This window comes from Pseudarthrobacter sp. 10T415 (assembly GCF_056394175.1).
On sequence record NZ_JBFTHJ010000019.1, the window covers coordinates 1 to 56864 of the forward strand.

Genomic DNA, 56864 nt, shown 5'->3' on the forward strand with positions numbered 1-56864 from the left:
TCGGTGATCGCGTGGGTGCGGGTGTGGTCCACGGCCCCGGCAGCGATGAGTTGGAGATACTCCACGCAGCGGGAGAGCTCTTCGACGTCGGCGGCGAACGTGGCCGCGCTGGTGTAGCCGGTTGTGGGCAGGGCTTCGCGGGCTGTGACCGCCGCTACGGCGGCCCGTGCGGTCAGGGCAGACACATCCAAAGGCAGATACATTGATTGCCCTGCTGATTGGTCTGCTGCGGGGTAGCCGGGGACGGGCCAAAGGTGCCCTGCCGCACGGACGTGCGGACCGACGTCGGGCGCCGTTGCGCGGGCATGGTGCCCGGCGTCGGGCCCGGCGGAAAGGCGACTGCTGGAGCGGAAGCCCAGAGGCAGCAGGCCCGAAGAGTCCTCGCTCTCCGACACCTGCTCCCCAATGGCTTCCATGACCCCACTCTGCCAAAGGGCACTGACAATCAGGACCCCCACAAATCCCTATGTGGAAAACCCGTCAGTCGGTAGGAGCCTCGGTTGCCTCACTGGGTCGCTGGGTGTCCTTTTGCCAGGGCCAGCGTCCCGTGATCTCCAATTCCAACGAAAAGCTGAGGAACGTCCGGATGAGCACGATGCCAGCCAGGACACCCACGCTTTCGAAGGTGGGAGTGACTGCCACGGTTCGGATGATGTCGGCCGCCACGAGGAGCTCAAGTCCCAGCAGAATGGACCTTCCCAACAGTTGCCTGTACAGCCGGTAGAAGCTCATTTTGGCCGGTGCGCTGGTGGTGCTGGCAGTGCGCATTGACCGCGGCACCTGGCCCCGCAGAGCCATAGGGAGCGACACAAGCGCGCCGATAACCATCACCGCTACACCGGCAAAGTCGACAATCTGCCCCACGGTCTCGATGATGTGCCGGAAATCCACGTGCCTAGCCTCCCACCAAACCTGTCTGACCTGCACCAGAGCTTCGGCGCCGGCTGATTACGGGTGCCGCACGCCGCGCCCGGCGATGACTTCCCTGTACCCTTCCCGGAAGCTGGGAAACGCGAAGGTGAAGCCGGCCCCATGGAGAAGCTTGTTGGAGCAGCGCTTGTTGCCGGCGCGCGCTGGGCCTGCGTCACCCACTTCGGGTTCCGGGAGGCCCAGTTCAGCGGCCAGGAAGCGGAGAATGGAGCCCATATCGGCCGGATCGTCGTCCACCCCCACGTAAACCGGCGCCGGTTCGTCCGCCATGGTTGCGAGATGCACCAGGGCGGCCGCGGCGTCGTCGCGGTGGATGCGGTTCGTGTACCGGATGTCCTGCGGAACCACCGCTGAGCCGCTCCGCACCTGGTCGATCAGCCTCGTACGGCCGGGACCGTAGATACCGCCGAGCCGCAGGGAGACGGCAGCGGTACCGGAACCCGCAAGCCTCGAACGCAGCAGGTTTTCGGCCTCCACCAAGACCCTGCCGGAGAAACCATCCGGCTCCGTTGGCGTCCCTTCGTCCACCCAGCCGCCGCCGGCGTCGCCGTATACAGCAGTGGACGAGACAAAAAGCACCCGGCGGGGGATCACGGCGTCGCGCTCCAATGCATCGAGCACGTGGGCCACGCCGTCCATATAGGCGGCGCGGTACGCGTCCACCCTGGGGGCGTCGGCGGCCACGGCAATGACGACGGCGGACGTGTCCGCCGGGACCGCCGGCAGCTGGGCGGAGCTCAGGTCAGCCGCGACGCCTTCGATGGCTGCCGGAAGTTTGGAGGGGGAGCGGCGCCAGCCGACAACCCGGTGGCCCAGGCCGGCGAACCGAAGCCCGGCCTCCGTGCCCAGATCGCCGCAGCCCGCCAAAAGGATCGTCATGGGTTACGGTGCCTCCACCGGGAAGAACACGCGCGGGTCCTGCAGGAGCGCCGGGTAGGCGAACGCGGAACGGTCGATGATCTCGGTGACCGTGAAATGCCTGCCGAACCGGCCGTCGTCCAGGGTGATGGGCCGGCCCGTCACTTGGCCCACGGCGAACTTGGCGCCCTTCTCGAACGGAACGGCAACCGGCGTCTTTCCCGGCAGGGTGGAGAAGGCTTCCTCCTGCGCGAGCCGCTTGCGGGTGGGCTTCTTGGCCGGCGGCTTGGGTGCGGCCTTCCGCGACTGCTTGGAGGGCCGCCGGGACTTCTCCTCGAGGTACACGGGGCTGTAGTCGTCGTCCGAGCCCGGTGCGCCCGCCGCGGCAGCGTTTCCCCGGCCCACGGGCGGCAGCGCCACGGTGTCCAGTGTCTGGGGATCGACGTCGGCGTGCGGGTCCCGGAGGATCCACAGGATCTCGCCCTCGGGTTCCTGGGGCAGGAACTCATGCCGGGGTTCGGGCCAGATGTAGTCCATCTCCGGAATCGCGTCGGAGAAGAGCGGGCTGTAGAACTTGGAGTCCTTGTGGACCAGCTTGGACCGGTGGCTGAGGTGGAAATCCGGATCACCAAGCCACGGCGGCAGCAGGATCTTCGACGCGTAATCCGGGTGGGCGGCCTGCGGGGCGAACTCGGCAATGTTGGCGCGGGTGTTGTCCGGGTGGCCGCGTTCCATCCACTCGTCCACCATGGCCAGGCCGTACATGGTGAGGGCCGGGACGTAGCCCATCCACATCCGGATCGCGGGGTGGGTCTGCCATCCGTATCCGGGAAGGACCAGCGCACGGAGTGTCTGGAGGGCCTCCACCCGCTGCTTGCCCAGCCGGGCGGTGTCCAGTGCAGCGGCGCTCTGCCGGAAATCAGGGTACGGGAGGAAGGTTTGCATCCATTCAGTCTGACGGCACGTTGCTGATGTGCCAATTGCAGTGCCGGGCGCCACAGGAAGGCAGGCCGGATGTCCAAATAGTGGACGGTTACATACTCGCGGGAGGGTGAACCACTAAGATCACCGCAACCCATCCCGCGTTTTGGAAGCTACCTCATGACATTCTCAGCTGAAAACCCCGCCTCCCGCCCCGCGCAGCCCCGCTACGGACTGATGCTCGGTCCCGAAGCCAATGGCATCCTGGTCCTCGATGAGTTCACCATCGACCCCGCCGCTGCCCGCCACGAACAGCACGGCTTCCGGGCCGGCATGGCCACCGTCGCCAGGACCATGCGCCGCATTGCCGCCCTTCGTGTGGTGATCGCCCTTGTGGCCATCGGCAACCTCCCGCTGTTCCTGCTCTCCAGCGGATGGTGGATCTACGCCGTCTCACTGGCCCTCGTCCTCGCGGTGCACACGGCAGTGACGCTGTTGAACCGCCACGAGCCGCGCCTGAAGCAGCGCTCCGCACTGGAACTCCACCTGCACCGGGAACGCAGCGCCAACTACCGCAAGGTGCGCGACGCCGTGAAGTACATGATCGATACTCCGGCACGCATGAACGAACACCTCTACCTGGAGCTGCTCGCCGTCAAGCGCGTGGCACTGAACCTGGCGCACGGCACCGTGGCCCTGCTGGACACCTCTGACGACTCGGCCTGGAAGGTGCGCATCGTCCGGGAGATCCCCGCCAGCTAAAGCTGCAGCACCTGGCCTTAGCGTCCAAGGCAGAAAATTAAAGAGAACGACGCCGGTACATCCCTTGTGGGGGCGTGCCGGCGTCGTTCTATGGTCAACGGAATTTGTCTATCGCCGACCGGTTTTGGGGCCCGCTAGGCGGGGAGCTGGAGCACCTGTCCTTCGAACACCAGGTTGGGGTCCGAGATGGTGTCCAGGTTGGCGTCGGCAAGGTGCTGCCAACCGCCTGCAACGCCAAGCTTATCGGCGACGATGCTCAGGGTGTCGCCGGCTTCGAGGGTGTAGGTCTCGCCGCTGAGGGCTACGGAGGTAGCGTGCCGGGCGGGTGCCTGCGCGGCGGGCGGCGCTTCCACGGGTGCGGCTTCGACGGCCGCGGCCTGCACGGGGGCCGCCTGGACCGAAGCCTGCTGCACGGGTGCCTGCTGGACCGGAGCCTGCTGGACCGGGGCGCCGCCGCCGCCGTTCAGGCCGAGCTGGGATGAACAGGACGGCCAGGCGCCCCAGCCCTGGGAGGCCTGGACGCGCTCGGCCACGGCGATCTGCTGTTCGCGGCTGGCGTCTGCCGGAGAACCGGAGCCGCCGTAGGCCTGCCAGGTGCTGGACGTGAACTGGAGGCCGCCGGAGAAGCCGTTGCCCGTGTTGGTGGACCAGTTGCCGCCGCTCTCACACTGGGCCAGCGAGTCCCACGTTGACGTGGGGGCGGCCGCGTTGGCAGCGCCGGTGGACAGGGCGATGCCCGCTACGGAAATAGCCGCCACGGTGGCTCCACGGCGCGCAACAGTACGGAAAGAGGATTTATTCATGGTGGTGATGCTCCTGAAGGCCACCAGCGCTGGCTCCGTCCCCGAAGATCGTCGCGCTACTGCCCGCCCCTGACAAATAGAGGTCAACGTCGGTGGCTGCCGCTGGGCAGTTCTGGTGAAGGCAGCACCTGGCATTCATGCGCCCGCCGGACGGGCATGCATTTCACGCTAAAACATAGCCCTGGCGTTATCAAATCGAGATAGGTGCTGAGTTCCGCAGCGCGGGCACGGACAGTTGCACGGGCTGCCGACGGCTGCGGCGGCCTCCACGCGGGTGCACGGCTCCGAGGCCCGGGCAGGCGGGAATCCTCATGGGGGATTATCCTGACCGGATGGAAAACTTTGAGGGTGAGCCCGTTGCGCCCGAAACCGAAGTGTCAGGATCCAATGCTGCTGTTCCGGCCCGGCTCCTGCCGGTAGCTGAACTGCACCTGCACATCGAAGGCACCCTGCAGCCTGAACTGATCTTTGCCCTCGCGGAACGCAACGGCATCACCCTCCCGTACGCGGACCTTGACGAGCTGCGCCAGCGGTACGAATTCACCGACCTCCAGTCCTTCCTGGACCTGTACTACGCCAACATGGCCGTGCTGCAGACCGAAGAGGATTTCGCGGCCATGACCCACGCCTACCTGGAACGTGCGGCGGCCGCCGGTGTCCGGCATGCCGAGATCATGCTGGACCCGCAGGCCCACCTGTCCCGCGGCATCTCGCTGGAGACCTGCGTCAACGGCGTGGCATCCGTGCTGGCCACCTCGATGGAGGACTTTGGGATGTCCACCATGCTGATCGCCGCCTTCCTGCGCGACCTCCCCGAAGAGTCGGCACTCGAAGTTTTGGACGCCCTGCTGGCCATGGACGCACCGATCGGTGCCATCGGCCTGGATTCTGCGGAGGTGGGCAACCCGCCCGCAAAATTTGAACGCCTCTACGCCAAAGCCCGCGAAGCAGGCCTGCGGCTGACGGCCCACGCAGGCGAGGAGGGGCCGGCGTCGTACGTTGTTGAAGCCCTGGACGTCCTGGGTGTGGAACGCATCGACCACGGCATCCGCTGCATGGACGACACCGACCTGGTGGAGCGCCTGGTGGACGAGCGGATCCCGCTTACGGTCTGCCCCCTGTCCAATGTCCGGCTCCGCACCGTGGATACCTTGGCCGACCACCCGCTGCCGGCCATGCTGGCCGCCGGACTCAACGTGTCCGTGAACTCTGACGACCCCGCCTATTTCGGCGGCTACGTGGACGACAACTTTGCCCAGCTGGAGGCCGTGTTCGAGCTCTCTGAATTCGACAAAGCCAGGCTGGCGGCCAACTCCATCCACTCGTCGTTTGCGTCCGAAGAACGCAAGGCCGAGCTGCTGGAGGAACTGAACAGCGGGGAACTGGCGCACTGACCCGGGCCTTGCGCGTCCCGGCTGCCCAATCTCCGGCTAAACTTGGTCCCGCAGGCGGGTCAGGGACATGCGGGAGAAATCCCGCGGCAGCGCAAGAAATGGTCGAGCAGCCGGCCTTACCCGAGACCGCCGCCTCAGTTGTTGTGACTTGCGCTTCATAGTCGGTCACGACACGCAGAGTTAACCAATTAAAGTCGCGCGATTTAACGGGCACTTGGCAAGATGCTCTCATCGGATCGCTCACACACTAGGGGAATCATGGCCAAGTCCACCGCAGAAAACACCTTCCTTCGACTCAAGACCGTGCTGGATGTCCTGACCGAAGGCGTGTGGTCCGGTGATGCGCTGAATGCTGGCCAGGTCCTGGCGGAGTCCACGGCACGCGTGCCGTTCAACGAGCACGAAGCCGAGCTGCTCAGCGGCGGGATTCCCCGCGGACACAAGACCCTCACCTCGGCCACCGCCAAGCTGGTCAAGGCCGGCTGGCTGATCAAGGGCCGCTCGGGCTGGACCATCACCGAAGACGGCATGCGCGCCACTGTCGCCTACCCGGATGCTGTCTCCTTCGCTTCCGCGCTCGACGCCGGCACTCCCGTTCCGGCCGACACCCCGGTTCCGGCAGCACCCGCCGGGTTCGTCCGTCCGGTGTCCGCCGCTGCCGCCACCCTTGAGGTGCCGGCAAAGGATGACGCCAAGAAGGCTCCCGCGAAGAAGGCGCCGGCCAAGAAGGCTGCCTCCGTTGTGGGCAAGGCAGCCAAGGCGATCGAAGACGCCGTCGAGCCCGTGGTGAAGGCCGTGCGCAAGAAGGCTCCGGCCAAGGCCGAAGCCGCCGCACCTGTCGCGGCCGAGCCGTTCGAGGGTCCGGACGTGGAGACGCACCCGCAGCCCGAGGCCGTGGCTCTTGCCGGTGACTTCAACACCATCCTGGGTGCCCCCGAAAACTGGGCGCCGCAGTACGACGAGGCCCAGATGGAGTTCGACTTCCTGGACCAGCTGTGGAAGAAGAGCGCCGAACTGCCGGCCGGCCACTACACCTTCAAGATCGCGCTCAACCGCTCGTGGACCGAGAACTACGGCGCATTCGGGACGTTCGATGGCCCCAACCACGAACTGCACCACTCCGGCGGCACCGTGACCATCCGTTACAACCACTCCACGCGCGACATCACCATCAACTAAGCGGCATTGCACCCAACTGGGTAGCAGCAGATGTCGTTTTGAGCCCTCATAACGACATCAACTGCCACCCAGTTGGGAGGGCGGCTGCCGAGGAGGCCTACCCCATGGCACGCCACGCAGAACCAACCGCCGACGGGCCGCCGGCTGGCCAGGTTCGTTTGACCGCCCGCGTGTTCGGCGTGGTGCAGGGTGTGGGCTTCCGGTACCGGACCATGGGTGCAGCCGAGGAGCTGGGCCTGACCGGAGAGGTGAAAAACCTCGACGACGGTTCGGTAGCCCTGGTTGCCGAGGGCACCGGTGACCAGGTGGGGAAGCTCCTGGACTGGCTGAACTCGGACCGAGCCCCCGGCCGGGTGGAGCGGGTGGACCACTCCATGTCAGAACCCAAAGGATCTTTCAGGGACTTCCGGGCACGCTGAGCCCGATGAAGGCGCCCAGTTCCTCCAAGGCGGCCGGCTTGTGCGGCATGTAGTTCGTGAGCTCGGGGGAGCGGACGATAACTGCCCGCCACTGGCCACGTGACACCGCCACGTTGATCCTGTTCCGGTTCAGGAGGAATTCAGCACCCCGCGGAGCCTCCGCCACCGCGGAGCAGGCCATCGATACCAGCACCACCGGTGCCTCCTGGCCCTGGAACTTATCCACCGTTCCCACGCGGACGTCCGGCAGGCCGGCGTCGGCCAGTTCCTTGCGGATGAGGTGGACCTGGGCGTTGTACGCGGCCACCACCAGCAGGTCCTGCTGCTCCAGCGGCCGGGCCGCGGCTTCCGGCCCGGGCGTCCATTTCAGGCCCAGGTGACGGTGTGCCTGCCGTACTACCTCCGCCGCTTCCTCTGCCGAGCTTGTCGAATTGCCGGTGTGCTGGACGAATATGGTCTCCACGCCCGGCGGCACGGTTTCCAGCTGACGCAGGGACGCGGCCGGCGCGGACTGGAGCTTACTTTCGTAGCTGAGCCTCGATACCGCAGCACACAGGGCCGGATGCATCCGCCAACTGTCAGCCAGGAAATATCCCAACCGTGCGGGCAGGGTGGCGTGGCCGGTGGCCAGCCAGCCGAGGGCCGAATCATCCACCGGCTCAGGATGGGCACCCTGCGTCACCTGGGGGAGCTGCTGGGGATCCCCCAGGAGGAGGAGCCGCTTCGCTGCCCGGGAAACGGCCAGCGTGTTGGCCAGGGAGAACTGTCCGGCCTCATCGATCACCAGCAGGTCCAGGGAACCGGCCGGGACTTCCTTGCCGGTCATGGTCCATGCCGTTCCTCCCACCAGGCCGCCGCCGGCAGACTCCAGCAGCCGTGCGACATCGCCGTCGGCCGTAGCTTTCCACGGAACCTCGTGGGGCGCAGAGAGCTTTTTTGCTACCCGAGCGGGGTCCACCCCGCCCTTTTCGATGGCCCGGCACAGCAGGTTCTCCACCACGTTGTGCGATTGGGCCACCACGCCCACCTTCCAGCCTTCGCCGACGAGTTGGCCGATCACGTGCGCCCCAACATAGGTCTTGCCCGTGCCGGGCGGCCCCTGGACTGCCAGGTAGGAACGGTCCAGGTCCCGCAGCGACACTGCGATGGCGCCTGCATAATCGGCAGCGCCATCGGCCCCGTGCTGAACCTCAACCGGGCCGGACAGCGTATGGAACCGCGGCGGCAGTTTGCGAAGGATATCCAGGCCCGGCTGCGCGGGCAGTGACGGAACTGTGGAGCCCACGGCCCGGGCAAGCTCCGCAAGCGCGGCCTCGATACTCACCGTCGCCAGCGGCTGGTCCTCGGTCAGGGCCACCGGGAGATGCGGGTACGCCTGCACCTTCCCGGACTCACGTTCGGCGATGGTGATGAGGGTGTAGGCCCGGTTATCCGGTGCAGGCTGAAGGTCGTGGATGCGCGTCCCAAAGCTGAACGCCCGGGCTCCCGGCGCTGCATCCGGCGCCGCCATGCCCTCCGGCGGAGGGGAATCGTAGAGCCGGCACCAGGTGGAGTCCGCACGGAAGTCAGAGCCTTCGGTCATGATGCCGCGGAGTTTCAACACCCGGGTACGCATCCGCTCCCGCGGCTTCGCCAGCGCCCAATCGGAGGACACCTCGGCAGACTCCACCACGAACACATTGCGCTGATCGGACCAGCTCTCCAAGGGAGCCTCCACCCGGTCAAAGTGCTGCCACCAGAACTGCTTGCGTTCACGGCGGTGGTAGCCGGTGGCCGCCGCCACCATGGCGATGGCCCGTTCATCGTCCGTCCAGGGGCGGTTGTCCGGCAGGCCGGCAAGGTACTCGTGAAGCCGGCCCTCCTCCAGGGATTCGTCCTGCGCGTCCCCGCGTCCCGTGGTGGCAGCGCCAATCTCACCCGCTCCGGACCCCGTGCCCTCCCGCGCTTCCACCTGAAGTCCGGAATCGGCCTGTGGCCGGATGTCCAGCAGCCAGTCACGCAGGCGCAAGGTGGACAGGCAGTCGTACTGGTTGTAGTCGGAAATGGAGGCAAGGACGGCGTCCGCCTCGGCCTGGTGCCAGGCATCGCGGGCGGCGCAGTAGGCCGCGTAGGCCACCACGGATGCCCCGGCATCCTTGACGTCCCCGGACCGCAGGTTGTCGCCCATGTACAGCGGCTCGAGCTTCTTGATGGAGTAGGACGCCTCGGAGATGCGCAGCGAATGCTTCACCGTGGCGTAGAGGTCTACCAGAAGGCCTTTCCGCAACCAATCGTCCACGGTGTCTTCGCCCGCCTGGTGCGCCAGGGACAGGTTCCGCAGCGCCGTCTTCTCGTAGGAGGCGTAGTGATAGACGTGCATGTCCGGATACTTCCTGCGGCGGTTCTCTACGTACTCGAGGAAATCCAGGAAGGCCTTCCGTTCCCCGGACCGGGAATGGGCCCAGAAGGGCCGGAACACCGGATCACCTCCAGCGCCGGCGACGGGTGCCTCGATCACACCGAACAGGTACTCGATGCCCCAGACTCCTGTTGCCGGATCCTGCCAGAGCGGATCGCCCTCAAAGTCGAAGAAGATGTCCCCGGCACTCGGGGCCGGCAGCGTGCCGATGGTGTGCTCCGGCAGGACACTGTAGGAGACGGTGTGTGGCTCGCCGTCCTTCGTGAACGTCCGGGACCCGGCTGCAGTATCGAACCCCAGCTGCATCCTGGCCTGGGCGCGGAGCCGGGCTACTGAATTCTTCGCCGCAGAAGCTGGCATGGCAGCGAGTTCGTCGATGCTGGTAATGCCGGCCGCGTGGAGTTTCCTGCGCTGGACCACCGACATTCCGGCGACCATGAGGAGGTCGCGGTGCAGGCTGACCTGTTCTGCGCAGTAGTCGCACCGGCCGCAGTGGACGATACCCGGCTGCTGCCACTGGACAGCCCCGCCGCCCTCGCGGTGTTCCGCGGTGAGCTGGCGGAAGCGCCGGCGCCTTTCGCGGAAAACGGGGAGCAGGTCCGGCAGTGAGTGGCTGCTGCGCAACCAGTCATCACCTACGCGGGTGCCCAGCACGAGGGTGACCACGGGTGAAGGCTCCAGCCCCATCCCGAGGAGCTGGTTACCGTAGGCCGCCAGCTGCAGCAGCGCGCCCACCTTGGCGTGCCGGGCCAGCTTGGTGTCCCAGACCTCGTACCGGCCCGGCAGCCCGGTTCCGGCGGCCTCGTTGACCAGGAAGTCCGCATAGCCGAGAAACTCGCCATCGAAGAAGGTGGCCTGGAAGACGACGTCGGCCCCGGAGCGCAGCGCGAGCTCGGTTTCGGCGTGCTTTGCCTGGAGTTCCCCGCGGACTGTGTTGCCGCGCTCCAGGGAGTAGACGCCCGCCCCGCGGCTGGCATCCCAGGTTCCGTATCTGGCCACCAGGCTGTCCAGGACGGTCTGCTCGTGCCGGTCGCCGAGCTCGCCGGCACGGACCCGCATCTCGTCCGGAGGGAACTCGGCTTTGGCGGCCCGGCCCAGTTTTTCGTCCAGGACTCGGAGCGTGCGGTATTCACATTCGCTGGCCGCCACAAGGTCGCTGGCGGAGAACACCAGGTCCGGCGCAGCACCGGCACCGGCACTGACATCGGCTTCGAGCAGGAACACGGGGCCTCCCCATTGGACAGCGGGGCCGGGGGACGGTTCCCCAGGCCCTGGTTTACAGCTGCTTCAAACGTAGCAAGAGGGGCCGACAATCAGCGCTCAGGCGAGGCGGGCAACGCTCCGGCGGGTGGGGCGGCGGGCCGAGCCATCGGAAAAAAGTTCAGGAGTGGCCTCCTGGATCCGCTGCACGTCCTCGAAGACTCCGCGCAGGTGCAGGCGGAGGCAGCTGTCGGCGTCGGGAACGTCATTGGCTTCGAGGGCATCCACCACAGCGGTGTGCTGCTCAATCAGCGTGGCTACCGGTCGCGTCTCCAGCAGGCTCATCCGGCGGGCCCGGTCAAGGTGCGCCTTGGCGGAGTTGACCGCGCTCCAGGCGGATTCGTGCCCCGCGAGGCGCAGGAGTTCGCGGTGGAAGTCCTCGTCCAGCCGGAAGAATTCCTCGATGTCGCCGCCGGCATCAGCGGCGGACTGGGCGGCAAGGATCTCACGCAGGCCGGCGATCCCGGGCCCGTCCACGATCAGGTCGCGCAGGGACGCGCATTCGATGGCTTCGCGGACAAACTGGGCTTCGGATACCCGGCTGAGGTCCACCAGCGAGACGAAGGAGCCGATCTGCGGGAAGACCTGCACCAGGCCTTCCTCCCGCAGCAGGATCAGGCTCTCGCGGACGGGGGTGCGGCTGACGCCGAGCTCCTGCGCCAGTTCGTTCTCAGACAGGGGCTCGCCAGGGGGCAGCTGCAGCGAGATGATCCGGCGGCGCAGCGTTTCCAGCGTCTGGTCCCTGACCGAAAGCCGGGGCGCTGAGCTTCTCTTGTCCGTTGCCATGACCCAAGTTTAGCCTGTTGACACACTAGAATGGTAGTGCTTGTATGGTAGTAGAAATCGACCCGCTGCCAGTCCACACGTCCTGGTTCCCGGCGGTTCCCTTCCCGCCCCGGCAGCCGTTAACTGCCTCATCCCCAACTGCTTGACCCCCCTTCGAACGCATCGCCTGCAAAGGAGCAACAGATGACCGAGAGCATTGCGCCCCCCAACACCAAGAAAGAGTCCCGCTCCACCCGGGACCTGGCCAAGGTAGCCGTGTCCGGGTGGCTGGGAACCGCCATGGAGTTCATGGATTTCCAGCTGTACTCCCTGGCCGCGGCCATTGTCTTCAACAAGATCTTCTTCCCGGACGTCAGCCCGGTCATCGGGCTTATCGCCGCCATGGCAACCTACGGCGTGGGCTACGTGGCCCGCCTGGTGGGCGCCGTTTACTTCGGCCGCATGGGCGACAGGATCGGCCGCAAGAAGGTCCTGTTCATCACCATCGCCCTGATGGGCGCCTCCACCACGCTGATCGGCGTGCTGCCCACGTACGCCATGATCGGGATCTGGGCGCCCATCCTGCTGGTGGCCCTGCGCCTCATCCAGGGCTTCGGGGCCGGCGCCGAAATCGCCGGCGCCACCGTAATGCTGGCTGAATACGCCCCCGCCCGCCGTCGCGGACTGATCTCTTCCCTGGTGAGCCTGGGCACCAACTCGGGAACGCTCGCAGCTTCTGCCCTCTGGGCCATCCTGGTGGCCGTCCTGTCCGAGGAACAACTGCTGAGCTGGGGCTGGCGCCTTCCGTTCCTGGCCAGTTTCCTGCTGATGATCTTCGCAGTGTGGATCCGGCGCTCCCTCAAGGAAAGCCCGGTCTTCGAACAGCGCGCCGACGTGGTGGACGGCGTCGCCCTCTCCAAGGACGAAATCGCCGGACAGGACGCCAAGCGCGGGGCGGCAGCTGCCGCAGCAACCGGCACCAGCACCATCGAAGCCGCCCTGCACCAGAAGAAGGGCAAGGCCTTCCTGATTGCCCTGGGCCTGCGCTTCGGCCAGGCAGGCAACTCAGGGCTCATCCAGACGTTCCTCATCGGCTACCTGGCCACGGTGCTGCTCATGGACAAGACCATCGGAACCACGGCCATCATGTACGGCTCCATCCTCGGCTTCGTCACCATCCCGGTGATCGGCATCCTCGGTGACCGGTTCGGACGCCGCCCCCTGTACCTGGTGCTCAGCTCCCTCACGGCCCTGTTCGCCATCCCCATGATGATGATGGTCACCAGCGGCAACCCGACGCTGGTCATGGTTGCTGTCATCGTCGGCCTGAACTTGGGCGTGCTGAGCCTGTTCGCGATGGAGAGCGTCACCATGGCGGAGTTCTTCGGTGCCCGCACCCGCTTCACCCAGCTGGCCCTGGCGAAGGAAATCGGCGGCATCCTCGCCACCGCCATCGGCCCCATCCTCGCCGCCACGCTCACCGCCGTCACCGGCCACTGGTGGCCGCTCGCCGCAATGCTTATCGGCTACTCGCTGATCACGCTCGTTTCCGCAGCAGTCGGTCCCGAGGTCCGCGGCCGTGACATGGTCCGCCTGGAGGACGCCGTATGAAAGCAGTGGTGGTCCACGGCGCCAACGACCTCCGCATCGACGAACGTCCCGAGCCGGTGGCCGGTCCCGGAGAAGTAGTGCTCGACGTCGAATGGGGCGGGATTTGCGGATCCGACCTTTCGTACTGGCGCCACGGAGCCTCCGGGACGGCGGCGCTGAAGTCACCGCTGGTCCTGGGCCACGAGGTGGCGGGACGGATCGCCCAGCTTGGCGCCGGCGTCGAGAACCTGGAAATCGGCCAGCCGGTCACGGTGCACCCGGCCGAACTGGTGGGCGACGGCGTCATGCCCGGCCGCCTCAGCGGAAGGACCAACCTTTACCCGCAGATCCGCTACTTCGGCTCAGCGGCGTTCGATCCGCACACGGACGGCGGCTTCAGCGAGCGGAAGGTTGCCAAGGCATTCCAGGTCCGCCCGCTTCCCGACGGGGTGGACACCCTCCGCGGGGCGCTGGCCGAACCGCTGGCGGTTGCCATGCACGCGGTCAGCCGGGCAGGAAACCTCGAAGGCCGGGACATCCTGGTCAACGGCGCCGGGCCGATCGGGTCGCTCGTAATCGCGGCGGCCAAGTACGCCGGGGCCAGGCACATCATCGCCACGGACATCAACGACGCTTCGCTGCGGATCGCCAAGGCGATGGGCGCCGACGACGTCCTGAACGTCTCCGGCAACGCCCTTCCGGCCGATGTGGAGCTCGTGTTCGAGGCCACCGGAATCCCGGCGGTGCTGGGCGGAGTCCTCCGCGCCACCGCCCGCGGCGGCACCATCGTGCAGGTGGGCAACCTGCCTGGAACGGCCGCCGCCGCTGCCCTGGGGGACCTGGTCACCCGGGAAATCACGTGGATCGGCTCCTACCGGTTCGTTGACGAGATCACTGACGCCCTGCACGCCATGGCGAACGGCCTGGACGTCTCCCCGGTCATCACTCACAAGTTCGGCATTGATGACGCCGCCGAAGCCATGCGGACCGCGGTGGATCCTGCCGCGGACAGCAGCAAGGTCATGCTCCGCCTCAGCGGATCCTGACCCCCGGCCCAACTGAGTAGCAGTAGATGCCGTTATGAGCCTTTCAAAGCGACATCTGCTGCGACCTACATTGACCAACCACCCTGAATTGAAGGACCACCAGTGAAGATCACCGACGCACGGGTTGTGGTTTCGTCGCCCGGACGGAATTACGTGACGCTCGTTATTGAAACCGAGGACGGCATCACCGGCATCGGCGATGCGACCCTCAACGGCCGCGAACTGGCGGTCGCCTCCTACCTCAGCGAGCACCTCTGCCCGCTGCTGATTGGCCGCGACGCCCGCCGCATCGAGGACGCCTGGCAGTACTTCTACAAGGGGGCTTACTGGCGCCGCGGCCCGGTGACCATGACGGCCATCGCGGCCATCGACGTCGCCCTCTGGGACATCAAGGGCAAGGCCGCCGGGATGCCGGTGTACGAGCTGCTGGGCGGTGCCGCCCGTGAGGGCGTGATGGTCTACGGCCACGCCAGCGGGTCAACGCTGGAGGACCTCAGCAAGGACTTCCAGCACCATCTGGACCTCGGCTACAAGGCCATCCGGGCCCAGGCCGCCGTGCCGGGGCTGGACAAGACCTACGGCATCGCCCCGGTGGACGGAAAGCTGTACGAACCCGCCAGCGGCAACGTCCCGCAGGAAGACACCTGGGAAACCACGTCCTACCTGGACTTCGCACCCAAGATGATGGCCCACGTCCGCGAACAGTTCGGCTACGGCGTCCACGTCCTGCACGACGTCCACCACCGCCTGACCCCCATCGAAGCGGGCCGGCTGGGCGCCTCGCTGGAAGAGTACCGGCCGTTCTGGATCGAGGACCCGACGCCGGCCGAGGACCAGTCCGCGTTCCGCCTGATCCGCCAGCACACCACTACGCCCATCGCCGTGGGCGAGGTGTTCAACTCGATCTGGGACTGCCAGCAGCTGATCACCGAGCGGCTGATCGACTACATCCGCACCTCCGTTTCGCACGCCGGCGGCATCACGCACCTGCGCCGCATCTTCTCCCTCGCAGACCTCTACGGCGTCCGCTCCGGCTCGCACGGCGCCGGCGACCTCTCGCCGGTGTCCTTCGCCGCAGCCCTGCACGTGGACATGTCCATCCCCAACTTCGGGGTCCAGGAATACATGGGCCACCGCGACCCCGCCAACGAGGTTTTCAGCACCTCCTACACCTTCGCGGACGGCTACATGCACCCCGGGGACGCCCCCGGCCTCGGCGTAGAGTTCAACGAGGAAGCCGCCGCACGCTTCCCCTTCGACCCCAAATACCTGCCGGTGAACCGGCGCCTCGACGGATCGGTGCATGACTGGTGAACGGCATTTCCAACGCTTTCGATGTGGTGGTGATGGGGGAGATCCTCGTTGAGGTCGCCACCGACCAGCCGTTCGGCCACGGCGTTCCGGCGCAGCTGGGGATCTCCGGCGACGCCCTCAACGTCGCCGCCGCCGCAGCGTCGGCCGGTGCCACGGTGGGCCTGCTGGCAGTCCTCACCGATGACGACCTGGGCCAGGCCATCGCCGCCCGGATCGCCGAACTGGGCATCTCCACAGACCTCCTGGCATTCCGCAGGGGACAGCAGGGCGTCTACCTGGTGCACAGCGACCCCGACGGCGAACGCGAGTTCTCCTACGCCCGCACCGGCAGCGTCGGGTCCACACTGGGCCCGGACGACGTCGACCCCGCAGTCTTCGCAGCGGCAGGGGCCGTGGTGGCGGGCGGCATCGCCTGCGCCATTTCCGCGACGTCCCGCGCCGCCGTCGTGAAAGCCGCCTCGCTCGCGACGCGCTTCGTCTACGATCCCAACTACCGGCCCCGCCTCACCTCCGTGGAAAACGCGACGGCGGCACTCACCGAACTGGCGCCGCAGGCCTTCCTGGTCACGCCGTCCCACCCCGGCGAAACGGGTGCGCTGCTGGGGGTTTCCTCGGCGGAAGACGCCGCCGCAAGGCTCCGGGCTCTCGGCACCGGCAACGTGGCCGTCACCTGCGGGGCGAAGGGAGTCCAGCTCGAATCCGACGCCGTCTCGGCCTGGGTTCCGGCCATTCCGGCGCCCGCGGTGGTGGACCAGACCGGCGCCGGTGACGCGTTCGTGGGCACCCTGACCGCACGCCTTATTTTGGGCGATGACTTCCCGACGGCGGCGCGTTACGGCGCTGCCGCATCCTCCCTCGTGGTGGGCGGCAAGGGCGGCACGGGCCTCATTCCCACGTTCGAGCAGACCCGTGCGCATGCCGCCGGCAGCCTGGAAGGAACAGCACCATCGAACGCCTGAGCCTCACCGCCCTGGCAAGCACGGGCCACAAAGTTGCCCTGCAGCGGGACCAGCTGCAGCCAGGAATCGTCCACCTGGGACTCGGTGCCTTCGCCCGTGCCCACACCGCCGTCTTCACCGAGGACGCCATGCTCGCCGCCAACGATCCGCAGTGGGGGATCGTGGGGGTGACCCAGCGCTCGGACACCGTGGCACGGCAGCTCGCACCGCAGGATGGCCTCTTCACGGTGGCCGAACGCGGCGAGGGCGCCGCCCCGGCACGGATCGTCTCCAGCATCGTCGAAGCCATCTCCGGGCGGGACAACCCGGAACTGGTGGTGGACCGGATCGGCGCTGCGGCCACGAAAATCGTCACGCTCACCATCACCGAAAAGGGCTATCGGTTCGATGCCCGGACCCGCACCCTGGACCTGGACGACCCCGAAATCCAGGCCGACCTCGCCGGAAGGCCGCCGCGCACCGCCGTCGGCCAAATCACGCGGGGGCTGCAGCAGCGGGCCCGCACCGGCGCCGGACCCATCACCGTGGTGTCCTGCGACAACCTGCCCGGGAACGGCGAACTGACCGGCACCCTGGTCCGGAACTTCGCCGAGGCCCTGCCCGCCCCGGAAAACGAAAACCTGTTGGTCTGGCTTGACGCCAACACCGCCTTCCCCTCCACCATGGTGGACCGCATGGTGCCCGCCACCACCGACGGCGACCTCGCCGCCGTCGGACACGAACTGGGCCTGCGAGATGACGCCGCTGTGGTGGCCGAGCCGTTCAGGCAGTGGGTCATCGAGGACACCTTCGCCGCCGGCCGGCCCCGCTGGGAGGACGCCGGGGCCCTCTTCAGCACCGACGTCGCCGCGTGGGAATCCGCCAAGCTGCGGCTGCTGAACGCCAGCCACTCGATGCTGGCCTACCTCGGCCTGGCCGCGGGCAAGGAAACCATCGCCGACGCCGTGGGCGTGGACGCGTTCCGCAAGGCCGTCCGGCGCATGATGCTGGAGGAAGCCCTGCCCAGCATCACCCTTCCCGACGGGCTGGACGGCGGACAGTACTGCGACGAGGTGCTCCGCCGGTTCGCCAACCCCGCCCTCGGCCACACCACCGCGAAGGTGGGCAGCGACGGATCGCAGAAGGTGGGGCTCCGGCTGCTGACCACCGTCCGGGGAACGCTCGACGCCGGCCGCGAACCGAAGTGGGCCGCCCTCGCCGTCGCCGCCTGGATGCACCACGTGGCCACCACCCCGGAAACGGACCTGAACGATCCGCTGGCGAAGGAACTGCACGCGGCCCTTCCCGCGAGCGAATCCCGCACGGCGGACACCGTGGTGCCGGCCCTGCTCGGATTCCGGCCCGTCGTCGAGCCCGCACTGGCCGGGGACGAACAATTCCGGGACCTTCTCCTGCGCTGGTACCGCATCATCGACAACAGCAAGGCTTCCAACAACGGGCTGGAAGGCCTGGGAAATGAGATCAACCATGGCTGACGCATCCGGCGTCCTCGGCGTTTCACCGGTCATCCCGGTGGTCACCATCGACGATCCCCAGGACGCCGTGCCCCTGGCCCGCGCGCTGGTGGACGGCGGCGTGAAGATCATCGAGCTCACCCTCCGGACCGCGTCGGCACTCACCTCGCTGAAGCTGATCGCCGAGGAAGTGCCGGAGATCCTGGTGGGTGCCGGCACCATCCTCACCCCTCAGCAGGCCGGCGACGCCGTGGCCGCAGGTGCCCAGTTCCTGGTCAGCCCCGGGGTCACCTCCGCCCTGCTCACCTCGATGCTGCGACTGGACGTCCCGGTGCTGCCCGGGGTGGCGACGGTGGGTGAGGTCCTGGCCGTCCTGGAACAGGGGCTGGACACGATGAAGTTCTTCCCTGCGGGCCCCGCCGGGGGCCCGAAATACCTCGCGGCCATCGGCGCGCCCGTGCCGCACGTGCAGTTCTGCCCCACCGGCGGCATCAGCCTGGCCACCGCACCGGACTACCTGAAGCTGCCCAACGTGGCCTGTGTGGGTGGCTCATGGCTGACCCCGGCAGACGCCGTGGCGGCCAAGGACTGGGCCCGCATCACCACCCTGGCGGGCGGAGCAGCAGCCCTCGCCCGCTAACCCCCAAAAAACTAGGTAGCAGTTGATGTCGTTCTGAGCCCTCAAAACGACATCAACTGCGACCTAGTTGGGGGGGGAGGGTCGGGGGTCAGCCGTTGGCGTCCGCCCGCACCTGGGCTTTGTCGTGCTCGTCGTGGGCCTTGCGGATCAGGGCCAGGAACTCGGTTTCGTTCCGAACCAGGCGCTTGTACTTCTCCGGGAGCTTGCGGATCTGGTCCTCCTCGCGGACCATTTTGGCGAAGATCTTGTCCCGCTCCGCCATGTCCGTTTCGTAGTTCAGGTCTACGTACTCGGTGGCGTGCCGCCGCGCTCCGGAGACGGCGTTCTTGGCCTTGCCCTTGGGGCTGAAGATGGACGCCAGGATGGTGAGTACCAGCACGCCGAGGATCACGCTGAGCGACAATCCGGTGCTGACCTCCACCACGTTGACGTGCTCGCCGTCGTTGATGAACGGCAGGGTGTTTTCGTGCAGGGCGTGCAGGATGAGCTTGACGCCGATGAAGCCAAGGATCACGGCCAGGCCATAGGAGAGGAAGATCAGGCGGTCCAGCAGCCCGTCGATCAGGAAGAACAGCTGCCGCAGGCCCATCAGCGAGAATGCGGTGGCGGTGAAGACGATGAACACGTTCTGGGTCAGGCCGAAGATCGCCGGGATCGAGTCGAGGGCGAACAGGACGTCGGTGCCGCCGATCGCCACCATCACCAGCAGCATGGGCGTCAGGACCCGCTTGCCGTTCTCCATAGTGAAGAGTTTGTCGCCGTCGTAATGCTCGGACGCCGGCAGGAACTTCTTGGCCAGCCGGACCACGAAACTTTCAGAGTCGTCGTCGTGGTTGTCAGGCTTGAGCAGGTTACCTGCCGTGATCAGCAGGATCAGCCCGAAGATGTAAAAGACCCACGCGAAGCTGTTGATCAGTGCTGCGCCCAGGAAGATAAAGGCCGTGCGGGCAATCAGTGAGAAGACGATGCCGAACAGCAGCACCTTCTGCTGGTCCGCCCGGGGCACCTTGAAGCTGGCCATGATGATCAGGAACACGAACAGGTTGTCCACGGACAGGGCCTTCTCCGTGACGTATCCGGCGAAGTACTCGGTACCCATGGTGGGCCCGCCGAAGAGCAGCACCCCCAGCCCGAACAGCAGCGCGATGCCCACGTAGATCGCCGACCAGATGGACGATTCCTTCAGCGTGGGGGTGTGCGCCTTGCGGACGTGGAAGAAGAAGTCGAAGGCCAGCAGCCCCACGATTCCCGCGATGGTCAGGGTCCAGACATAAAAAGGAACTTCCACGCGGCGGCCTTTCGTTGGAACGTGTCCCTGAAGCTTACTAAGCAGGCTTCAGGAGTTTATGCTCCAGCACGGCCGAACGCGACAGGGTTTTGTAGCCCTCCTGCTCGAACAGCACGGTGATCACGTCGTCCTCGTGCCGCATCACCAGGCCCTGGCCCCACTCCTTATGGACCACTGCGGACTGGAGCGGGAACGGATCGTCGGCCGCCGCGGGACCCGGCCCGCCGCCGTCGTACTTCTTCTTCCCCTTCTTGCCGCCCTGGTTTCCGGAGCCGGGCCCATCGGACTCGTCCGGCCGGCGTGCGGCCTCGGCGCAGGCGTCGCAGTTGTTGCACGGCGCCGGCAGGTCCTCGCCGAAGTAGTTCAGCAGGAACTGGCGCCGGCATCCGTCCGTTTCGGCGTAGGCCCGCATCATGGTCAGGCGGGACTGCTCCACGCGCTGCCGGGCTTCGGCGCGTTCGACGGCGGCCGCCGCCAACGCGGGCAGCTTGGCTTTGGCGGCGAGGCGTATCCCGCGCTTACAAGTGGTGACCGAGCCCGCCTCCTCGAGTTGGTTCACCAGACCCGTGACCCGCCGGGTCGGGAACCCGGTCAGCTCCGCCAGGGACGATCCGGGCACGGGCGCGCCGGCATCCTTGAGGACCTTCAGTACCCTGAGCAGCTTCTCCGGATCCGGGGTGCTGGTGCTGAAGAACTTCCGCAGGCCCAGGTCCTCGGAACGGTAGTGCAGCACCGCGGTGGCAGGTTTGCCGTCCCGGCCCCCACGGCCGATCTCCTGGTAGTACGCATCCAGGGACTCCGGGATATCTGCGTGCACCACGAAACGGACGGCGGGTTTGTCGATGCCCATGCCGAAAGCAGTGGTGGCCACCACCACGTCCAGTCCGTCCGCCAGGAAAAGTTCGTGGATGCGCTCCCGTTCCGCGGCGGCCAAACCGGCGTGATAGGCCTCCGCCCGGAGGCCTTCCGCGGCGAGCTTGGCGGCGTACTTTTCGGTGTCCTTGCGGGTGGCGGCGTACACCAGGCCCTGTCCGTCGCGGGCCAGTGCGGCCACCTGGTGGAGGACGGCGCTGCGCTTGTCCTTGTCCTCATGGTGGCGGACCACGTCCAGGCTGATGTTGGGGCGGTCAAAGCCGTGGACCAGCACCAGCGGGTCCTTCATGCCCAGCCGCTCAACGACTTCGTCCCGCACCGGGGGAGAAGCGGTGGCAGTCAGGGCCGCCGCGGGCGGGTTGCCCAGCCGTTCCCGGACGGCGCCCAGGCCCAGGTAGTCGGGCCGGAAGTCGTGGCCCCAGGAGGAGACACAGTGGGCCTCGTCCACCACGAACAGCGAGACCCCCATGCGGGCCAGGCGCTCTACCGTGGCGTCCTTGGCCAGTTGCTCCGGCGCCAGGTAGAGGAACGCTGCCGTCCCGGACTCGGCGGACTGCCACGCGGCCTCCACTTCGGCGTCGCTGTGGGATGAGTTGATGGCGACGGCGGCGTCCCCGCCGAGGTCCGCGGCCAGGCCGTCCAGCTGGTCCTCCTGCAGGGCGATCAGCGGTGAGACCACGACGGCGGGACGTCCCGTTGCGCTGTGCAGGTACTGGGCCGCCACCTGGTAGATGGCGGATTTGCCGTAGCCGGTGGGCATGACGGCCAGGACATCGCGGCCGTTAACGAGCGCGGACATTCCGGCAAGCTGGCCGTCCCGAAGGTCCGGGAGGGAAAAAGTGGATGCCGCGAGGGCGGCGAGGGCGTGCTGGTCTGGCATGGTGCTTCTCCGCGTTGAGGTGCCAGGCCGCTTGCTTCAGCCGTACAACCCACCCTAACGCCGGCCCGGTGCCGCCGCAGGCCGTGCCCTTGACTTCCGCGGATGGCTGAACAACTGTGGAAAGAGAGGAAACTGCCGAAGCAGCCGGTGGTTTCCCGGACCCGGCGAGGACGCAAGGAGAACGCATCGTGGTGCGCGAGAACCCCAAGGTTGAAGAGCCCGACGAATCCCAGCTCGAGGTCACCGGGCATCCCAAGGCCTGGGCTGCCGGTGTTCCGGGTGTTTACCACTCGATGAAGCCGGCGCTGGAGCACATGGGCGTGGACAGGACCCGGAAGACGCTGCTGGCGCTGAACCAGAAGGACGGGTTCGACTGCATGAGCTGCGCCTGGCCGGACCCGGGCCACCGCAAGACGTTCGAGTTCTGCGAGAACGGGGCCAAGGCCGTCACCTGGGAAGCAACCCCGGTGCTGGTCGGCAGGGACTTCTGGGCCGAACACCCTGTCAGCGAGCTGCGGCAGCGGTCCGAGTACTGGCTGGGAATGCAGGGCCGCCTGACCGAGCCGGTATACAAGCCGGCGGGGGAGGACCACTACCGACCGGTCAGCTGGGAGCAGGCGTTCGGCATCCTGGCGGACAAGCTGAAGTCGCTGCGCGATCCCAACCAGGCCACCTTCTACACCAGCGGCAGAACCTCCAACGAGGCCGCGTTCCTGTACCAGCTGTTCATCAGGGCTTTCGGCACCAACAACCTTCCCGACTGTTCCAACATGTGCCACGAGTCCTCTGGCTGGGGCATGGGCCAGACCATCGGCGTGGGCAAGGCAACTGTCTCCTACAACGACTTCGAAAAAGCCGACCTGATCATCATCATGGGCCAGAACCCTGGCACCAACCATCCGCGCATGCTCACCGCGCTGGAGGAAGCCAAAGAGGCCGGCTGCAAGATCGTGGCCGTCAATCCGCTGCCCGAAGCGGGGCTGATGCGCTACAAGAACCCGCAAAAGGTGAAGGGCATCATCGGCCACGGCACGGATTTGGCAGACCAGTTCCTGCAGGTGCGGATCGGCGGGGACATGGCGCTGCTGCAGGCAGTCTCCAAACGGGTGCTCGACGCCGAGGCCGCCAACCCGGGCAAGGTCCTGGACCACGCCTTCCTCGAGGAGCACTGCGAAGGGCTCGAGGAGCTACGGGCGCACCTGGCGCACCTCGACGACGGCGCCGTCCTGGCGGCCACCGGCCTGCGCACCGAGGAAATCGACGAACTCGCCGCCCGCTACCTCGCAGCGGACCGCGTGATCATCACCTGGGCCATGGGCATCACGCAGCAGAAAAAGGGCGTGGCCACCATCAAGGAGATCATCAACCTGCTCCTGCTGCGCGGCAATATCGGCAAGCCGGGCGCCGGGGCGTCCCCCATCCGCGGCCACAGCAATGTCCAGGGCGACCGCACCATGGGTATCTGGGAGCAGATGCCGCCCGCGTTCCTTGACGCGCTGGGCCAGGAGTTCGCGTTCGAGCCGCCGCGGGAGCACGGCCTGGACGCCGTCCAGACCGTCCGCGGAATGCGCGACGGCGGGATCAAGGTTTTCGTGGGCCTCGGCGGCAACTTCGTGGGAGCCATTTCGGACACCGCGGTGGCCGAGGAAGCCATGGAGAACACCGAGCTTTCGGTCCAGATTTCCACCAAGCTCAACCACTCGCACGCGGTCACCGGTGCCGAGGCGCTGATCCTGCCCACGATGGGCCGGACGGAGATCGACCGGCAGGAAACCGGGCCGCAGTTCGTGTCTGTGGAGGATACGGTCTGCGCTGTGCACGCTTCCCACGGCACTGTGGAACCGGTGGCCCCGGGCCTGCTGTCCGAAGTGGCGATCATCTGCCGCCTGGCCGCCGCCGTGGTGCAGGACCGGAGCTCCGCGGACTGGGCAGGATTCGAGAAAAACTACGACCTCATCCGTGACCACATCTCCCGTGTGGTCAACGGCTGCGAGGACTACAACCGCAAGATCCGGCAGGACGGCGGCTTCGTCCTGCCCAACGGCCCGCGCGATTCCCGGACCTTCCACACCCCCACCGGCAAGGCCATGCTCACGGTCAACGAACTCGAACACGTGGACCGGCCCGAGGGCACGCTGATCCTGCAGAGCATGCGCTCGCACGACCAGTTCAACACCACCATCTACGGCAACGACGACCGCTACCGGGGGATCAGGAAGGGCCGCGAGGTGGTGTTCGTGAACCCGGTGGACCTTGCCGAGCTGGGCTTCGAGGACGGCCAGCGCGTGGACATCCACGGTGTTTACACGGACAACGTGGACAGGGTGCTCAGGAACTACCGGATTGTCTCCTACCCGTCCGCCAGGGGCTGCGCTGCCGCCTACTACCCCGAGGCGAACGTCCTGGTGCCGCTGGACAGCGTGGCAGAGGGCAGCCAGACGCCGGCATCAAAGGCCGTTATCGTGCGCCTCGAGCTGGCAGCCGTGCTGGAAGAGGAACCCACCGCCGGAGGCTAACCCCGTCCGGTGCGTGACAGGCCCTGGCTGCATGGTCGGCACCTGGCCGCACGGACGGCGGTGGCCCGCACGAAGGGTGCGGGCCAACACCTGTTGTGCGGGCCAGGGCCGTTTCTGCGGCTACTGGGCTGTGTCGGCCCAGCCCTTGCTGGCCGGGCCGCCGTCGTGCCCGTCATCGCACAGCTGGAATGCCACCCTTGCGGCCTTCTCAACCGCGGCTGCCGCGGCGTCCTTGTTGCCCGCGCTGCCGGTTCCGGCGTGCAGCCCGGCGGCGTAGCCCACCATGAATGTGGTGACCGGGGCGGCGGCATGGATCACCGACTCCGCGGATTTCCGGGCCAGGTCCAGGAGGAGCTCCTGGTCTACCTTGAGGTCGAGGATCTGCAGTGCCTGTGCCAGCCGGTGGCTCCACTGGTCCAGGACCTGCGCCTCGTCGTCGTTGACTGCCATGGTTCTCCTTGCGTCAGTTATCGATGGTGGACATGTTGGGGTAGCGGGCGCCCGCCGTGGATCCTGCCGGTGCCAGCCGGTCCAGCAGGTCGAGGTCCTCCCGGCTGAGCTCCACGTCGACGGCGCCCAGGTTCTCGCGCAGCCGCTCGCGTTTCTTCGTTCCGGGAATCGGCACGATGTGCTCACCCTGCGCCAGCAGCCAGGCGAGAGCCAGCTGCCCGGGTGTGCACTGCTTGCCTTCGGCGAGTTCCCTGACGCGGTCCACCAGTTCAAGGTTCTTGGTGAAGTTTTCGCCCTGGAACCGTGGGGAGTGCCTGCGGAAATCGTCCGCTGCGAAATCCTCCTCGCTGCGGATCTGTCCGGTCAGGAAGCCGCGGCCCAGCGGGCTGTAGGGGACGAAGCCAATCCCGAGCTCCTCGAGGACCGGGAACACCTTGGTTTCCGGCTCGCGTTCCCACAGGGAGTACTCGGTCTGCAGGGCCGTGATCGGGTGCACGGCGTGGGCCTTGCGGATGGTGTCCGCGGACGCTTCGGAGAGGCCCAGGTGGCGTACCTTCCCGGCCTGCACCAGCTCCGCCATGGCACCCACGGTCTCCTCGATGGGGACTGTCTTGTCCACCCGGTGCTGGTAGTAGAGGTCGATGTGGTCCACGCCCAGCCGCTCCAGGCTGGCGTCGCAGGCACGCCGCACGTAGTCCGGGTGGCCGTTGATGCCAACCCAGGAACCGTCCTCGCGGCGTTCGTTGCCGAACTTGGTGGCGATCACCACGGCGTCGCGCCGGCCGGCGACGGCCCGGCCAACCAGCCGTTCGTTGGTGAAGGGGCCGTACATGTCCGCCGTGTCCAGCAGGGTGCCGCCTGCGTCCAGGAATTCGTGGATGGTGGCGACGGACTCCTGCTCGTCACCCTCGCCGTAAAACTCGCTCATGCCCATGCAGCCAAGGCCCAGGGCAGAGACGCTCAATGATCCGATGGTACGGGTCTTCATTCGGTTCTCCTCAGCGGTAGAACTGCTCCGCACCCACCACCACGGGGGTGCAAAAGCCTTTGGGTGCAGCGTACGCCCCACTGGCAAGTCCCCTGAAGTGTGCCGTCCTAAACATGGGGTGCGCACCCCTAGACCAGTCCAGCGGGCCTGCCTAGACTGGGCGGACCCCCACCCAGGAACCCGCAGCGACTGGCACTTCCGGCAAGAAAGAACGTCCCGGCACGAACGTTCCGGCACGGCCAGCACCATCCGGGAGCGCACGATTTTCGGTCGGGCCGGGTCCCGCCTGCGGGGGTGCATCACCTATCCAACCATCACGGCCGCCGTACCCGGCAGGCCTGACAACAGGAGAACAGATGACAGGGAACAAAGCCGTTGCCTACAAGGAACCCGGCAAGGTCGAGGTAATCGATGTTGACTATCCCACCTTTGAACTGAAGGACGGCCCGGGCGTCAACCCGGCCAACGTGGGACGCACGGTCAACCACGGGGTGATCCTCAAGACCGTGGCCACCAATATCTGCGGCTCGGACCAGCACATGGTGCGCGGCCGCACCACAGCACCGCCGGACCTGGTGCTGGGCCACGAAATCACCGGTGAAGTGGTGGAGGTGGGCCGCGACGTCGAGTTCATCAAGGTGGGCGACATCTGTTCCGTGCCGTTCAACATCGCCTGCGGGAGGTGCCGGAACTGCAAGGAGCGGAAGACCGGAATTTGCCTGAATGTGAACCCTGACCGCCCCGGCAGTGCCTACGGCTACGTGGACATGGGCGGCTGGGTGGGCGGCCAGGCCAACTACGTCCTGGTGCCCTACGCGGACTGGAACCTGCTCAAGTTCCCGGACCGGGACCAGGCCCTGGAAAAGATGCTGGACCTGACCATGCTGTCGGACATCTTCCCCACGGGGTTCCACGGTGCCGTGACCGCCGGGGTGGGCGTCGGCTCCACGGTGTACGTGGCGGGTGCCGGGCCTGTTGGCCTCGCAGCGGCAACCAGTGCGCACCTGCTGGGCGCCGCCGTCGTGATTGTGGGCGACATGAACGCCGACCGCCTGGCCCAGGCCAAGAGCTTCGGCTGCGAGACGGTGGACCTGAGCAAGGGCGGCCCGGCCGAGCAGATCGAACAGATCCTGGGTGTCCCGGAGGTGGACTGCGGCGTGGACGCCGTAGGCTTCGAAGCGCGCGGGCACGGCAGCAACGCCTCGGAAGCGCCTGCCACCGTGCTGAACTCGCTGATGGAAATCACCGCTGCCGGCGGCGCCCTGGGCATCCCAGGGCTCTACGTCACCGGTGACCCGGGCGGCATCGACGAGGCCGCCAAGAAGGGCGCACTGAGCCTGAGCCTCGGCACCGGCTGGGCCAAATCGCTGAGCTTCACCACCGGGCAGTGTCCGGTCATGAAGTACAACCGGCAACTGATGATGGCCATCCTGCACGACAGGGTGAGCATCGCCAAGAACGTCAACGCCAAGGCCATCCCGCTGGAAGAAGCACCCAAGGGCTACGCCGAATTCGACGCCGGCGCTGCCACCAAGTACGTCCTCAACCCGAACGGCTACCTCAGCTAGGAAGGAGGTTCCCGATGGCGGGCGGGCGGCCCCTGCGGCCGGCCGCCCGCCGCATGCGGAAATAAGGCCACCCTGTTGCGGGTTACGCTTCACAGGTCTTGAACTGCAATGAAGGAGATCCCCTTGAGCGACATCACCGTCCGCCACAATCCCGAGCGCGAACGCTTCGAAATCCTCGTGGCCGGCCACGTCATCGGCAAAGCCGTATACAAGGAGTACGACGGCGGGGCCTCGCCGCAGCGGATTTTCTACCACACGGTGATCAACGAGGAATACGGCGGCCAGGGCCTTGCCGGCAGGCTCGCCACCGTGGCGCTGGATGAGACGGCCGAAGCCGGGATCGGCATCGTTCCGGTGTGCCCGTTCATCAAGAAGTTCATCGGCAAGCACCCGGAGTACGTCGGCAACGCCGTCGCTGTTGCCCCGGCCCACCTGGAATTCCTGGACAACGCCCTGTCCGCCCGGACCCGGGGCTGACGGTCCTCGCACCGGTTTTCGACGCAGGACGCCGTCCTCGACGCGCTGGTTCGTTGACGCACCCTGTATCTGCGGTGCACCGGCGAACATGCGCCTCGGGGACGGTTTTGCGTATGGGGGGTGCTGCGAATCGCGCGGGCGCCTCCCGGTGCAGCAGACTGTTACCGTGAGCAACAACCCCCGGACTGCCCTGGCCGTGGCCGGCCTCAGCCTGGGCACGGCATTGAACCCGCTGAACTCCTCGATGATCGCTGTAGCACTGGTGGTGCTGCGGGGCGACTTCGGACTGGACGTCGCCGCTGTCACCTGGGTGGTCACGTCCTTCTACCTCGCCTCCGCCGCGGGGCAGCCGGTCATGGGCAGGCTGGCGGACCGGTTCGGGCCGCGCCGGATGTTCATGTTGGGCATGGCACTCGTGGCCGTCACTTGTGCGGTGGCGCCGCTGGCACCCAACTTTGCGCTGCTGTGCGTGGCCCGGGCCGTGATGGCGCTGGGTACCGCCACCGCCTATCCCAGCGCCGTGGTGATGGTGGGGGCCATCGCGCACCGGGCGAAAGTGGAGTCAGCCCGGCCGCTGGGCCGGTTGCAGATGGCGAACACGTCCGCCGCCGCCGTGGGTCCCGTCATCGGCGGCCTGCTGGTGAGCCTGGTGGGCTGGGAGGCGCTGTTCCTGATCAACGTGCCCCTCGCCCTGGCGGCATTGCTGATCGTGAAACAGGCAGCCCCGAGAGACGAGGCACGGGAACGCGGCAGCCTGGCCGAACTTCTCCGCGACTCGGACATCCCCGGCATCCTGGCGTTCGTCGGTGCGCTGCTGCTGGTGATGATGGCTGCGCTGAACGTGGCGCCCGGCTACCGCTGGTGGATGCTGGCGGCCGGAACCGGCATTGCTGCCCTGTTCGCATGGCGGGAACTGCGCTTTGCCCGGCCGTTCCTGGACCTTAGGCTGCTGGGCCGCAACAGGCCGCTGCTGCTGGTCTACCTGGCCTTCGCCGTGTTCAGCAGTGTCTACTACTTCGTCTTCTTTGGCCTGCCCCAGCTGCTGCAGGAATCCGGCGGGTACGATCCCGGCGTGGTGGGCCTGCTGATGCTCCCGCTCGCGGCCATGTCAGTGGTGGCCACCCCGTGGGCTGTGAAGGCCATGGGTCGGTTTGGCGTCCGGCGGGTGCTGCTGGCCGGCGTCCTGCTCCTGACCGTGGCGGCTGCCCTGATGTGGCTGCTGACCGGAACCCTGGCCATCCCGCTGGTGGTGGTGATGACCGCTCTGATGGGCATCCCGTACGGCACCGTCAGCATCGCCACGAACCAGGGCATGTTCGTTTCCACCCGGCCGCAGGACCGTGGTGTGGCCGCCGGCATCTACCAGACCTGCAGGTACGTGGGCGCGATTACCGCCACGGTGATGATCGGCGTCTTCGCCTCAGGAGGGGTGCACCAGGACAGCTGGGCCCGGATGGTGGTGGCCATGCTGGTGCTGTGCGCCGCCACCTTCGGCGTGAGCCTGTTCTGGCGGCAGCGGAGCGCATAGCCTGTCCTGATGGGACACATGATGACCATCGGGAACGCCGAAACCTCCGTCCAGGCCTACGTCAGCGAACCGGCCGCCGGCCGATTCCAGGAAAAGCCGAAGGGTGGGCTGCTGCTGATCTCCGAGATCTGGGGCATGGTGGACCACATCAAGGACGTGGCGGACAGGTTCGCCGCTGAGGGCTACCTGGTGCTGGCCCCTGACCTGCTGACGGACATCGGCATGACGCCGGACGTGGCCGCGGAAGTCCTCACCGGCCTCGCCGATCCGGATCCGGAGCAACGCAGCAAGATCCAGCCGAGGCTCCGCGAGATCACCTCCCCGCTGCACTCGCCTGAGTTCGCGGACAAGGCGGTGGCTGCCCTCCAGGCCTGCTTCGACCACCTCGAGGGGGTGCCCGCACTGGCCGGACGGGTGGCGGTGGCGGGCTTCTGTTTCGGCGGAACCTACAGCTTCACCCTCGCCACCAAGGAGCCGCGCCTGCGTGCCGCCGTGCCCTTCTACGGCACGTGTGACTTCAGCGAGGAGGAACTCGGCCGGATCAATTGCCCCGTCCTGGCCTTCTACGGCGAGGAAGACAAGGCGCTGGTGGACAAGCTGCCGCTGGTCAAGGCCAGGATGTTCGGTGCCGGGGTGGACTTCGAAGCGGTGGTGTACCCGGGCACAGGCCATGCTTTCTTCAACGACAGCACCCCTATCCGGTACGACGCCGATGCCGCCACCGACTCCTGGAAACGCACCCTGGCGTTCCTGGAGCAGAGCCTTAATCAGTAGGGGTTCCCCGGCCGTTTGAGCTGCGCCGTTTCAGTTGCGGCGCCCTCAGTCGCGGCGGAGCCACACCGTGTTGTCCGGCTGCAGCCAGCCGGCCTCCGCCAGCGGGAAGGCGCTGAAGAGTACGACGCCGGCGGGCAGCTTCACCGGGCTGCTCCCCATGGCGACGGCCACAAGGAAGCCGGGGCTGCGTTCGCAGAGCAGGAGGTTCCCGTCCTGCACGTGCCAGGTGCCGCCGTCGTCCGCTGTGAAGGTGCCGTCCTCCCACAACTGGCGGCGCACAGCGATCGCCCGCGTGGCCAGCGCGAGCATCGAGCCCGGGTCCCGCTGCTGCAGCTCGATGGCGTGGCGTCCCCAGTCCTCCGGAACGGGAAGCCAGGGGTCTGCGGGACGCTGCGGATCCCGGGACGGCAGCGAAAAGCCGTGGGCACGCGCCGGGTCCGTGGTCCAGGGGAGGGGGACCCGGGTGCCGTCGCGGGTGATGCCGCCGCGCGCCCACATCGGGTCAACGCGGGCTTCAGCGGGGACGTCCACCTCGGGGAGCCCGAGTTCCTGGCCCTGGTACAGGTAGGCCGAACCCGGCAGGCCGAGCAGCGCCACCAGCGCCGCGCGTGCCCGGCGTCCGCCAGCCTCACCGCCGCCGAAGCGGGTGGCGGAACGGACGATGTCGTGGTTTTCAAGGGCCCAGGTGGGGGCCGCACCGTGCAGCTTCCGGGCTTCCTCAAGTTCGTTGCCCGCGGCCGCCCACGCCGCCGGGTCCCAGCCCAGCTTCACGAACGCGAAAGCGAAGGCCTGGTGCATTTCGTCGCTGCGCGTGTACCGGGCTGCGCGGGCAGGCTCGAGGTTCACCTCGCCCACCAGCAGGCGGTGCGGCTGGTACTTTTCCGCCAGCCGCCGCCACCGCCGGTACACCTCGTGCACATCCTCCTGGTCCGAGACCAGCGGGTTGGCGCGCAGCCCGTCCACCACTGCATGCGCGGAGGGGGCGTCCGGCAGGCCATCGGCTTTGAACAGTCCGTGCGCGACGTCGATCCGGAGGCCGTCCACGCCCTTGTCGAACCAGAAACGCAGGACGTTTTCGAAGTAGTCGCCCACCGCCGGGTTCCGCCAGTTCCAGTCCGGCTGGCCGGCCGAAAACAGGTGCAGGTACCACTCGGTGTCGGTTCCGGAGCCCGGGTTGGCCCGGGTCCAGGCCCGGCCGCCGAAGACGCTCTGCCAGTTGTTGGGCGGCAGGTCGCTGGGCGAATAGGGGGACGAGCTGCGGCCCTCGACGAAGTGGAACATCTCCCGCTCCCGGCTTCCCGGCCCGGCGGCGAGGGCCTGCTGGAACAGCGGGTGCTCGGAGGAGCAGTGGTTGGGGACCACGTCGAGCAGCACTCTCAGGCCCAGGGCGTGGGCCTGATCGAGCAGTGCATCGAAGTCCGCCATCGTGCCGAACAGCGGGTCCACGCCGCAGTAGTCGCTGACGTCGTAGCCCTGGTCCACCTGCGGGGACGGCTGGAAGGGGGTCAGCCAGATCCCGTCCACGCCCAGCGCGGCAATGTAGGGCAGCTTGCCGAGCAGCCCGGGGAGGTCACCGACGCCGTCGCCGTTCCCGTCCGCGAAGGAGCGCGGGTACACCTGGTAGATGACGGCGGACTGCCACCACTGCGCTGACGGGCTTTCGGGGTGGGCAAGGCTCACAGCCGGGCCGCCTTCCATGATCGGATGTTGGGGGATGAGGGGAGGTGCCGCTACAGCCAGGCCGTGACGAACCCGCCCCGCGACTGGTCGCCGGGCTGCGCGGACGACGACGGCTCCGCTCCGGCGTCGCGCGCGGTGCCTGAGGCGGGCCGGGCCGAGGTGCTTTCGGCCAGCGAGATGACCCTGCCGTACGCCGTGCACAGGTCCTGCACCGAGTGCTGGGCGCAGCGCCAGCCGGCGGCTTCCAGGACGGACACCGGGTCCGGGGGATCCGCGCGGGCCAGCAGCTCGCTCATGGGCAGGCCTGTCCTAAGGCTGAACTCCTGCAGCTGGGCATCGAGGTCGTCGGTTTTCGGCAGCGGCACGGCGCGCTCGATAACGGCCCGCGAACCCGGGGCCGAAAGCGCTGCCACCTCGCCCAGGACAGCCTGTTGCCCTGCGGCGTCGAGGTACGGCAGGAGGCCTTCCAGGACCCAGGTGGTGGACCGTCCGGGGTCGAATCCGGCGGACACGAGGTGGCGGCGCCATGGCTGCGAAAGGTCGGCGTCGAGGATGGTGCGGTCCGCGCCCGGTGTGGCGGCGAGCCCGGCAAGGACGCTGTCCTTGAAGTCCAGGACGTTGGCGCTGTCGATCTCGAAAATCCGGGCATCCGCCGGCCACTCCAGGCGGAATGCCCTGGTGTCGAGTCCGGCTCCCAGGATCACTGTCTGCGCCGTGGCGCCGTCCAGGAGGAAGTCGTCGATGAACCGCGTCCGCATGCCGATGTAGATGGATGCCAGCAGCAGCGGCTGCTGCAGGGGAGTGGCATCGGCGGGGCGGGCGGGCCACTGTACTGGCATGTCCACATGCGATCGGGCCGCCAGCACCAGGTCCGCCGCAAACGGATCCCACACCAGCCGGTCAGGCCGGGACGACTCAACGGCCCTGCCTGCCGCCACAGCGAGGGCCGTCAACGGGAGGCCGCGGTCCTGGAATCCCGAGCCCTCTGCATCCGCCACGGTGTGCCCTTTCGTCGGTGGTGGCACCATCGTTGCACGCAGGCACCGCGGCGGATGTGCCGGGGCGCCCCTGTCATCTCACAGCGGAAAACCCCGACCCGTACGAGCCGGCGAACGGGCACCCCCGCCGCGCGCCGCCGTCGTACGCACTAGCCGTTGGTTACGTGTACATGAGCGAGCCCGGCGTGGTGAGCTTCTCGCCGGTCTCCAGCCAGGTCTTCAGGCCGGAGAGGATCATCGGCCAGCCGCCGTAGAGCTGGTCGTTGGCGCCTTCGCGGAGGTCGCTGTGCGTGACGGTGAGGTGGCAGGAATCGCCCACCGGCTCGATCTCCCAGGTGACCTTGGAGGTCCCCTCGGCCTTGACGTCGTCGCCCCACAGCGCGCGCATGGTCTGCACCAGCCGGCGGGGCGGATCCACCTCCAGGTTTTCGCCTTCGCCCAGGATCTGGCCGGCCTTGGGGTTGCCCATCTCGAAGCGGCTGCCGGGGGTCCAGTCAGACTCCAGGGTGTTGCCGAACTGGTACTTGCTGCGGATGTCGCTGTCGGTAATGGCCTCCCAGAGCTTCTCCGGGGTGGTCTTGATGTAAATCTCGAAGATCTTTTCCATGGGACTTTCCAATCTGGATTTGAGGTCGCTGAGGGCAGCGGCCCATGGTTCTGCGTACTTGCTGACCCATCGGTCGTGGACCAGGCGGATGGGAACGGGGTTCAGGAAATGCAGCTTTTCCCGCCCGCGACGACGGGTGGCCACCAGGCCTGCGTCCTCGAGGATGCGGAGGTGCTTGGCGATCCCGAACCGGGTCATGCTGAACCTCGCCTCAAGCGCACTGAGGCTCTGGCCGTCCTCGCGGAACAGCTCATCGAGCAGGTCCCTGCGGGTGGGGTCGGAGAGTGCTTTGAAAACGTCGTCCATACACACGATGATAGGTGACCATATAGTCACCTATCAAGGGTTTGGACACCTTCGATTCGGAACGCTGTGCACTCCTGCCCAGTTAGGGGCCCAGCGGCAGGAAGAGTAGGGCCAGCAGGCCCGGAACCGTGGCGGCGAGGGTGCCCGGAACGCTTTCCCAGCGCTTGGGGTAGTGGCCCAGCAGATCGGCCAGCAGCATGGTGGGGGCCGTCAGCACCATGTTGAGGCAGCAGTAAACCACCAGCGTGTATCCCACCACCGGTTCGCCGATGTTCACGGCCACCAGTCCGGCCACCACGCCCAGGGCAATCACCAGGTTCTTGTACCCGGTGGGGATGGCCCACATCATCACGGCGGCCACGTTCTCCGGCGGTGTGCTCAGGAACTTCTGCGCCCATCTGCTCCGCCGGAGCAGGAAGCTCTCCACCGGAAAGACCCCCATGTAGATGACCGCCGCCAGCACGGCGAAAACCTGGGACATCATGTTCATGCCGGAAGGGTAGGCCCGCCCGGAAGCCGCAGGCCATCCCCGGAACAGGGGATTCCGTGCTGCGCTGGCGGGCCCGATACTGGACGTATGTGGGAGGAGCGCGCAGAGCGTGCCAGGCGGGACATCGCCACCCTGGCCATGGACGGACTGGACCTGGCCGCCCTCTACACCGCCGCCCTGGTGCTGGTGCGCAAAGCGGTGCCGTTCGACCAAGCCTGCTGGGCCGGCGTCGACCCCGAAACGATGGTGATGAACGCCGTCACCAACTGGCGGCCGTGGCCCGTCACCGACGAGTACGCAGCCCGGTTCGCGCAGTCCGAATACCAGGGGACCGAACCGAACACCTTCGCGCAGCTCATGCTCCGGCCGCACCCGGTGGCACGGATCTCGGATGCGCCGCGCAGCGAGGTGGCAGGCAGCATCCGGATCAACGAGTTGCTGCGTCCGCTGGGGCTGGTCCATGAACTGCGCGGGGCGTTCCGCATGGACCAGTCGTGCTGGGGCGTCGGCAGCCTGTTCCGCGAGGGTGCCGGGGATTTCAGCGACAGGGAGGTGGAGTTCCTTGCGGCGGTGACGGCTGCGCTCGCGGCCGCCACCCGCATTGCTGCCCGCTCGCACCACCGGCTGTGGCACCAGCCTGACGGACCGGTGATCGTCCTCGCCGGCGAACGCGGTGAGCTGCGCGCCGCCACCCCGGCCGCGGCAGTCTGGCTTCAGTCGTTGGAGGAAGCGGCCCCGGGCCAGTTCAGCATGGTGCTTTATGCGCTCGTGGCCCAGGCGAGGGCCGCAGCGGGCGGAACGGCAAGGGCCAGGATGCGCGACGTCGATTCCGGCTGGGTGATCCTGCAGGCCAGCCGCCTCATCGCCGGGGACGATCCCCAGCAGATGGTGGTGACCGTGGAACCGGCCACCACCCGGCAGCTGCTGGCCCTGCTCCTGTCCGCGTACGGGCTCACCCCGCGGGAACAGGAAGTCTGCCTGGAGCTCATGGCGGGCAGCGCTGGGGCTGACATCGCCAAGCACCTGTTCATCTCACCGCACACGGTCCACGATCACCTGAAGTCCATCTTCGACAAAGTGGGTGTAAACAGCCGCGGGGAACTTGTCGCCAGGTTGACAGCCACTGGGTAGCCTTGGCGCATGCAGAAGATATCGGTGGAAGCCCTGGCCCGCCAACAGCTCGAAGCGGCAATTGCATCCTCCAACGGCCGCGCCGCGGATACGGTCTACGGCGGCCACGAAAAGGTCCTCCGCCAGTCCGTCATGGCCCTAAAAGCCGGAACGCGGCTCAGCGAACACCAGAACCCCGGCGACGCCACAGTGTTCGTGATCCGCGGCTGTGTCCGGCTGGTGGCCGGTGGGGATTCCTGGCAGGGCAAGGCGGGGGACCTGTTGATCGTCCCGCCGGGCCTGCACAGCCTGGAGGCGGAGGAGGACTCCGCCTTCCTGTTCACGGTCGCCAAGTACCGCGACTGACCTCGAATTCACGGCTCACTGAGGGTTAGGCAGGATCCTGTACCTTGTCGGGCGCTGGCTTCACGGTGGTGTTCCGGGAGTCGGCCGCGGACGGGTGGACCGGGCGCGGCTCAAGCCAGGTCCGTTCCCGGGGTCCCGGCGGATAGGCGTGCTTCTTGCCCGCAATCGTGATCACCAGGGCGGCCAGTACCGGCAGCGCGGCTGCCACGGGCACCAGCATGGGACCGCCCGCCACCAGCGCGCCGGAACCGTACAGGGCGCCAACGGTGATGCCCAGCTGGATGGTCAGCACAGTCAGGCCGTTGGCCGCCTCACTGTACTCACCGCCGGCCCGGAGGATGGCGGACTGATTGTAAATGCCAATGGCCCCCAGGCCGGCTCCCCAGACGGTCATCAGCACCAGGGCCAGCGGAAGGTTGCCCACCGCCAGAGGCAACAGTGCCATCGAAACGGCGATGGCCGCCGTCGTGATCATCAGCGAACGCCGCGGCCGCGAATCCACGGTGAGCCCCGCGATCCAAATACCCAGCAGGCCGGACGCGCCGAGCACGGTGAGTGCCAGGCTGGTGGCGTACTCCGGAAGTGCGGCTTCGCGGATGAACGGGGCGATGTACGTAAACAGTGCGAAGTGCGCCAGGACCAGCAGCGGCCAGGCCGTGGCTACCGCCTTCACGCCGGGCTCGGCGATGGCGCGGCGGATGGACGGCCGGGCGGTATCGGAAATCCGCTGTACCCGCGGCAGCATGAAGAACGCCAGGACGGTAAGCAGCAGGCCGAATCCTGCAAGAACGAGGAACGCTGCCCGCCAGCCCAACAGCCCGCCCAGTGCCGTACCCACCGGCGCGCCGATGGCCAGGCCCAGGCTGTTTCCGCTGAAGACGATGGCCAGCGCCTTGCCCACCTGGTTCGCCGGAACCACCCGGGTCACGAACGGCGCCATGGTGGTCCACAGCAGGCCATGCGCCAGTCCGCCCACCATCCGGGCAATCATCGCGGTGGTGAAATCCGGGGAGAGCCCCACCCAGGCGTTGCTGGCCGCGAACGTCAGGACCAGCCCCACCAGCAGGGTGTGCCGGGGGATCCGTGCCAGCAGCCTCGCGACCGGCACCACTGTCACCACGATGACGGCGGCATAGGCTGCGGCGAGGTATCCGGCAACGGGTTCGGTGACGTTCAGGCCGGCGCTGATCTGCGGCAGCAGGCCCGAGGGGAGGAGCTCAGTGGTGATGGCAGTGAAGGCAATGGTCGCCAGGACCAGGAGGGCGGCATAGGGAAATCGGGCAGGGCTGGGCACGGAAGTCGCGGAGGACATGGGGGAGCGGATCCATTCAAGGGGGTGGGGTTGGAAAGCGGCTCGCTGGCCGGACAATTCCTCCCTTAAATTTACAGGATCCGGGGTCCTGAAATCGACATGATGACGCCTGGGGCGGGGCGTCCGAAGGGTGGTCACCCCAGCCCGTCGCGGGCGGCCAGACAGTACGTTTGATAGCAGTGCAGACAGAGGCCGCAGGTGGGCCGCGGACCGTGATCAAGGGAGCAACAATGAGCATTTGTGGAACGGAACGCCGGGCTCCGCGCGCATGGCTGGAGGGCGCCGCATGAGCGCCCGCTTGCGGGTGAGCCTGCCCAGCCGGGAACTGGTGGAGGCGCTCGAGCCGGCCGACGGCGTCGAGTTTGTCCTCTGGGACCTCACCGGCCCTGCTCCCGAAGGTCGGCTGGACCTGCTGGTCCCGCCCTACATGGGCAGCGCCGGCGCCCTGGCCGCGCTGGAGGGCGCGGACGTGGGCCTGGTGCAGAGCCAGTCCATCGGGTACGACGGCGTCGCGGACGTGCTGCCAGCCGGCGTCGCCTTCGCCAACGCTGCGGGAGTCCACGAGACCTCGACGGCGGAGCTCGCCCTGGGCATGATGATCGCCGCGCAGCGGGGGATCCCGGAGTTCGCACGGCACCAGGCCACTGGCTACTGGGACCGGGGCCAGCGTCCCAGCCTGGCCGACCGGCGGGTACTGCTGGTGGGCTACGGCGGAGTGGGTAAAGCCATCGAAGCACGGCTGCTGCCGTTCGAAACCGAGGTGACACGCCTGGCCAGCCGTTCCCGCCAGGACGCAGCAGGAACCGTCCACGGCATCGATGCCCTCTATGACCAGCTGCCGCTCCACGAGATCGTGGTGGTGAGCGTTCCGCTGAGTGAGGACACCCGCCAGCTGGTGGACGCGAAGTTCCTGGCCGCGATGCAGGATGGCGCCCTGCTGGTGAACGTGGCCCGCGGACAGGTGGCGGACACCGAGGCACTCCTGGCCGAGACCGCCTCAGGCAGGCTCCGTGCCGCGCTGGATGTCACGGACCCGGAACCGCTGCCGGCAGAGCATCCGCTGTGGACCACCCCCGGCGTGCTCATCACCCCGCACGTGGGCGGTGCAAGCTCGGCCATGTTCCCTCGGATGGTCAAGCTGGTGCGCAAGCAGATCGGCCTTCTCCTCGAAGGCAAGGACCCGGTGAACGTGGTGCTGGGCGGTCCGTCGGGCGGTTAGGCGGCGCTGACGCCGCTGCGGCTGCCCGCAGTGGCGTCGTGGCGGCCTGTTCAGGGGTGCGTCCGGACTCCTATGCTGAGTCCATGTCTACCTATGAGGTCCGCCGCAGCGCGGTCATCCCTGCCGTCCCGGAAGATATCTTTCCCCTGGTCAACAGCTTCCGCGAGTGGGGAGCGTGGTCCCCGTGGGAGAAGGTGGACCCCGGCATGAGCCGCCGCTATTACGGCCCGGCGTCGGGTCCCGGAGCGGGGTATGAATGGAGCGGCAACCGGAAGGCCGGCAGTGGCACCATGGAGATTGTCGAGTCGTTGCCGTCCAGCACCATCGGCATCCGCCTCCAGTTCACCAAGCCGTTCAAGGCCCTGAACCCCACCACCTTCACGTTCACGCCCGTCCCCGGCGGCACCGAGGTCACGTGGAAGATGACCGGCGAAAACAAAGGCGCCGCCAAGATCTTCGCCCTGTTCATCAACATGGACAAGATGGTGGGCTCGGACTTTGAACGCGGCCTCACCTCGCTCGCGTCGGCCGTGGCGGCAAAGAAGAAAAGCTGAGGCCACCCGTGGGCACCGTTGACGACGCGCTCGCGGAACTGCCCGAGCCGGGCCGGAGCTGCCTGCAGCACATCGTGGCGATGGCCCGATCAGTGGCGCCGGAAGCCACCGACGGCGTGAGCTACGGGATGCCCGCGCTCAAGCTCGACGGCAAGCCGCTGATGGGGGTTGCGGCCGCCGCCAGGCACCTGTCCATCTTCCCGTTCTCGCCTGCGGTGGTGGAGGCTGTGGCCGGCAGCCTGGACGGTTACTCGTTGTCCAAGGGCACCATCCGCTTCACCGCCGAGCAGCCACTTCCGGACGAGGTAGTTGAAGAGATCGTCCGACGCCGGATGGCTGAGATCCGGCCCTGAACCGCATGACCGGTGCTGGGCGGCGCCGGTCATGCGGGTGGGGGCCGGTGGTGCTGACGACGGCAGTGGGCCGGGTTGGCGGGGCGGCACCTTCCGGACTCATCCAGTGTCAGGTGAGCAGCATCTGGACGGTGTTGCGCAGGGTGGAGGCCACCAGCACGTCGTCCAGTTCCGCCACCTTGTCGCAGAAGATCTCCGGGCAGTAGTAGCCGTCAAAGCCGGTGGCCTTGCAGGCGTCCACCCATTCCTGCAGCGGGATCTCACCCGCTCCTGTCCAGATGTTGCGTGAGATCGACTGATCCGGGACTTCGCCGGCCGGCACGTGCAGGCCGTCGCAGACATGGACAGCCGCAATCATGTCGCCGGGCAGGGCGGCGATATCCTCCGGGGTGTCGCCGGAGGCCCAGAAGTGCCAAAAGTCCACGCACATCTTCACATTGGGCCGCTGGATGGAGTCAAAGATCTGCAGTGCCTGGCTGACCCGGTTCACGGGGGACCAGGCAAGGGGTTCGAGGTACAGGCCCACGCCGTGGTCAGCTGCGATGTCCGCTGCCAAGGCCACCCGCTTCGCCGTTTCGGCCAGCGCGTCCGTGGCGTCCAGACCGAGGGCGCCCCGGAACCGCAGGTCTGTGGGAAGGAGCGTGCCGGCACGGAACTCCTTGACCACGCGGACGTCCACCGGGCCGGTACACATCTGCACGTAGGGTGAGCCGACCACCTGGGCTACCTCGGCCAGCCGGATGGCGTCCCGGGTGAACTCCTCGTCAGCCGCTTCCTGGATGGCGCCCACGCCGGAGACCGCGAAGCCGTCCAGTGCCGGCAGAAGATCGTGGGCAGTGAAGCCGGCGTCCAGGAAACGGAACAGTTTGGGGGTCTGGAGCTCAACAGCATCGAACCCCGCTGCTTTAGCCACGGCGATGTCCCGCAGGGTGGTGCCGTGGAACGCCGCGGTCGAGTTCATGGAGATTTTCATGCGGGTCCTTTGGGTCGGTAAACGTCTTTGTTAGAGCGCTCTAATCCAGCGCAGTTGAACTTTGTCATGACAAATGCGGCAGTGTCAATGAAATTGGGGGGTTCAGTGGGAATTCGCTGCGTTGCCGAAGGCTCTTACCGTGGGATTGTCCGGGCGTTTACGCTGGCCCCATGGCTGATACTTTTGCGTCCCTCGTGGACACGTTCAAGAATGTGGGAGTCACCAAGGCTTACGGCACGCCCGTGAACGTGGGAGGCCAGGAGATCATGCCGGTGGCGCTGGTTTCCTTCGGTTTCGGCGGTGGCAGCGAGCCCGGCGACGGCGCATCCGGAGGTGGCGGCGGGGGCATGGTGATACCGGTGGGCGCCTATACCACCGTCAACGGCCGGACGGTCTTCCGGCCCAACACCCTCGCCCTGCTCGCCTGCCTGGTGCCGCTGGTCGCCGTTGCCGGAACCACGGTGCGACGCTCCATTGCCGCGGCCCGGAAGTAACGCGGACGCCCGCCGTCGTGCCCTTCCATGGCCCGCCTGGCCGCGTCCCGCCGGCGGGCGTTCCGTGGCACCCGACGCACCGAATATTCCCCTATTTCGCTCCGGCCAAAGCAGTTCCATAATGGCCTCATAGGCTTCGGGGACCCTCTCCGCCAATGCGACCTGTGATGGGCGGGCGCGGGAGAGTCCCAGGTGGCAGCCCCGGTGTCGGCGCAGCGGGCGGTCACGCGGCCCGCCAGATCTCCGGCAGGGACCTCTCGGACCGTTATAGGGGGAGAGCACCGCCATCGCAAGATTGCACCAAGGAGATTTGTCATGCTCAAGGATTCGCAGGTCATGGCAGTACTGCCCGCCAAGGACATCGACCGGGCACGGGAGTTCTACCGCGACAAGCTGGGACTCGAGCCCAGCCAGACCATCGAAGGGGATAACCTCATCTACCAGTGCGGCAACGGCACCGGATTCCTGCTCTACCAGACGGACAATGCCGGCACGGCGAAGAACACCCAGATGGGCTGGGGAGTGGCGGACGTAGAAAAGGAAGTGGAGGAACTGCGCGGCCGCGGCGTGGTCTTCGAGGACTACGACATGCCCGGACTCAAGACCGAGAACGGCATCGCCACCATGGAAGGCATGGGCCAGGGGGCCTGGTTCCTCGACAGCGAGGGCAACATCCTCAACATCTCGTCGATGCCGATGTAGCCACCTGTTCACCTCACAGCAACGGACGACGCCGGCCGGCGCCTCCCACGGCACCCCCACCCCGGGTGTCGGGCGGGCGGAAGGCCGGCGCCGCCGTCGTGCGCACTCCTTCCGGCCGATTTTCCCTGCGGGTCAGCCGTTGAGGATCTGTTCCCGCAGGATGTCCGCGTGGCCACAGTGCTGCGCGATCTCCCGGATCATGTGCAGGTACACCCAGCGCAGCGGTACCGGACCGCGGCGGTTGCCCCGGACCACGTCGTCAAGATCCAGCCCGGCTGCCGCCTGCCGGGATGCCTCGCACGCCTGGCGGTAGGCATTCCGGATGCTGTCGATGGTGTCCTCGCCGCCGAGGATGAAGGATTCGTCCGGGGTGGCCGGAATGCCGATCTCGGCGCGGGACCGCCCCGTGACGGCTTCGTCGAACCAGACCTTCTCGACGAATGCGGCGTGTTTGACCAGCCCCAGCAGCGTGGTCCTGGACGGCACCAGGGACCGGCGGCCCTGCTCCTCCGTGAGGCCATCCAGGCGGGCCTCCAACATGGCGCGGTGCTGGTCCAGGAACGCCTCGAACTGGGCACGGGCGGGCTGGTTGATGACGTCGTCGGGCGTCAGGGAGGAGACTGCAGGCATGGCTGCAGTATGCCACGCCCCATGCGGGCCCGGTACGTTCGGAAAGGAAAGCCGATGGCTGAGGAACAGGCGGCAGTGGAATCGAAGGGTGTGACCGTGGAACTGCTGGCCACGGTGGACCTCTCCGGCGAGATCGGGGGCATGGAGGGCTACCAGCTGCGGACGCGCAGGGTGACTATCGCACCGGGAGGGGTATTCGGCCCGGTCCATGACCACGTTGGCCGGCCCGGCAGTGTCTTCATCCTGGCGGGGACCATCACGGACCACCGTGACGGGACGTCCAAGGAGTATGGCCCCGGCGTCGGGTGGCCCGAGGACCGGAACACCGTCCACTGGCTGGAAAACCGGGGGACGGTGCCGGCGGTGGAAGTCTCGGTGGACATCGTCCGCAAGGGATGACGCGGTGCTTGGGTCCGCAGGACCGGCCCTGGAGACTTGGTGGTTAGACTGCGGCTTCGCGCTTGCCGCTGAACGCAATCCGGACAGCCCGGCGGAGGCTGAGCTTGCTCCGGCGGCTGACCACGATCACTGCGGCCAGCCCGGTCAGCAGGACCACCAGGCCACCCACCGCCACGGACCAGCGGGCACCGAATTCGCTGCCCACCCACCCGATCAGCGGGGAGCCCACGGCCGTTCCGCCCTGCAGGATGGCCAGGTAGAGGGCCAGCACCCGGCCGCGGAACTGCGGTTCCACAGAGAGCTGGATGCTGGTGTTGCAGCTGTTCAGGAACGTGATGGACGCCAGGCCCACCGGAATCAGCACGGCGGTGTAGAGCCAGAACGACGGCGCCACGCTGGCTACCAGCGTGAAGACCCCCAGGCCCAGGGCGCCGCCCAGCAGGAACCTTAGCCGGGGCCTCGCGCGCCGGGCGGCCAGCAGTGCGCCGGCCAGGGTGCCGACGGCCATGATTGAGCCCAGCAGTCCGAACTCGCCCGGCCCGGCGTGGAACTCGGTGGTGGCCATCAGGGCGTTCGTGACGGGGAAATTCATGCCGAAGGCGCCCAGGATCCCCACCAGGACCATGATCAGGACGAGGTCCGGCCGGCGCTTCACGTACCGCATGCCCTCCGCCACCTGGTGTTTGCTGCGCTCCGCCCGCACGGTAGGCACAAGCTCGGAGGTACGGATGAAGAACAGGGACCAGATCACTGCCGCGTAGCTCGCGGCGTTGAGCAGGAACACCGGCCCGGTGCCCACCCAGGCGATCAGGACACCGGCGACGGCCGGGCCCGTGAGGCGGGCGGTGTTGAAGGACGCCGAGTTCAGGGCCACGGCATTGGAGATGTTGTCCTGGCCCACCAGTTCCGAGACAAAGGACTGCCGCGCCGGGGCGTCAATGGCGCTGGCAATGCCCAGGCACAAGGCGGCGAGGTAGGCATGCCACAGCTGGGCTGTGCCCGTGACCACCAGCAGGCCGATGGCCAGGCCGGTAATGCCCATGGCCAGTTGGGTCCACAGCAGGATGACGCGTTTGCGGTAGCGGTCCGCCAGGACTCCGCCGTAAGGGCCAAGCAGCAGCATTGGCAGGAACTGCAGGCCGGTGGTGATGCCGACGGCAGCGCCGTCGTGGTTGGTCAGGACGGTGAGCACCAGCCAGTCCTGGGCGATGCGCTGCATCCAGGTGCCCACGTTGGAGACCAGCGCCCCTGCGGCCCAGATCCGGTAGTTGCGGTTTTCGAGGGCGCGGAACATCTGGCTCATTTGCCGCTCATTTCCTGCATGATGCGTGCGGCGCGGCTGAGGATGTCACGGTCTTCCACGCTCAGGCCCGCCACACGCTGTGCCAGCCAGGCGGTGCGCTGTTCCCTTGCCTCCGCGAGGACGCCCCTGCCGGCGTCGGTGATGTCGATCCGGACCTGCCGGCCGTCGTCGGGATGCTGGGTCCTGGTGACGAAGCCCTGGTCGGCGAGGGCATTGACGATGCGGGTCATGGACGGGGCCTGCACATGCTCGCGGTCGGCGAGTTCGCGGAGGGTCCGGGCGCCGTCACCGTGCAGGACGGCGAGGACGGTGTACTGGCCGGGGGTGATGACTTCACCGGTGGCCTCGACGCGGAGCCGGCGCGAGGTGCGCATCACGGCGGTGCGGAGGTCGATGGCGAGGGTGTCCGGGGTGATCTGCGGATTTTCTTTGGTCTTGGTTTCGGTGGGGGCCATATGGGCGGGTGCGCCTCCTGGAGCGGTCGGCTCATCATTTGCTTAGCACTGCTAATTAGTTCTGCTAACTATCATCCTCCTTCTTGTTGCTGGCGGCAACCTTTTTAGGTGTGGTTCCGCTAACGTCCGTCCCCCGGCGTGGTTCTTGGCACAATGGACCGCGTGACTGGGCGCAGAAATGAAACGAACCGCAAATCCGGGCTGACCTGGAAGGGGAAGCTGAACCTGGCGGTGACTGCGCTGGTTCTCCTGCTGGGCCCCGTCATGATGGGCCTGGGCAGCTTCATGATCGGCGCTGACGAGGACCTGGCGCGGAGCGGCGTCCAGGCAGCAGGCACCATTGTGCGTTTTGATGACGTCACCGAGGCCTCGGAGCGCAGGATGAAAGTGGAATTCACCTCCGGCGATGGTGCCAGCCACGCGACGTGGGCCGCCGTGGACCACGACCAGTACCCCGTAGTGGGTGACGCCACTACCGTCATCTACGCGGAGCACGATCCGGGCAGGGCCATCGTTCCGGGCTACGAGAGCGACGGCGTCTGGGTCCGTGGCGTGGGCACCGTCCTGACCTGCATCTTCGCGGGCCTGGGCGTCATCTTCGTCCTGCTGATGGTGGGCGCCTACCTCAAGGGGCGCTCGCAGAGGGGTAAGGATGCCCCGTCGCCTGGGTAGATGTGGTTAGCCCGGTCCGCGGGCTGCTCTGGCCGGAGCTGCCGGACCGGCGTAGGCTCTGCTCCACCATGACCGAGCAGCAGCCTTATGAATCAGTCCGCCGCTATCCGCACTTCGAGCTGCGCCGCTACCCGGACTACGTCGTAGCTGAGGTGGCAGTGTCAGCGGAATTTGACCGCGCGGGGAATGTGGCCTTCCGCCGCCTCTTCAACTACATCAGCGGGAGCAATACGGGCGGCGCCAAGCTGGCCATGACGGCGCCCGTTGTGCAGGAAGCCGGACAATCCCAAAAGCTCGCGATGACCGCGCCGGTCATCCAGGCAGGCCCGCTCTCCGGAGGCGGCGGATCTGCGGAGTTCGTGGTGGCTTTCGTCCTGCCGGCCGGGCTGACGGCCGAAACGGCTCCGGTCCCCACCGATCCCACCGTTAAGATTCGTGCTGTGCCCGGCTCTCTGGCCGCGGTACTGCGGTTCTCCGGCCGCGGCTCCGAGGCAAACTTCGAGCGCCGCAACAACGGACTTCAGGCCGCGCTCAGCCTTGCCGGGCTGACGCCCCTGGGGGCGCCCCGCTTTGCCCGCTTTGATCCGCCCTTCAAGCCATGGTTCCTGCGGCATAACGAAGTGGTGCAGGACGTGCGCGAGGCATAGCTGGTCTCAGCCCTACAGCCGCCAGCAACGGCCTCGGCTGGACGCTGCCCTGTTCGACGAGCGGCAGGCTCGAAGGCCCCGTTGCGCCCCGCTTTGTTGGGCAGAACGCTCCGATAGTTTCCTGAAGAATGAGGAAGCCTGACAGGAGCTCCCTTGGCAGTTCCCGAAAGTCCCGCGGCGGGCGGATGCCTGCCTATGCGTTGTTAGCGTGCACATTTCGTAGCCCGCCCATCCTCAGGACCTGCCGTCTTATCAACAAAAACTGTTGTTATTGCTGAAACTTTACGATAGTTTCTTCGTGTGATGCAGGTCGCACTGCTGGGGAGCCCGCGGCCACGATGCCAAACCGAAGGACAACGATGACCCGCGAGGACAGCACCACCACATCCGAAGAACGCCTGAGGCGGCTCCACGAGCGGCTTGGCGGCATCGCCTACGGCGGGGACTACAACCCGGAACAGTGGCCCCGGGAGGTGTGGGACGAGGATGTGCGCCTGATGAAAGACGCCGGAGTCAACCTGGTCACGCTCGCCGTGTTCTCCTGGGGCAGGCTCGAAACGGCAGACGGCGAATACGACTTCGGCTGGCTCGACGACATTATGGACCTGCTGCATGCCAACGGCATCGGCGTGGACCTGGCCACCCCGGACGCGGTTCCGCCGGCCTGGCTTATCGCGAAATACCCTGACATCCTCCCGGTGCTGGCCGATGGCAGCACCTTTGGATTCGGATCGCGCCAGCACTTCGACGTCTCGCACCCCGTCTACCAGGCCAAGTCCAGGGCCATTGCGGAAAAGATGGGCGAACGCTACGCCGGACACCCGGCCCTGTGCATGTGGCACATCAATAACGAATACGGCCCGGTGTCCTACGGGCCCCACGCCGACCGGGCATTCCGGGAATGGCTCCAGGCCAAGTACAGCAGCCTGGACGACCTCAACAGCTCGTGGAGCACAGACGTTTGGGGCCAGGTCTACTCCGACTGGGCACAGGTCAACGCACCCGCCCAGCCGCGTACCTGGTCCAACCCGTCACGCCGGCTGGACTACCACCGGTTCACATCGGACAGCATGCTTGCGCACTACCGGACCCAGCGCGATATCCTGCGCCGCTTCACGCCTGGCCTGCCCATCGTCACCAACTTCATGCGGTTCTACAAGAACAATGACTACTGGGCCTGGGCTGCTGAGGAAGATGCGGCGGCCCTGGACATTTACCCGGATCCCAGGGAGCAGGACGCCCACGTCGCCGCAGCCCTCAACTTCGACCTCATGCGCTCCCTGCGGAATGGCCAGCCATGGCTGGTGATGGAGCAGGCCACGGCAGCAGTCAGCCAATGGTCCGTCAACGTCTCCAAGCTGCCGGGCAAGATGCGTCTGGGCTCGTATCAGGCGATCGCCCAGGGCGCCGATTCCATCCTGTTCTTCCAATGGCGCCAGGCCCGGGGCGGCACCGAGCGCTTCCACTCCGGCATGGTCAACCATGCGGGACCCAACACCCGCGTCTTCCGCGAAGTCTGCGAACTGGGCCGTGAGTTGAAGGGCCTGTCAGGCGTCGCAGGCACCCGTTCAGCCGCCAAGGTGGCCATCGTCTTCGACTGGGACTGCTGGTGGGCGCTGGAACTGGGCAACTTGCCGCGCTCGGACCTGAGCTACCCGCAGGAAGTCCTCCGCCTGTACCGCCCGTTCTTCGATGCCAACTTCCCGGTGGACTTCGTGCACGCCGGGAGCGACCTCAGCGGCTACAGCCTGGTGGTCCTTCCCGCCAGCTACCTCCTGACGGACCAGGCCGCGCAACGTATCGAGGACTTCGTGTCCGGCGGCGGACGCCTTGTGGCCAGCTACCTCTCCGGCATTGTCAACCAGGACAACACCATCCGGCTCGGCGGCTACCCCGGAGCTCTCCGCAACGTGCTGGGCGCCTGGAGCGAGGAACTGCATCCGCTCGCCGGGGACGGCGAAGCGGTCAAGCTTTCCACGGCCGACGGCGGCACAGCCTCTGCGGATTACTGGACAGAGCATCTGCACACCACGGGCGCGGACGTCCTGGCCACCTACGCGTCCGGACGGCTTGCAGGAGCCCCCGCCGTCACCCGCAACACGTTCGGTGCGGGCACCGCCGTCTACCTCTCCGCGCGCGTGGACAACACCTTCCTGGAGCAGTTGCTCGCAACTGAACGCGAAGCTGCGGGGATACGGCCCGAACTCAGCGCACCGCGCGGAGTTCAGGTCCGCCGTCGGACGGGCAACGGCAGCAGCTACCTGCTGGTCCTCAACCACAACGACGCACCCGCGGGAGTAGAGGTTGGAGCCGGCGGCACCGACCTGCTGACCGGGACAGACGTCACCGGAACCGTGGAACTCGCCGCCAACGGCGTCCTGGTCATTGAAGAAGCGTCCTCGGCAGCAACGGCCGCAGGAACCGGCAGGTAGGAGGCGGCCATGGCCATGCGATTGGAAGTACCGCCCGAGGCGGTCACCCCAGACGGTCCGGAGCGGACCGGAAAACCAAGGAAGAAGCCCGGCGGCTGGAAACTTGCCATCAAACGGGACTGGCGTCTGTACACGCTGGTGCTGCTGCCGCTGGCCTACTTTGCCGTGTTCCGCTACCTGCCAATGGCCGGCAACGTGATTGCCTTCCGGCAGTTCCAACCGGGCGGAAGCATTTTCGGCGAGAAATGGGTCGGACTGAAGTACGTCACCCTTTTCATCAACGATCCCAGCTTCTGGCAGGCTTTCCAGAACACCATCATCCTGGGCGTGCTGACCCTCCTGTTCTGCTTCCCAATGCCCATCATCTTCGCGCTGATGCTGAACGAGCTGCGATCCCAGAAGTTCAAGAAGTTCGTCCAGACCGTGGCCTACCTGCCGCACTTCATGTCTGTGGTGATCATCGCCGGCATGATCCTGCAGAACTTCTCGATGACCGGCACAGTGAACCAGATCGCCAACACGGTGTTCGGCACCTCGGTCAACTTCACTCAGGACGCCGGGTGGTTCCGGCCGATGTACATCAGCTCCGAGGTGTGGCAGACCATGGGGTGGGGCGCCATCCTCTACCTGGCCGCGCTCACCCGCGTGGACGAGACACTGTACGAGGCCGCGCGGATCGACGGCGCCAACCGCTGGCAGCAGACCTGGCACATCACGCTGCCGGCCATCCGGCCAACCATCATCACGCTGCTGATCCTGAACATCGGCACGTTCATGGCCGTGGGTTTCGAAAAGATCCTGCTGATCTACAACCCGTTGAACTATGAAACCTCGGACGTCATCTCCACTTACCTGTACCGGGTTGGCCTGGAGTCGTCCAACTTCAGCTACGCCGCCGCCATCGGCATGTTCGAATCCGTCATCGGCCTCACGCTGATCCTCTCCGCGAACGCCCTCTCTAAACGGCTCGCAGGAACGAGCCTGTGGTGACCGGGGCAAGGACGAAAGGGACTCTGATGCAGAAAGCCGCTACGAAGGCCCGGCCCGCCAAGGAATCCGGGGTCCTGGTCAAAGACATGAGGATCTCATCAGCCATGCGCGTGTTCCGGGCCGCCAACCTGGTGTTCCTGCTGTTGGTGGTGTTCTTCACCCTCTACCCGTTCCTGAACATCATCGCCCAAAGCTTCTCCAGCGAAGGGTTCATCAACGCCGGCCAGGTTAACCTCGTACCCCGGGGCTTCAACACCGAGACCTACAAACTGATCCTTGCGGACTCCACGTTCTGGCGGAACTACGGCAACACCGTCCTCTACACCGTTGTCGCCACCGCCATCTCCATGGTGCTCACCACCAGCTTCGCCTACGCCATAGCCAAAAAAGACCTGAAAGGCCGCGGCCTGTTCATCGGCATCGCGGTGTTCACTATGTTCTTCAACGGCGGGCTGATCCCGAACTACGTGCTCATTACATCGCTGGGCATGCGGGACACCCTGTGGGCTGTAGTGCTGCCCAACGCGATCAGCGTCTTCAACCTGCTCATCATGAAGTCGTTCTTCGAAAACATGCCGCGGGAACTGGAGGAAGCAGCCGCCATCGATGGCCTCACGCAATATGGCGTCCTGTTCAAAGTGGTCCTGCCCCTGAGCAAGGCCATCGTGGCCACCATGGTGCTGTTCTATGCGGTGGCCAACTGGAACTCGTGGTTCCAGGCCTTCCTCTACCTGGACAACCCGGACCTCTTCCCGGTGACCATCTACCTCCGGAACATGATCGCCGGCGTCACCACGGCAAGCTCCGCCGGCGGCACCGCCGAAAACGTGGGCCAGATCGCCGCGAACATACAGTCGGTCACCATCGTCCTCACCGTCATACCCATCCTTTGTGTCTACCCGTTTGTCCAGAAGTACTTCTTCACGGGCGTCATGCTCGGCTCCGTCAAGGAATAAACCGTTATGAAAGGAAAGCCCATGATCCGCAGACGAGACTTCCTCGGCCTCTCCGCGCTCGCAGCCTTCGGCCTGGTGGTGGCCGGATGCGACGCCGAATCGGAGAGCAAGGTAGACACTACGAAGGCCCGCAACGGTGCGATGGACAGCTTCGGGGTGGGGGATACGTTCAAGGCGACGGCGCCGCTGACCTTCACCTTCCTCTTCAGCGACCAGCCCACGTACCCCTACAAGAAGGACTGGCTGCTGTTCACCAAGATGGCCAGCGACAACAACGTCACGCTCCAACCCACCATCGTGCCCAGCAGCGACTACGAACAAAAGCGAAGCCTGCTCATCAGTTCCGGAAGTGCCCCGGAGATCATCGCCAAGACCTATCCCGGGCAGGAGAGCGCCTACGTGTCTTCCGGGGCCGTCCTGCCTGTCAGCGACTACGTGGACCTCATGCCCCACTACCAGGACAAGGTGAAGAAGTGGAAGCTGGAGGCCGAAATTGAGGGCCTGACCCAGGAAGACGGCAAGTACTACGTGCTGCCGGGCCTCCACGAAGAGCTCTGGCCCGACTACACGCTGGCGTTCCGCACGGACGTGCTGGAAAAGGAAGGCATTGCCGAGCCCAAGACCTGGGATGAATTCCGCGAAGTACTGCGCAAACTCAAAAAGTCCCACCCCGACGTCGTGCCCTTCTCAGACCGGTTCAACGGCAACAGCGTGCTGAACATCGCCGGCAACGCCTTCAACACGGTGGCAGGCTGGGGGCTCGTGGACGGCCTGAACTTCGACGAGGACAAGAAGGAGTTCACCTTCGGCGCCGCCACCAGCCAGTTCAAGGACCTGTTGACGTACTTCAACTCCCTGGTGTCCGAGGGGCTGATGGACCCCGAGAGCTTCACCCAGACCGACGACTCGGCGATCCAGAAGTTCACCGCGGGCAAGTCATTCGTGATCAGCGCCAATTCCCAGAACATCATCACCTACCGGACGTCCATGGAGCAGTCCCTGGGCAAGGGCAACTTCACCGTCCGGAAAATCACTGTCCCCGGCGGTCCGGCAGGCGACGTCATCGGCGGGTCCCGGCTGGAGAACGGCATCATGCTGAACTCGTCGGTCAAGGACAAAGACAGTTTCGTGGCCCTGATGCAGTACATCGACTGGCTGTTCTACAGCGATGCCGGCCAGGAGTTTTCCAAGTGGGGCGTGCAGGGAACCACCTACACGAAGGAAGGAAGCAAGCGCGTCCTGGCCAAGGACATCAACTTCCAGGGACTGAACCCTTCCGGTACCAAGGACCTCCGGGTGGACTACGGGTTCTCCGGCGGCAATTTCGCCTACGGCGGCACTACGGACCTCCTGCAGTCCACCTTCAACGACGAGGAACTGGCCTTCCAGGAGGCCATGAAGAGCAAGAAGGCCAAGGCTGTCCCGCCGCCTGTCCCCTTCAGCGACACCGACCGGGAGCAGGCCACCCTGGTGCTCACCCCGTTGAAGGACCACGTCAAGCAGAACACCCTGAAGTTCATCACCGGGCAGCGGAGCCTCGCCGAGTTCGATGCCTACGTCAAGGAACTGGACGCCAAGGGAATGGGCAAATACGTAGAGTTGGCCAACAAGGCTTACAAGGCCTACGCGGACAAGAAGTAGGACGGACGACGGCGGCGCGCGGCTTCCGGCGGTAATCGAAAGGCAGCGCGTGGTTGCGAAAAAGACGGAGTACGGTGCCGGCCCCCTGTTCAGGGTGGCCGGCGCCGTTGCCGGTGTGATGATGGGGTCTGGCCTGCTGGTCCTGGCCAATGCTTTGTTGCTGCCGGCACTGGCGGCCCAGCCCGTGGCCGGTGCAGCAGCAGGCTGGCTGGTCCTCGCAGCACTGGTTCCTTTGGGGCCAGCGCTGGTGGCGTGCGCCTATGCATTCAACCGGTTGCTGGCCGGGCAGGACACCGGCGTGTTCCGGGACTTCCTGCAGAGCTACCGGCTGAACTTTGTGCAGGCCATCATCGTCTGGCTGCCCTACCTGCTCGCCCTGGCAGTGATCACCACCAACCTGGCGGGAATGCCTGCCGGGCTGGGGACTGACAATCCTGCGGGACCCGCATTCCGGCTGGCGCTGCTGGTGATGGCGCTCCTGGTGGCCACAGCATCAACGAATGCGCTGCTGCTGCTGGCCCGGTTCTCCTTCCGCACGCAGGACCTGTACCGGCTGTCCCTGTACAGCTTCGGGGCCCAGAAGCGGGTGGTCCTGGGCAACGCAGGCATCCTGTTCGTTTCCGCCGCACTGTTGCTGATGACCACTGCGTTGCTACTGCCGGTCATGGCCGGAACCGCGCTGTTCCTGGTTTGCCTGAACTCCCGCCCGTTGCTGCGCCTGGTGGAGGACAAATTCACTGCCGCGTCTCCCGAAGAACCCGGTACGCCGTAACTGTTAATCGCAGTCCGTCCTCAGGACACCGGGCGCCGGGTGCGGCACCCCCTACTGCGGCGTGACCGTGACGGGTGTCAGCATTTCCCGGTCAAAGCCTGCCTCGCGGCGCTCGCCGTGCAGTATTACTTCGTGGGTGTGGACATCGTGCGTGCTGGAAGTAGCCACGTGCAGCTTCACCAGGCCGGGTGTGACAACGCGCTGCAGGTCCATGCCAGTGAACGACGTCCGGTCGGCGTGCACAGTGAATTCCACCCGGGCGGAGGCACCGGCTGCGAGTTCCACCCGCGCGTAGCCGATCAGTTCCCGGACCGGACGGACCACCTCACCCACCGGGTCTTCCAGGTACAGCTGCACCACCTCGGCGCCGTCCACGTCCCCGTTGTTGGTCACGACGCAGCCGATGCTGACTTCACCCGTGGTCGGCATCGTGGGAGTTCCGGCGGCATGGTCCGAGAAGGCGAACGACGTATACGACAGGCCGTGGCCAAACCCGAACAGCGGCGACGGGTCCAGCGCACTGACGCCGGAGGGGCCGGCAAGGCGGCTGCGCAGGTAGGTTCCCGGTTGGCCTCCGGAGCTGCCCGGTACGGATACCGGCAGCTTGCCCGACGGGTTCACCGAACCGGCCAAAACGTCCCAAAGTGCTTCTGCACCCTCCTCGCCCGGGAAGAACCCCTGGACGATGGCGCCGGCGCGGTCCGCGAAGTCGCCCAGTGCGTACGGCCGGCCGCTGAGGACCACGACGACGGCACGCGTCCCGGCGGCCTGTGCAGCCGTGAGTACCCGGTCCAACATGCGGTGCTGGTCGCCTGGGAGCTGAAGGTCTGCGGCATCGTTGCCTTCGCCGGAGGTGCCACGGCCAAAGAGGCCGGCGTTGTCACCCACGGCAATGACGCAGGTATCCACCGAAGCGGCAATGCGGCAGGCTTCGGCAATCTGGTCTTCAGCGATGGCCTCGCAGGTCCCGGTGGCAGCGGAACGGACATCACCGAAGCGCTCGCTGGCGGCTCCGGCCACAGTGGGCACCCGGATACCCATGGGCACCTCAGGATGGGATGCGCCCACGTGGGCGTCAAACGAGTAGCAGCCCAGCATCGCGAACGGGTCTTCCGCCAGCGGACCCACCACACCGAGGGATGCCAAGGCAGCGGAAGGCAGTGGCAGGCAGGGGCTATTGCCGTGTGTCTTGTTCGTGAGCAGCACCAGCGACTGTGCCGCGATCTCACGGGCCAGCGCCCGGTTACCTGCCGGGTCCAGATCGATGGATCCGGCTTCAAGTGCCGGGGGAGCAGGGCGGAAGCCTTTCGCGAGGAGCCCGGCCTCCTGCTTCTGCAGCAGGACCCTGCGGAGGGCGGTGTCCACCAACGATTCGGGAACCTCGCCGGAGCGGACACGTTCGAGCAGCGGCCTGCCGTAGCAGTTCACTGTGGGCAGTTCCACGTCCACTCCGGCAGCCAGGGCCAGCGCGGCTGCCTCGCCGGAATCGGCGGCGATACCGTGAGTGGCGTGGAGGAAGGCGATCCCGAAGTAGTCCGCTACCACCGTGCCGTTGAATCCCCATTCGCCGCGAAGCAGCGCGGTGAGGAGTGCGTGGTTGGCGGCGGCGGGAACGCCGTCGGTATCGGTGTAGGCGTGCATCACAGAGCGGGCTTGACCGTGCTTAATGGCCATCTCGAACGGTGGCAGCATGACGTCCGCAAGCTCACGCGGACCCATGGAAACCGGTGCGTGGTTCCGTCCGGCCCGGGAAGCTGAGTAGCCCACGAAGTGTTTGAGCGTGGCCACGATTCCGGTGCCTTCCAGGCCTGAAACATAGGCGCTGGCCACGGTGCCCACCAGATACGGGTCCTCGCCGATGGTCTCTTCCACCCGGCCCCACCGAAGGTCGCGCACCACGTCAAGCACCGGCGCCAGGCCCTGGTGAATTCCCAGTTCGCGCATCTGCGCACCGATCAGGCCGGCCATGCGGTGGACCAGCGGGGGATTGAAGGTTGCTCCCCAGGCCAGCGGCACGGGAAATGCCGTGGCTTTCCATGCGGCGAGCCCGGCCAGGCACTCCTCGTGTACCTGCGCAGGAATCCCGAACCGGGAGGCGGCCATGATCTGTTCCTGGGCCGCGGCCAGCCGGCGCGCGCCCTCGAGCGGTTCCAGCGGGACTGTGCCGTACATGCGGGTGATCTGTCCCAACCCGGAGGAAATGATGTCCTCCCAAGTCCTCGCGTCGCCAGCCATCTGGCTCTGCAGCGGGGCAACGGAGTCGCCGTCCGTGGAAGCATTCACCCACACGCCCACCAACTGGGCCAACTTCTCCTCGAGCGTCATGTCGCGGACCAATTCCTCGATGGAGAAGTCTTCGCCGGGGTCACGCGGCTCAATGCCGGAGGTGCTGGTGGGGATGGCTTGCTTCTCGGCGGCACCGCTGGTCACGGGCTTCTCCTAGGATCGTGAACTGGTCATTTAGAAAGTATCAGGAATTTCCCGTTAGTTTCTAGAGCCAAAGCCTTGACTGGTTAAAGGAAATATTCCTACGGTTGAAGCGTTGTCCCGCAAAGTTGCTGCGCTAAGCCGCTGGAAACTTCCATAAGAGCAGCGAAAGTTTCCAGTCCTGATTGGCTTCTCTGTCAAGGCCCGGCACGGTGGGCAACCCAGGACACCAGGCACCACGCAGACCCTGCAGCGACGGAGAGAATATGCGGACATACAGAGTGGCCATTGTGGGAACCGGCGGAATTGCCGCGGTGCACGCGGAAAATCTGGCCAGAACCGGAAGCCGGGCCGAACTTGTGGCGGCCTGTGACGTGGACCAGGACCGCCTCAGTGCCTTTGCGCAGCAACACGGCATTCCCGGCACCTACCTCACGCTCGCCGGGTTGCTGGCGGACGCCAAACCGGACATCGTCCATCTCTGTACCCCGCCCGTGTTCCACATACGGCAGGCGCTTGAATGCCTGCAGGCGGGCGTCCACGTTCTGTCCGAGAAGCCCCCGGCCCTCAGTTTGGCTGACTTCGACCGGCTGGAAACGGCACAGGCGAAGGGCGGGGCTGAGTTCTCCTGCGTCTTCCAGCACCGCTTCGGTGATGCCGCGGCCGCTGCCCGCCAATTGGTTGGGGGTAACAAGTTCGGCCGTCCGCTCGTGGCCCGGTGCGACACCCTCTGGTACCGTCCGGACAGCTACTGGGACCTTCCCTGGCGCGGCACGTGGGACGCTGAAGGTGGCGGGCCCACCATGGGTCACGGCATCCACCAGTTCGATCTCCTCCTGCACCTGCTCGGCGACTGGGAAGAAGTCACCGCCATTGCCGGCCGCCAGGCCCGGGCCACGTCCACGGAGGACGTTTCCGCAGCGCTGGTCCGCTTCCGGAACGGCGCTGTTGCCACCATCGTCAATTCGCTTCTCTCGCCCCGGGAAACCTCTGACATCCGGATCGACTGCGAGTTTGCCACCGTGGAACTCAGCCACCTCTACGGCTACAGCACGGACAACTGGACCATTACCGGGGCCCCCGGGCATGAAGACCAGGTGGCCTCCGCCTGGCACAGCCAGTCCCTGGAGCGCGGCAGCGGACACTCCGCTCAGTTCCTAGCCATATATGACGCGCTCGACGACGGGCGGCCGCTCCCAGCCGGGGCCGGCTCGGCGCGGCGAACGCTGGAGCTCGCTGCCGCGATCTACGCCTCGGCATTCACCGGCGGGGCTGTCCGTCGCGGCCAGATTGTTGAGGGGCACCCGTTTTACGGCGGCATGGACGGAGAAGGGCTGGGCACCAGCGTCCTCGAAGCCCTCGCACTCCAAACGTCCGCCGCGGGCAGCATCCGCACCTGACATCCACCCCACCCAAGGAGCCACCAGCATGACCACTCCCGCAACTACTTCCGTCGGCCAGTTGCAGTACCAGGACAACGGCGCCGCCCTCACCTTCAGCGTGAATGGCCGGGCCATTGCCACCTACACGTACCGGCCCACCGATGACCAGTACGAAAGTCCGCGTCCCTTCTTCCATCCGCTCACCACCCTGGGCGGCGACGAGGTGACCATCGCCAGGCCGTGGGACCACGTCTGGCATAAAGGCCTCTCGTGGGCGCTGCCCAACGTTGGCCCGCACAACTTCTGGGGCGGCGCCACCTACACGCGCGCCACGGAGTACGCCAACCTTGGAAACAACGGCGCCATGACGCACCAGGCGTTCACCGCCATCAGTGACACCGGAGAGGGGTTCAGTGCATCGGAAGCCCTCACCTGGACGTCCCAGGCGGGCCAGCCGGTTATCGAGGAGTGCCGCCGCTTCAGCATCCAGCTGCTGGCCGGCTCCGGCCGGACCGCCGCGGATCTGGAGGGCGCCTATGCCATCCTCTTCGAAACAACCATGGGCAACATCTCAGGCGAAGAGATCCTGATCGGCAGCCCCACCACGGAGGGCCGCCACAACGCCGGCTACGGCGGGCTGTTCTGGCGGGGACCCCGCTCGTTCACCGGTGGCGAGTTCCGCAACCCGGAGGGCACGGGTACCGATGAATTCATGGGCACCCGCTCGCCATGGATCGCTTTCACGGGCAAGCACGATGTCAGCTGCCGTTCCTCCACCATCATGTTTGTGGAGGGCACAGGAAATCCCGGCGCCCCCGGCAAGTGGTTTGCCCGATCCTCCATGTTCGCGTGTTTGGGGTCCGCCCCCTTCTTCAGCGAAGAAGTGCCGTTGGGGGAGGGTGCACAGCTGACGTACCGCTACGCGGTCGTGATCGCAGACGGCGGTGTGGACCAGGCCCG

At 66.6% G+C, this 56864-nt stretch carries 52 protein-coding genes and 1 pseudogene (1 of these 53 running past the window's edge); 32 read left to right on the forward strand and 21 right to left on the reverse strand.

Annotated elements, in window-relative coordinates; all coding sequences use genetic code 11:
• The 4 genes and pseudogenes from AC1DBN_RS18320 to AC1DBN_RS18335 all read right to left on the reverse strand — a co-directional run.
• Positions 1-416, reverse strand: a pseudogene (locus AC1DBN_RS18320) (hypothetical protein); the annotation flags it as partial.
• A 64-nt stretch (positions 417-480) separates the two neighbouring features.
• On the reverse strand, positions 481-891 hold the full coding sequence (locus AC1DBN_RS18325; protein WP_477723835.1) for a DUF1622 domain-containing protein: 411 nt from the start codon (positions 889-891) through the stop codon (positions 481-483).
• A gap of 57 nt (positions 892-948) precedes the next feature.
• Complete coding sequence (locus tag AC1DBN_RS18330; RefSeq protein WP_477723836.1) at positions 949-1809, reverse strand: NAD-dependent epimerase/dehydratase family protein; 861 nt, start codon at positions 1807-1809, stop codon at positions 949-951.
• A gap of 3 nt (positions 1810-1812) precedes the next feature.
• Positions 1813-2733: an MSMEG_6728 family protein gene (locus AC1DBN_RS18335; protein ID WP_477723837.1), complete on the reverse strand. Its 921-nt coding sequence runs from the start codon at positions 2731-2733 to the stop codon at positions 1813-1815.
• A 156-nt stretch (positions 2734-2889) separates the two neighbouring features.
• Here AC1DBN_RS18335 and AC1DBN_RS18340 point away from each other — a divergent pair, with 156 nt between their 5' ends.
• A complete protein-coding gene (locus tag AC1DBN_RS18340; protein ID WP_477723838.1) occupies positions 2890-3471 on the forward strand; it encodes a hypothetical protein in 582 nt (193 codons plus the stop codon).
• Between the two features lie 134 nt (positions 3472-3605).
• Here the strand turns inward: AC1DBN_RS18340 and AC1DBN_RS18345 are convergent, their stop codons facing one another.
• A complete protein-coding gene (locus tag AC1DBN_RS18345; protein ID WP_314216223.1) occupies positions 3606-4274 on the reverse strand; it encodes a transglycosylase family protein in 669 nt (222 codons plus the stop codon).
• 332 nt (positions 4275-4606) lie between these two features.
• On the opposite strand from AC1DBN_RS18345, the gene AC1DBN_RS18350 reads away from it, so the two are divergent.
• The 3 genes from AC1DBN_RS18350 to AC1DBN_RS18360 all read left to right on the forward strand — a co-directional run bounded on the left by AC1DBN_RS18350 (position 4607) and on the right by AC1DBN_RS18360 (position 7266).
• Positions 4607-5668: an adenosine deaminase gene (locus AC1DBN_RS18350; protein WP_477723839.1), complete on the forward strand. Its 1062-nt coding sequence runs from the start codon at positions 4607-4609 to the stop codon at positions 5666-5668.
• A 258-nt stretch (positions 5669-5926) separates the two neighbouring features.
• Positions 5927-6847 carry a pullulanase X25 domain-containing protein gene (locus AC1DBN_RS18355; RefSeq protein ID WP_477723840.1) on the forward strand — a complete coding sequence of 307 codons (921 nt, stop codon included), beginning with the start codon at positions 5927-5929 and terminating at the stop codon, positions 6845-6847.
• A gap of 104 nt (positions 6848-6951) precedes the next feature.
• The gene (locus AC1DBN_RS18360) at positions 6952-7266 is read left to right on the forward strand and encodes an acylphosphatase (protein ID WP_091718598.1); all 315 of its coding nucleotides are present in this window, start codon (positions 6952-6954) and stop codon (positions 7264-7266) included.
• Here the strand turns inward: AC1DBN_RS18360 and AC1DBN_RS18365 are convergent.
• Together AC1DBN_RS18365 and AC1DBN_RS18370 are read right to left on the reverse strand one after the other, a co-directional pair.
• Positions 7244-10888, reverse strand: coding sequence for a TM0106 family RecB-like putative nuclease (locus AC1DBN_RS18365; protein WP_477723841.1), 3645 nt, complete (start codon positions 10886-10888; stop codon positions 7244-7246). The genes AC1DBN_RS18360 and AC1DBN_RS18365 overlap by 23 nt on opposite strands.
• Positions 10889-10984: 96 nt before the next feature.
• A complete protein-coding gene (locus tag AC1DBN_RS18370; RefSeq protein WP_091718602.1) occupies positions 10985-11710 on the reverse strand; it encodes a GntR family transcriptional regulator in 726 nt (241 codons plus the stop codon).
• Positions 11711-11893: 183 nt separating this feature from the next.
• On the opposite strand from AC1DBN_RS18370, the gene AC1DBN_RS18375 reads away from it, so the two are divergent.
• The 6 genes from AC1DBN_RS18375 to eda all read left to right on the forward strand — a co-directional run bounded on the left by AC1DBN_RS18375 (position 11894) and on the right by eda (position 18692).
• Entirely contained in the window at positions 11894-13300 is a 1407-nt protein-coding gene (locus tag AC1DBN_RS18375; protein WP_091718604.1) for an MFS transporter, read from the forward strand.
• Complete coding sequence (locus AC1DBN_RS18380) at positions 13297-14325, forward strand: L-idonate 5-dehydrogenase (RefSeq protein ID WP_091718606.1); 1029 nt, start codon at positions 13297-13299, stop codon at positions 14323-14325. The genes AC1DBN_RS18375 and AC1DBN_RS18380 overlap by 4 nt, the downstream gene beginning before the upstream one ends.
• Positions 14326-14427: 102 nt before the next feature.
• Positions 14428-15639 carry a D-mannonate dehydratase ManD gene (gene manD, locus AC1DBN_RS18385; RefSeq protein WP_477723842.1) on the forward strand — a complete coding sequence of 404 codons (1212 nt, stop codon included), beginning with the start codon at positions 14428-14430 and terminating at the stop codon, positions 15637-15639.
• Positions 15640-15671: 32 nt separating this feature from the next.
• A complete protein-coding gene (locus AC1DBN_RS18390; protein ID WP_477723882.1) occupies positions 15672-16598 on the forward strand; it encodes a PfkB family carbohydrate kinase in 927 nt (308 codons plus the stop codon).
• A 74-nt stretch (positions 16599-16672) separates the two neighbouring features.
• Positions 16673-18073: a mannitol dehydrogenase family protein gene (locus tag AC1DBN_RS18395; RefSeq protein WP_477723883.1), complete on the forward strand. Its 1401-nt coding sequence runs from the start codon at positions 16673-16675 to the stop codon at positions 18071-18073.
• Positions 18066-18692 (forward strand): bifunctional 4-hydroxy-2-oxoglutarate aldolase/2-dehydro-3-deoxy-phosphogluconate aldolase, encoded by a 627-nt coding sequence (gene eda / locus AC1DBN_RS18400; protein ID WP_477723843.1) that lies wholly within the window; start codon positions 18066-18068, stop codon positions 18690-18692. The genes AC1DBN_RS18395 and eda overlap by 8 nt, the downstream gene beginning before the upstream one ends.
• Before the next feature lie 88 nt (positions 18693-18780).
• On the opposite strand, the gene AC1DBN_RS18405 is transcribed toward eda, so the two are convergent.
• Both AC1DBN_RS18405 and AC1DBN_RS18410 read right to left on the reverse strand, forming a co-directional pair.
• Positions 18781-19980 carry a TerC family protein gene (locus tag AC1DBN_RS18405; RefSeq protein WP_314216209.1) on the reverse strand — a complete coding sequence of 400 codons (1200 nt, stop codon included), beginning with the start codon at positions 19978-19980 and terminating at the stop codon, positions 18781-18783.
• Positions 19981-20017: 37 nt separating this feature from the next.
• Positions 20018-21733 (reverse strand): RecQ family ATP-dependent DNA helicase, encoded by a 1716-nt coding sequence (locus AC1DBN_RS18410; RefSeq protein WP_314216208.1) that lies wholly within the window; start codon positions 21731-21733, stop codon positions 20018-20020.
• Positions 21734-21921: 188 nt separating this feature from the next.
• Here AC1DBN_RS18410 and AC1DBN_RS18415 point away from each other — a divergent pair, with 188 nt between their 5' ends.
• Positions 21922-24249: an FdhF/YdeP family oxidoreductase gene (locus tag AC1DBN_RS18415; protein WP_477723844.1), complete on the forward strand. Its 2328-nt coding sequence runs from the start codon at positions 21922-21924 to the stop codon at positions 24247-24249.
• A gap of 120 nt (positions 24250-24369) precedes the next feature.
• On the opposite strand, the gene AC1DBN_RS18420 is transcribed toward AC1DBN_RS18415, so the two are convergent.
• Positions 24370-24699, reverse strand: a complete 330-nt coding sequence (locus AC1DBN_RS18420; RefSeq protein WP_091718621.1) for a DUF6457 domain-containing protein — start codon at positions 24697-24699, stop codon at positions 24370-24372.
• A gap of 13 nt (positions 24700-24712) precedes the next feature.
• A complete protein-coding gene (locus tag AC1DBN_RS18425) occupies positions 24713-25687 on the reverse strand; it encodes an aldo/keto reductase (protein ID WP_477723845.1) in 975 nt (324 codons plus the stop codon).
• A gap of 356 nt (positions 25688-26043) precedes the next feature.
• On the opposite strand from AC1DBN_RS18425, the gene fdhA reads away from it, so the two are divergent.
• The 4 genes from fdhA (at position 26044) to AC1DBN_RS18445 (ending at position 30034) form a co-directional block, all read left to right on the forward strand.
• Positions 26044-27255, forward strand: coding sequence for a formaldehyde dehydrogenase, glutathione-independent (fdhA, locus tag AC1DBN_RS18430; RefSeq protein ID WP_477723846.1), 1212 nt, complete (start codon positions 26044-26046; stop codon positions 27253-27255).
• Between the two features lie 123 nt (positions 27256-27378).
• Positions 27379-27732: a GNAT family N-acetyltransferase gene (locus AC1DBN_RS18435; RefSeq protein ID WP_091723863.1), complete on the forward strand. Its 354-nt coding sequence runs from the start codon at positions 27379-27381 to the stop codon at positions 27730-27732.
• A gap of 166 nt (positions 27733-27898) precedes the next feature.
• The gene (locus AC1DBN_RS18440; protein ID WP_477723847.1) at positions 27899-29260 is read left to right on the forward strand and encodes an MFS transporter; all 1362 of its coding nucleotides are present in this window, start codon (positions 27899-27901) and stop codon (positions 29258-29260) included.
• 9 nt (positions 29261-29269) lie between these two features.
• Complete coding sequence (locus AC1DBN_RS18445; RefSeq protein ID WP_477723848.1) at positions 29270-30034, forward strand: dienelactone hydrolase family protein; 765 nt, start codon at positions 29270-29272, stop codon at positions 30032-30034.
• Between the two features lie 45 nt (positions 30035-30079).
• Here AC1DBN_RS18445 and AC1DBN_RS18450 read toward each other — a convergent pair whose 3' ends face one another.
• From AC1DBN_RS18450 to AC1DBN_RS18465, 4 genes are all read right to left on the reverse strand, one after another.
• On the reverse strand, positions 30080-31732 hold the full coding sequence (locus AC1DBN_RS18450; RefSeq protein ID WP_477723849.1) for an alpha-amylase family glycosyl hydrolase: 1653 nt from the start codon (positions 31730-31732) through the stop codon (positions 30080-30082).
• A gap of 32 nt (positions 31733-31764) precedes the next feature.
• Positions 31765-32712, reverse strand: coding sequence for an SAM-dependent methyltransferase (locus AC1DBN_RS18455; RefSeq protein ID WP_477723850.1), 948 nt, complete (start codon positions 32710-32712; stop codon positions 31765-31767).
• Positions 32713-32872: 160 nt separating this feature from the next.
• On the reverse strand, positions 32873-33625 hold the full coding sequence (locus AC1DBN_RS18460) for an ArsR/SmtB family transcription factor (RefSeq protein ID WP_477723851.1): 753 nt from the start codon (positions 33623-33625) through the stop codon (positions 32873-32875).
• 82 nt (positions 33626-33707) lie between these two features.
• Positions 33708-34115: a DUF1304 family protein gene (locus AC1DBN_RS18465; RefSeq protein WP_477723852.1), complete on the reverse strand. Its 408-nt coding sequence runs from the start codon at positions 34113-34115 to the stop codon at positions 33708-33710.
• Positions 34116-34202: 87 nt separating this feature from the next.
• On the opposite strand from AC1DBN_RS18465, the gene AC1DBN_RS18470 reads away from it, so the two are divergent.
• Complete coding sequence (locus tag AC1DBN_RS18470) at positions 34203-35246, forward strand: helix-turn-helix transcriptional regulator (RefSeq protein WP_477723853.1); 1044 nt, start codon at positions 34203-34205, stop codon at positions 35244-35246.
• A 9-nt stretch (positions 35247-35255) separates the two neighbouring features.
• Entirely contained in the window at positions 35256-35591 is a 336-nt protein-coding gene (locus tag AC1DBN_RS18475) for a cupin domain-containing protein (RefSeq protein ID WP_314216197.1), read from the forward strand.
• A 25-nt stretch (positions 35592-35616) separates the two neighbouring features.
• Here AC1DBN_RS18475 and AC1DBN_RS18480 read toward each other — a convergent pair whose 3' ends face one another.
• Entirely contained in the window at positions 35617-36903 is a 1287-nt protein-coding gene (locus tag AC1DBN_RS18480; RefSeq protein WP_477723854.1) for an MFS transporter, read from the reverse strand.
• 286 nt (positions 36904-37189) lie between these two features.
• Here AC1DBN_RS18480 and AC1DBN_RS18485 point away from each other — a divergent pair, with 286 nt between their 5' ends.
• The 3 genes from AC1DBN_RS18485 to AC1DBN_RS18495 all read left to right on the forward strand — a co-directional run bounded on the left by AC1DBN_RS18485 (position 37190) and on the right by AC1DBN_RS18495 (position 39029).
• The gene (locus tag AC1DBN_RS18485; protein WP_091718642.1) at positions 37190-38122 is read left to right on the forward strand and encodes a 2-hydroxyacid dehydrogenase; all 933 of its coding nucleotides are present in this window, start codon (positions 37190-37192) and stop codon (positions 38120-38122) included.
• Between the two features lie 83 nt (positions 38123-38205).
• Positions 38206-38676 (forward strand): SRPBCC family protein, encoded by a 471-nt coding sequence (locus AC1DBN_RS18490; protein WP_091718644.1) that lies wholly within the window; start codon positions 38206-38208, stop codon positions 38674-38676.
• 8 nt (positions 38677-38684) lie between these two features.
• Complete coding sequence (locus AC1DBN_RS18495; RefSeq protein ID WP_091718646.1) at positions 38685-39029, forward strand: iron chaperone; 345 nt, start codon at positions 38685-38687, stop codon at positions 39027-39029.
• A 109-nt stretch (positions 39030-39138) separates the two neighbouring features.
• On the opposite strand, the gene AC1DBN_RS18500 is transcribed toward AC1DBN_RS18495, so the two are convergent.
• Positions 39139-40002 carry a sugar phosphate isomerase/epimerase family protein gene (locus AC1DBN_RS18500; RefSeq protein WP_091718648.1) on the reverse strand — a complete coding sequence of 288 codons (864 nt, stop codon included), beginning with the start codon at positions 40000-40002 and terminating at the stop codon, positions 39139-39141.
• Positions 40003-40172: 170 nt separating this feature from the next.
• On the opposite strand from AC1DBN_RS18500, the gene AC1DBN_RS18505 reads away from it, so the two are divergent.
• Together AC1DBN_RS18505 and AC1DBN_RS18510 are read left to right on the forward strand one after the other, a co-directional pair.
• Entirely contained in the window at positions 40173-40496 is a 324-nt protein-coding gene (locus AC1DBN_RS18505; protein WP_477723855.1) for a hypothetical protein, read from the forward strand.
• A gap of 315 nt (positions 40497-40811) precedes the next feature.
• On the forward strand, positions 40812-41198 hold the full coding sequence (locus tag AC1DBN_RS18510) for a VOC family protein (protein ID WP_045732023.1): 387 nt from the start codon (positions 40812-40814) through the stop codon (positions 41196-41198).
• Positions 41199-41330: 132 nt separating this feature from the next.
• Here the strand turns inward: AC1DBN_RS18510 and AC1DBN_RS18515 are convergent, their stop codons facing one another.
• A complete protein-coding gene (locus AC1DBN_RS18515; RefSeq protein WP_477723856.1) occupies positions 41331-41828 on the reverse strand; it encodes a DinB family protein in 498 nt (165 codons plus the stop codon).
• Positions 41829-41882: 54 nt separating this feature from the next.
• Here AC1DBN_RS18515 and AC1DBN_RS18520 point away from each other — a divergent pair, with 54 nt between their 5' ends.
• Positions 41883-42227, forward strand: a complete 345-nt coding sequence (locus AC1DBN_RS18520) for a cupin domain-containing protein (protein ID WP_477723857.1) — start codon at positions 41883-41885, stop codon at positions 42225-42227.
• 43 nt (positions 42228-42270) lie between these two features.
• On the opposite strand, the gene AC1DBN_RS18525 is transcribed toward AC1DBN_RS18520, so the two are convergent.
• Positions 42271-43530, reverse strand: coding sequence for an MFS transporter (locus AC1DBN_RS18525; protein ID WP_314216188.1), 1260 nt, complete (start codon positions 43528-43530; stop codon positions 42271-42273).
• Positions 43527-43985 carry a MarR family winged helix-turn-helix transcriptional regulator gene (locus tag AC1DBN_RS18530; RefSeq protein WP_314216187.1) on the reverse strand — a complete coding sequence of 153 codons (459 nt, stop codon included), beginning with the start codon at positions 43983-43985 and terminating at the stop codon, positions 43527-43529. Before AC1DBN_RS18530 ends, AC1DBN_RS18525 begins: the two co-directional genes overlap by 4 nt.
• 162 nt (positions 43986-44147) lie before the next feature.
• On the opposite strand from AC1DBN_RS18530, the gene AC1DBN_RS18535 reads away from it, so the two are divergent.
• The 7 genes from AC1DBN_RS18535 (at position 44148) to AC1DBN_RS18565 (ending at position 52095) form a co-directional block, all read left to right on the forward strand.
• Positions 44148-44657 carry a DUF3592 domain-containing protein gene (locus AC1DBN_RS18535; protein ID WP_314216184.1) on the forward strand — a complete coding sequence of 170 codons (510 nt, stop codon included), beginning with the start codon at positions 44148-44150 and terminating at the stop codon, positions 44655-44657.
• 68 nt (positions 44658-44725) lie between these two features.
• Positions 44726-45304 carry an SOUL family heme-binding protein gene (locus tag AC1DBN_RS18540; RefSeq protein ID WP_314216183.1) on the forward strand — a complete coding sequence of 193 codons (579 nt, stop codon included), beginning with the start codon at positions 44726-44728 and terminating at the stop codon, positions 45302-45304.
• 359 nt (positions 45305-45663) lie between these two features.
• Positions 45664-47736, forward strand: coding sequence for a beta-galactosidase (locus tag AC1DBN_RS18545; protein ID WP_477723858.1), 2073 nt, complete (start codon positions 45664-45666; stop codon positions 47734-47736).
• Positions 47737-47745: 9 nt separating this feature from the next.
• Positions 47746-48726 (forward strand): ABC transporter permease, encoded by a 981-nt coding sequence (locus tag AC1DBN_RS18550; RefSeq protein WP_477723859.1) that lies wholly within the window; start codon positions 47746-47748, stop codon positions 48724-48726.
• 26 nt (positions 48727-48752) lie between these two features.
• Positions 48753-49682: a carbohydrate ABC transporter permease gene (locus tag AC1DBN_RS18555; RefSeq protein WP_314216177.1), complete on the forward strand. Its 930-nt coding sequence runs from the start codon at positions 48753-48755 to the stop codon at positions 49680-49682.
• A gap of 6 nt (positions 49683-49688) precedes the next feature.
• Complete coding sequence (locus tag AC1DBN_RS18560; RefSeq protein WP_477723860.1) at positions 49689-51323, forward strand: ABC transporter substrate-binding protein; 1635 nt, start codon at positions 49689-49691, stop codon at positions 51321-51323.
• A 49-nt stretch (positions 51324-51372) separates the two neighbouring features.
• Positions 51373-52095, forward strand: coding sequence for a DUF624 domain-containing protein (locus tag AC1DBN_RS18565; RefSeq protein ID WP_477723861.1), 723 nt, complete (start codon positions 51373-51375; stop codon positions 52093-52095).
• A 51-nt stretch (positions 52096-52146) separates the two neighbouring features.
• Here the strand turns inward: AC1DBN_RS18565 and AC1DBN_RS18570 are convergent, their stop codons facing one another.
• Positions 52147-54525, reverse strand: coding sequence for a glycoside hydrolase family 3 N-terminal domain-containing protein (locus AC1DBN_RS18570; protein ID WP_477723862.1), 2379 nt, complete (start codon positions 54523-54525; stop codon positions 52147-52149).
• Positions 54526-54788: 263 nt separating this feature from the next.
• Between AC1DBN_RS18570 and AC1DBN_RS18575 the strand changes: the two genes are divergently transcribed.
• The gene (locus AC1DBN_RS18575; protein ID WP_477723863.1) at positions 54789-55922 is read left to right on the forward strand and encodes a Gfo/Idh/MocA family protein; all 1134 of its coding nucleotides are present in this window, start codon (positions 54789-54791) and stop codon (positions 55920-55922) included.
• 28 nt (positions 55923-55950) lie between these two features.
• A protein-coding gene (locus tag AC1DBN_RS18580) for a DUF6807 domain-containing protein (protein WP_314216167.1) crosses the window boundary here: on the forward strand, positions 55951-56864 show its 5' portion. The gene runs 52 nt beyond the window's last position; 914 of the gene's 966 nt are visible here — the first part of the coding sequence; its start codon is at positions 55951-55953; its stop codon lies beyond the right edge, outside the window.

Bases quoted from the DNA above. Each gene is read 5' to 3' on its own strand.
- AC1DBN_RS18330 (WP_477723836.1), bottom strand. From the start codon at position 1,809: ATGACGATCCTTTTGGCGGGCTGCGGCGATCTGGGCACGGAGGCCGGG.
- AC1DBN_RS18335 (WP_477723837.1), bottom strand. From the start codon at position 2,733: ATGCAAACCTTCCTCCCGTACCCTGATTTCCGGCAGAGCGCCGCTGCA.
- AC1DBN_RS18340 (WP_477723838.1), top strand. From the start codon at position 2,890: ATGACATTCTCAGCTGAAAACCCCGCCTCCCGCCCCGCGCAGCCCCGC.
- AC1DBN_RS18345 (WP_314216223.1), bottom strand. From the start codon at position 4,274: ATGAATAAATCCTCTTTCCGTACTGTTGCGCGCCGTGGAGCCACCGTG.
- AC1DBN_RS18350 (WP_477723839.1), top strand. From the start codon at position 4,607: ATGGAAAACTTTGAGGGTGAGCCCGTTGCGCCCGAAACCGAAGTGTCA.
- AC1DBN_RS18355 (WP_477723840.1), top strand. From the start codon at position 5,927: ATGGCCAAGTCCACCGCAGAAAACACCTTCCTTCGACTCAAGACCGTG.
- AC1DBN_RS18360 (WP_091718598.1), top strand. From the start codon at position 6,952: ATGGCACGCCACGCAGAACCAACCGCCGACGGGCCGCCGGCTGGCCAG.
- AC1DBN_RS18370 (WP_091718602.1), bottom strand. From the start codon at position 11,710: ATGGCAACGGACAAGAGAAGCTCAGCGCCCCGGCTTTCGGTCAGGGAC.
- AC1DBN_RS18375 (WP_091718604.1), top strand. From the start codon at position 11,894: ATGACCGAGAGCATTGCGCCCCCCAACACCAAGAAAGAGTCCCGCTCC.
- AC1DBN_RS18380 (WP_091718606.1), top strand. From the start codon at position 13,297: ATGAAAGCAGTGGTGGTCCACGGCGCCAACGACCTCCGCATCGACGAA.
- AC1DBN_RS18390 (WP_477723882.1), top strand. From the start codon at position 15,672: ATGGGGGAGATCCTCGTTGAGGTCGCCACCGACCAGCCGTTCGGCCAC.
- eda (WP_477723843.1), top strand. From the start codon at position 18,066: ATGGCTGACGCATCCGGCGTCCTCGGCGTTTCACCGGTCATCCCGGTG.
- AC1DBN_RS18410 (WP_314216208.1), bottom strand. From the start codon at position 21,733: ATGCCAGACCAGCACGCCCTCGCCGCCCTCGCGGCATCCACTTTTTCC.
- AC1DBN_RS18420 (WP_091718621.1), bottom strand. From the start codon at position 24,699: ATGGCAGTCAACGACGACGAGGCGCAGGTCCTGGACCAGTGGAGCCAC.
- AC1DBN_RS18425 (WP_477723845.1), bottom strand. From the start codon at position 25,687: ATGAAGACCCGTACCATCGGATCATTGAGCGTCTCTGCCCTGGGCCTT.
- fdhA (WP_477723846.1), top strand. From the start codon at position 26,044: ATGACAGGGAACAAAGCCGTTGCCTACAAGGAACCCGGCAAGGTCGAG.
- AC1DBN_RS18445 (WP_477723848.1), top strand. From the start codon at position 29,270: ATGGGACACATGATGACCATCGGGAACGCCGAAACCTCCGTCCAGGCC.
- AC1DBN_RS18450 (WP_477723849.1), bottom strand. From the start codon at position 31,732: ATGGAAGGCGGCCCGGCTGTGAGCCTTGCCCACCCCGAAAGCCCGTCA.
- AC1DBN_RS18460 (WP_477723851.1), bottom strand. From the start codon at position 33,625: ATGGACGACGTTTTCAAAGCACTCTCCGACCCCACCCGCAGGGACCTG.
- AC1DBN_RS18465 (WP_477723852.1), bottom strand. From the start codon at position 34,115: ATGAACATGATGTCCCAGGTTTTCGCCGTGCTGGCGGCGGTCATCTAC.
- AC1DBN_RS18470 (WP_477723853.1), top strand. From the start codon at position 34,203: ATGTGGGAGGAGCGCGCAGAGCGTGCCAGGCGGGACATCGCCACCCTG.
- AC1DBN_RS18475 (WP_314216197.1), top strand. From the start codon at position 35,256: ATGCAGAAGATATCGGTGGAAGCCCTGGCCCGCCAACAGCTCGAAGCG.
- AC1DBN_RS18480 (WP_477723854.1), bottom strand. From the start codon at position 36,903: ATGTCCTCCGCGACTTCCGTGCCCAGCCCTGCCCGATTTCCCTATGCC.
- AC1DBN_RS18485 (WP_091718642.1), top strand. From the start codon at position 37,190: ATGAGCGCCCGCTTGCGGGTGAGCCTGCCCAGCCGGGAACTGGTGGAG.
- AC1DBN_RS18490 (WP_091718644.1), top strand. From the start codon at position 38,206: ATGTCTACCTATGAGGTCCGCCGCAGCGCGGTCATCCCTGCCGTCCCG.
- AC1DBN_RS18500 (WP_091718648.1), bottom strand. From the start codon at position 40,002: ATGAAAATCTCCATGAACTCGACCGCGGCGTTCCACGGCACCACCCTG.
- AC1DBN_RS18505 (WP_477723855.1), top strand. From the start codon at position 40,173: ATGGCTGATACTTTTGCGTCCCTCGTGGACACGTTCAAGAATGTGGGA.
- AC1DBN_RS18510 (WP_045732023.1), top strand. From the start codon at position 40,812: ATGCTCAAGGATTCGCAGGTCATGGCAGTACTGCCCGCCAAGGACATC.
- AC1DBN_RS18515 (WP_477723856.1), bottom strand. From the start codon at position 41,828: ATGCCTGCAGTCTCCTCCCTGACGCCCGACGACGTCATCAACCAGCCC.
- AC1DBN_RS18520 (WP_477723857.1), top strand. From the start codon at position 41,883: ATGGCTGAGGAACAGGCGGCAGTGGAATCGAAGGGTGTGACCGTGGAA.
- AC1DBN_RS18525 (WP_314216188.1), bottom strand. From the start codon at position 43,530: ATGAGCCAGATGTTCCGCGCCCTCGAAAACCGCAACTACCGGATCTGG.
- AC1DBN_RS18530 (WP_314216187.1), bottom strand. From the start codon at position 43,985: ATGGCCCCCACCGAAACCAAGACCAAAGAAAATCCGCAGATCACCCCG.
- AC1DBN_RS18540 (WP_314216183.1), top strand. From the start codon at position 44,726: ATGACCGAGCAGCAGCCTTATGAATCAGTCCGCCGCTATCCGCACTTC.
- AC1DBN_RS18545 (WP_477723858.1), top strand. From the start codon at position 45,664: ATGACCCGCGAGGACAGCACCACCACATCCGAAGAACGCCTGAGGCGG.
- AC1DBN_RS18550 (WP_477723859.1), top strand. From the start codon at position 47,746: ATGGCCATGCGATTGGAAGTACCGCCCGAGGCGGTCACCCCAGACGGT.
- AC1DBN_RS18555 (WP_314216177.1), top strand. From the start codon at position 48,753: ATGCAGAAAGCCGCTACGAAGGCCCGGCCCGCCAAGGAATCCGGGGTC.
- AC1DBN_RS18560 (WP_477723860.1), top strand. From the start codon at position 49,689: ATGAAAGGAAAGCCCATGATCCGCAGACGAGACTTCCTCGGCCTCTCC.
- AC1DBN_RS18575 (WP_477723863.1), top strand. From the start codon at position 54,789: ATGCGGACATACAGAGTGGCCATTGTGGGAACCGGCGGAATTGCCGCG.